This is a genomic window from Frateuria flava (genome assembly GCF_017837635.1).
GTDB classification, from domain to species: Bacteria; Pseudomonadota; Gammaproteobacteria; order Xanthomonadales; family Rhodanobacteraceae; genus Frateuria_A; species Frateuria_A flava.
Genome location: NZ_JAGJRS010000015.1, coordinates 1 through 56396, shown reverse-complemented (window position 1 = coordinate 56396; position 56396 = coordinate 1). Strand labels below are relative to the sequence as shown.

The window sequence follows — 56396 nt, the reverse complement described above, 5'->3', positions numbered from 1 at the left end:
GCGCACTACGCGAGGCGACCTCGCCGGAGCTCGCACCGTGGGCAACCGCCGTCGACGCGGCCAGCCAGGTGACCGGCCGAGACTGGACGGCATTCGCCTGCGAGCGCATCGCGACCTGGGCGGCCGGCTACTTCGACCAGGGCCAGGCGCTGTGGCCCTCGCCTTCGCGACACCTGGGCCCGTACGCATCATGGCGGCAGGAGGCGATGGTCGACCGCACACCGGGGATCATGGGGTTGGCGGGCTTCCGCCGCATCGTCGGCACGCTGCCGGCGAGCGCCGAGGCGATGATCCAGGCCGGCGCTGCCCGCCTGCAGCTCGACGGAGCAGACCTGGCCAACTACTTCCACCGGCTGCTGATGAGCGTGGGCGGTTGGGCCGGCTATGCGCGCTACCTGGGCTGGCAGAGCGCTCTGCAGCAGCGTGGCGACACCACATTGCTCGAGCTGCTGGCCGTGCGGCTGGCCTGGGAGGTCGCCATCCTGGAGGTCTTCGCCGCCCGGCCGGCGGTGGCGGAGGCCTGGGCGCAGGCACGCGAACACTACGGTGCCGCGCCCGCCGACCCGGCGGATCTGGCGATTGATGCGCTGCTGCAGGAGGCCTACGAGATCGGCTGGCAGCGACAGTTCGGCGTGCGCCTGGCCGGCGTGCCGGCGGCCCGTCCGGCGAGCCGGCGTGCAGTGCAGGCCGCGTTCTGCATCGATGTGCGCTCGGAGGTATTCCGCCGCGCGCTGGAAAGCGTCGCGGACGAGGTGGAGACCTTCGGTGTCGCCGGCTTCTTCGGCATGCCGATCGAATACGTGCCGCTGGGTCGCAGCCGCGGCGGCGCCCAGTGCCCCGTGCTGATCGCACCGGCGGTCACCGTGCAGCAGAGCGTGCGCGGCGCAAGCCCGGCGCAGGCACGCACGATCGCCTCGTTGCGCCGCGTGCGGCTGCGGATCGGCTCCGCCTGGCGCTGGTTCAAGCTCGCCGCGGTGTCGTCCTTCAGCTACGTCGAATCGATGGGCTGGCTCTACGCCGGCAAGCTGGCCGCGCACGCGTTCGGCTTCGGCCGGCCCGAGCCACAACCGGGCACCCGCGGACTGGCAGCGGACGTGCTTGCGCGCCTGGCGCCGGACCTCACGCCGCAATCGATCGACGGCCACGCCAGCGGCATCGACCTGCCAACGCGGATCCGGCTGGCCGAGGGCGCGTTGCGCGCGATGTCGCTGCGCCAGGACTTCACCCGGCTGGTGCTGTTCGTCGGCCACGGCGCCAGCTCGACCAACAACCCGCACGCCAGTGGCCTGAATTGTGGGGCCTGTGGCGGTCACCCGGGCCAGGCCAACGCCCGTATCGCCGCGGCAGTGCTGAACGATCCGCAAGTGCGCGAGGCGCTGGCCGGGCGCGGCATCGCCATCCCGTCCGACACCTGGTTCGTCGGCGCGCTGCACGACACCACCACCGATCAGGTGACCGTGTTCGACGCGGAGCAGGTGCCCGCCAGCCATGCCGCCGAACTGCGCCAACTGGATGCATGGCTTGCCGCGGCCGGCGCGCGGACCCGGCTGGAGCGCACCGCCGCGCTGGGCCTGCCGCAGACCCCTGCCGCGGCGGCCGCACTGGCAGCCCGCAGCACCGACTGGAGCCAGGTGCGGCCAGAACTGGGACTGGCCGGCTGCGCGGCCTACGTGATCGCCCCGCGCAGCCGCACCCGCGGACTGGACCTGGGCGGACGCGCCTTCCTCAACTCCTACGACTGGCGCCAGGACGACGGTTTCGCCGTGCTGGAGTCGATCATGACCGCACCGATGGTGGTCGGCGCCTGGATCAACCTGCAGTACTACGGTTCGGTGGTCGACAACCGCGTGTTCGGCTGCGGCAACAAGGTTCTGCACAACGTGGTCGGCCGGCTCGGCGTGATCGAGGGCAACGGCGGCGACCTGCGCGGCGGCCTGCCGTGGCAGTCGCTGCACGATGGCGAGCGCCTGCAGCACGAACCGTTGCGCCTGTCGGTGGTGATCGACGCGCCGCTCGATGCGATCAACACGATCCTTGCCCGGCACGAGCCGGTGCGCCACCTGGTCGACCATGGCTGGATCCACCTGTTCGCCATGGACGAGGGCCCCGGATCGCTGCAGCGCTACCGTGGCAACCTGCAGTGGGAAACGGCGGCATGAGTACGGCGTCGTCCGACGCTGCGGGCCCTGCATCCGGCGCGCCCCCGGCCACCGTCGACGCGGCGGTGGCGGCGCTGCGCCGGGGCCTGCTGATCGGCCTGCCCACCGAGACCGTCTACGGGCTTGGCGCCGACGCCGGCAATCCCGCGGCGGTGGCGCGGATCTTCGCCGCCAAGGATCGCCCGGCCGACCATCCACTGATCGTGCACCTGCACCGCGCCGACCAGTTGCCGCAGTGGGCCGCCCGCGTGCCGGACGTCGCGTGGCGGCTGGCCGAGGCGTTCTGGCCCGGCCCGCTCACGCTGGTGCTGCCGCGCGCGCCCGGCGTGCTGGATGCGGTGACCGGCGGGCTGGATACGGTCGCGCTGCGGGTGCCGGCCCATCCGCTGGCGCTGGCGGTGCTCGAGGCCTTCGATGGCGGCATCGCGGCACCCTCGGCCAACCGGCACAAGAAGATCAGCCCGACCACCGCGCGCGACGTGCGGGACGAGCTGGGCGATGCGGTCGCCGTGCTGCTCGACGGCGGACCGTGCCAGGTCGGCATCGAGTCGACCATCGTGGACGTCTCGACCGGCGGCGTACGCATCCTGCGGCCGGGCCTGATCGGCGAAGCGGAACTGCGACAGGTCACCGGCCAGGCGCTCGTTCCGGTCGCCGGCCCGACGCCCCGTGCGCCTGGCCGCATGAACGTCCATTACGCGCCCCGGGCGACCGTGGTGCTGCTGCCGCAGGACCAGGTCGGCGCGGAGGTCCACCGCTGGCTGGCGCGGCAGGCCCGCGTCGGCGTGCTGTCGGCGGTACGCGAGCCGGCGTGGCCGGCGCAGGTGCACTGGCTGGCGCTCGGTGGCGCCCCCGATGAGCAGGCGCGGCAACTGTACGCGCGGCTGCGCGAGGCGGACCGGCTGCGCCTGGACGTGCTGATCGCGGCGCCCCCGCCCGACCAGGGGCTCGGCCACGCCCTGCGCGACCGCCTGTGGCGGGCCGCCGGCCTGGGCGACCGGCTGCCATGACGATCCGGGCCGCATGCGGTTCCGCCTCCGCGCGTTACCCGTCGGTCGGCGGCGATGCCCAACGGGGCGCCCAGGGCGCCGGCGCCGATGGCTGATCCGGTCCCGGCGGTACTCGCCACCATGCACGGTAAGGAGCGGGCGATCGCGCCGCTGCTGCAGCGCATGCTCGGCCTGGCGGTGCAGGTTCCCGCCGGGCTGGACACCGACCGCTTCGGCACCTTCAGCCGCGAGATCCCGCGCATCGGCACACCCGAGTACGCGGCTCGCGCCAAGATCGCCGCGGCGTTCGAGCGCATGCCGCAGGCGCGGTTCGGGCTGGCCAGCGAAGGCAGCTTCGGGCCGCACCCGCAGGTGCCGTTCCTGCCGGTCGACGGCGAGCTGGTGATGCTGGTGGATCGACGCGACGGGCTGGAGCTGACCGGTTACCACCTCACCCCGCGCACCAACTTCGCCCACGCGCAGGTCCAGTCGATGGAGGCCGCGGAAGCCTTCGCCGCGCGCATCGGCTTCCCCTCCCACGGCCTCATCGTGATGGGTAGCACCGATGGCCAGCCGGCGCCTGCGCGACTGCTGCGCAAGAACATCGCCACGGTCCTGGAGCTGCAAGCCGCGGTGGCCGAGGCCATCGCGCGCTGTGGCGCCGCCCATGTGGAAGCGGACATGCGCGCGCACCGCAACCCCACCCGCATGCGCGCCATTCGCCGCGCCACCGTCGACCTGCTGCGTCGCTATCGCTCATGTTGCCCGCGCTGCGCACGCCCCGGCTTTGTCGTGAGCGAGCGCGTGCCGGGGCTGCCCTGCGCAGCATGCGGCTCGCCGACCGCGATGACCGTGACCGAGGTGGTCACCTGCGCCGGGTGCGCTTACCGGATCGAGCGGGCGGTCACTCCGCCCAGCGCGGACCCCGCGCGCTGCGATCTGTGCAACCCCTGAGGCACCCACGGGTGCGAGGAGCCCAACGCATGTCTGGACGTTTGACCCCGCAGGAACGCCTTGCCCAAGCCGACAAGCGCATCGATTGGCTGTTGGCCCAGCCGGGCACGAGCGAATGGCTGAAAGCCTGCCTGCGCTCGGCACGCGCTCATGAGCCGGTGCAGTTGCTCAACGACCTGGAGCTGCTCGGCCTGCTGCTGCGCGAGCGCGCAGGCGCGCTGGTCGACGGCCTGCTGGCGCCTGCGCCGCCCGCGCGCGAGTCGCCCTGCTCCACGGTCTGAGCATCGGCCCAACGAATCGTCGGCTGGTGCCTCGAGGCCATCCGCGAGCGGCTAGACCGCCACGTCCGCCTTGATCGGCGGGTGCGGGGCGTAGTCTTCCAGCACGAAGTCCTCGATGCGGTAGTCGTCGATGCTTCGGGCATGCCGCGCCAGGGTCATGCGGGGGAAGGGGCGCGGTTCGCGGGCGAGTTGCTCGCGGGCCTGCTCGACGTGGTTGAGGTACAGGTGGACGTCGCCACCGACCCAGACCAGCTCCCCGGGTCGCAGCCCGGCCTGTTGCGCGAGCATCAGCTGCAGCGCGGCGGCGCCGACGAAATTGAACGGCGCGCCCAGCAGCAGGTCGGCCGAGCGCTGGTACAGCAGGCAGTTCAGCCGTCCATCGGAGGTCACGTGGTACTGGTAGACCATGTGGCACGGCGGCAGCGCCATGCCCGCCAGCTCGCCGACGTTCCAGGCGTGGAACAGCATGCGCCGGCTGGCCGGATTCTCCCGCAGCGTCTTCACCAGCGCGGCGATCTGATCGTGCTCGGCCCCATCGACGCCAAGCCAGCGCCGCCACTGTTTGCCATACACCGGGCCCAGCTCGCCCCAGCGGGCGGCAAAGGCGTCGTCCTCGACGATCCGCCGTTCGAACGCCTCCTGCGAGATGTCCTCGCCGGTGGCGCGGCGATAGGCGGCCAGCGGCCAGTCGGTCCAGATCCTGACGTTTTCGCGCAGCAGCGGCTGGATGTTGGTGCCGCCGGTCAGGAACCACAGCATCTCCTTGACCGCCAGCTTCCAGTACACCCGTTTGGTGGTCAGCACCGGCACCGTGCCGTCGGACAGGTCGAAGCGCACCAGCGCGCCGAACACCGAGCGGGTGCCCACGCCGGTGCGGTCGAGCCGCTGGTCGCCCCGGTCGAGAACCTGCTCGAGCAGATCGAGGTACTGGTACTCCGGATGCCGCATGCTGATGCCTTCTGACGTCGAGGGGTGTGTGCTGGCCAAACGCGATTCTAGCGGCAGGCCGCCCACGCGGCCCGCCACCACCGTGGTGACATCCGTCACTCCCCCAGCAGCCTTCCGCCGGCCTAGACTCGTGCCCTTGCACCCCAAGGGACGGCCAACATGACGCAGTGGTATTTCAGCTACGGCAACAACGAACGCATCGGTCCGCTGGACGACGAGGGCGCCCGTGCGCAGGCGCGCAGCCGTCCCGACGGCTACTGCTGGAAGGAAGGCTTCGGCGAGTGGCGGCCGATCCACAGCGTATTCCAGCCGGCGACCGACATGGCGGTCGCCCCGCCACCGGTGCCTGCCGGCCGCTATGGCGCCTCTGACGAGGTCGACTACCGCATCGTCGGCAGCGACATGCAGTTCGTCGAGGTCGAGCTCGATCCCGGTGAGAGCGCCATCGCCGAGGCCGGTTCGCTGATGTACAAGGAATCGGCGGTACAGATGGACACCGTCTTCGGTGACGGCTCCAGCTCCGTCCAAGGCAGCGGCCTGATGGGCAAGCTGATGTCGGCGGGCAAGCGCGTGATCACCGGCGAGAGCCTGTTCACCACCGTCTTCACCCATACCGGCAACGGCAAGGCCAAGGTCGCCTTCGCCGCGCCCTACCCGGGCACCGTGATGGCGATGAAGCTCTCCGAGCATGGCGGCCGGCTGATCTGCCAGAAGGATTCGTTCCTGGCTGGCGCGCGCGGCGTGCAGTTGGGCATCTACTTCCAGCGCAAGATCCTCACCGGCCTGTTCGGCGGCGAGGGCTTCATCATGCAGAAGCTCGAGGGCGACGGCTGGGTGTTCGTGCACGCCGGCGGCACCGTGGTCGAGCGGGAACTCAAGCCGGGCGAGCGGCTGGACGTCGATACCGGCTGCGTCGTCGCCTTCCACGACACGGTCAGCATGGACGTGCGTCCGGTCGGCGGCATCAAGAGCATGCTGTTCGGCGGCGAGGGCGTGTTCCTGGCCACGCTCACCGGTCCGGGCAAGGTGTGGCTGCAGTCGCTGCCATTCTCGCGCATGGCCGGCCGCATGCTGGCGGCTGCGCCGCAGGGCGGCGGAACGCGTCGTGGCGAAGGTTCGATCCTCGGCGGCCTGGGCGACCTGATCGGCGGCGACAACAACTTCTAGCCACGCGCCTGTGGGAGCGCACAGGGTGCGCTCCCGCAGTCTCTGCCTCAGTGCACCGCGGGCACCAGCGTGGGCGCCCGGCGTGACATCGCCACCAGCACCACCCCGATCACGATCAGCGGCAGCGACTGCACCTGTCCCATCGTGAGCCAGCCCCAGGCCAGGTATCCAAGCTGCGGATCGGGCACGCGCACGAACTCGATGGCAAAGCGGAAGCAGCCGTACATCAGCGCAAACAGGCCCGACACCAGGTAACGCGGGCGCGGCTTCATCGACACCAGCCACAACACGGCGAACATCACCAGGCCTTCGAGCGCCATTTCGTAAAGCTGCGAGGGGTGTCGGGGGATACCACCCAACTGTGCCAACTGCTGCGCCAGCGCCGGCTGGTCGTGCGCCAGCTGCACGTCTTCCATCTTTGCGTTCGGGAAGATCATCGCCCACGACGCGTCGCTGGGCTTGCCCCACAGCTCGCCGTTGATGAAGTTGCCCAGCCGCCCCAGGCCCAGGCCCAGCGGCACCAGTGGCGCGACGAAATCCATGGTGTCGAAGAAGTGCAGCCGATGCCGCCGCGACCACCACCAGGCGGCCACCAGCACGCCGATCAGGCCGCCGTGGAAACTCATGCCGCCGTCCCAGACCTTGAACAGCGCCAGCGGATCGGTCCAGATCCACTGCGGGCCGCCAGCGTAGTAGAACAGCATGTACCACACGCGCCCGCCAACGATGATGCCCAGCATGGCGTAGAACGCCAGGTCGCTCAGCGCATCGCGACTCACCGGCAGCCGGCCCTGTTTGCGCCGGCGCTCGCCCAGCAGGCCCGCCCCAAGGAAACCCAGCAGGTACATCAGGCCGTACCAGTGCACCTGCACGGGCCCGATGTGGAAGGCGACCGGATCGAAGTGGACGGTGAACGGCTGGGTCATGGCGAAAGAGTGCGAGCTAAAGATCCAGTGTAGCCGGGCCCGACCGACCAGCGCAGGCCCTTTCCCCCCGCGAACCACTCTCACTAGAATCGCGGCGAACACACGCGGCGCGGGGGCGCCGCCAGGCCGACCACCGTGCTCCCGGTGGCCGCGCCCGCCACAGGGAGCTTAAGGGGGAAGGGATGATGAACCGATTCACGCGGGCTGCGCTGTGCGCCGCCCTGTTGGGGGCGTCCGCGATCGTCGCGGCCGCCGACCTGCTGCCGGTGCAGGATTTCGCGCGCCACCCGTCGCTGTCGATGCCGCGGCTGTCGCCCGATGGCAAGTACCTGGCCGTGCGTTGGGACGACGGCAGTTCGCACGCGCTGATTGTCTACCGCGTCGGCGACATGTCCCGGCCCGCCAGCATGCTGCGCATGCCCAAGTACGAGCTGCCGGCCGGCATCACCTGGGTAAGCCCGACGCGGCTGGTGGTCGAGAAGGGCAAGGAATACGGCTCGATCGACAAACCGTTCCTCACCGGCGAGATCATCGCCACCGACGTGGACGGCAAGCACCAGGACTACCTGTACGGCCGGGAAACCAAGTACAGCTCGCGTGCCGCCACGCGCGGCACCGACCGCGGCTGGGGCACGGTCGACGGCACGCCCGATTCGGCCAACGGCCACTTCTACATGGCTGCCATGCCCTGGGACAACCCGGACCACAGCTATCTCTATGACGTCGACGCCGGCGCCAATACCCGCCACCTGATCGGCGACATCGGCGAGGGCGACATGAGTTTCATGGTCGGCGCCGATGGTCAGGCGCATTACGCCTACGGCCGCAACGAACACTTCAACTATGTCGTCTACCTTCACCAGAACGACCGCTGGCAATCGCTGACGGCCGCGCAGATCGGCGGCACCTTCGCTCCGATCTATTTCACCCCCGACCACCAGCGCGTGTATGCCATGTACGACGCCGGTGGCGGCCCGGCCTCGCTGGTCGAGCAGGACGAAAACGGTGGCAACCGCAAGGTGCTGGCCGCCGCGGACTTCGGCGACATCGGCGGCATCGAATGGACACCGCTGCCGCGCCAGCCGTTCGCGACCATCCCCGACACGGGCCTGCCGCAGTTGCGCTACATCGATCCCAACCTGCCGGCCGCCAAGCTGCACCGCGCGCTGGCGATGAAATTCCCGGGCCAGTACGTGCATTTCGTCGACTACAGCGAGGACGGCGGGCAACTGCTGTTCAGCGTGAGCAGCGATCGCACGCCAGGCTCCTATTTCCTGATCGATACGCATAGCTACAAGGTGCTCAAGCTGTTCGATGTGGCGCCGTGGATCGACCCGACCAGGATGGCCGAACGCCGCCCGCTGCGCTTCAAGGCCAGCGACGGCACGGAGCTGGAAGCCATCCTCACCCTGCCGCCGGGCCGTCCCGGGACCAACCTGCCGATGGTGCTGCTGCCGCACGGTGGCCCGATCGGCGTGCGCGACGACTGGTTCTACGACGGCGACGCGCAGTTCCTGGCCAGCCGCGGCTACCTGGTGCTGCAGGTCAACTACCGCGGATCGGGCGGGCGGGGCGAGGATTTCCAGGAAGCCGGTTACCTCAAGTGGGGCACGCGCATCCAGCAGGACCTGATCGACGGCGTCAAATGGGCGGTTGCCCGGCACTATGCCGACCCGGCGCGCGTATGCGTGTACGGCGGCAGCTTCGGCGGCTACTCGGCGATGATGACGGTCATCCGCGCGCCGGGCATGTTCAAGTGCGCGGTCGGCTATGCCGGCATCTACGACCTGAAGATGATGTACAAGAAGGGCGACATCCGACAGAGCGAGAGCGGCCGCAGCTACCTCACCACCGTGATCGGCCGCAACGACGCCGAGCTCGACGCCAACTCGCCCGACAAGCTTGCCGACAAGATCAATGTTCCCGTATTGCTGATCCATGGCGAGGACGACAAGCGCGCCCCGTTCGCCCAGGCCAAGGCCATGCGCGCGGCGCTCGATGCGGCCCACAAGCCCTACGAATGGATGAGCAAGCCCGGCGAAGGCCACGGCTTCTACGACGAGCAGAACCGCGTTGATTTCTACAACGCGTTGCAGGCGTTCCTGGAGAAGCACATCGGCAAGGGAGCCTGAGCCTCCGGATCCCCGTAGGGCGTCTTCAGCCCAACCGCCTTGTGCGCGGGTGGTGGGCTGAAGCCCACCCTACGGCTTCCGTGCGGGCCTGCTACAGCAGCACCGGACGATCGGGCAGCTCATCCGGGTTGTGGCGATCGTCCGCAGGGAAGTGCTCGCGCAGCAGCGCGTTAATGGCGGCCAGGCCTTCCAGGCTGCCTTCGCGCCAGCGACCGGCGGCGAAATGGTCGCGCATGAGCGCACACACGTCGTCCCATTGCGCTTGCGCCACGCGGCGCGCGATACCGCGATCGGCGACGATCTCGATCCGCTGCTCCGACAGCAGCAGGTAGATCAGCACGCCGCAGTTCTCCTCGGTATCCCACACGCGCAGCTGAGCGAAGACTTCCTGCGCGCGCGTGCGCGCATCCACGCCGGCCAGCACCGCCCGCACGGCCAGCCGCGACTCCACCGCAAAACGCACTTCGCCGAGATGACCACGCTCGCCCACGGTGACCGCGTCGGCCAGGTCGTCCAGCAGCATCGCGGGAAAGCGCTGCCGCAGCTGGAACCAGCCGCCGAACAGGTTGGCGAGCAATCGCTGTACGGGTGTCATCACCAGCTCCCCGAAGAACCGCCGCCGCCGAAGCTGCCGCCGCCGCCACTGAAGCCGCCGCCTCCGCCGAAACCGCCGCCGCCCCCGAAGCCGCCACCACCGAAACCACCACCGCCGAAACCACCCCAGCCGCCCCAGCCCCCGCGCCCGATCGAGCGCCCACCACCGCCTGGCAGCAGCATGAACACGCCGCCGATGATCGCGCCCAGCACCGCCGAGCCCAGGCTGGCGGCGACCAGCCAGAGGATGCCGCCGGTGATGCCCGCGCCCAGCGGCGTGCGCACGAACAGGTTGGCGCGACCGAACAGATTGCGCAGGAAGAAGGCGATGAAAATGCCGATGAACAGCGCCTGCTGGAAGCCGATCCCGCGATGTTCGCGCGGCGCGCCCTGCACGGGCGGCGGCAGCGGCTCGCCGTCGATCAGCTGCGTAAGCGCGCCCACCGCGTCATGGATGCCGCCGTAGTAATCGCCCTCGCGGAACTTCGGCGCGATGTATTCGCGGATGATGCGCGCGGTCGCGGCGTCGGGAATCGCACCCTCCAGTCCGTAGCCGACCTCGATGCGCACCCGCCGGTCGCCCTTGGCCACCAGCAGCAATACGCCATCGTCGGTGCCCTTGCGGCCGACCTTGTTCTGCTCGGCCACGGCCAGCGAGTAGCTCTCGATGTCCTGCTCGCCGGTGCTGTCGATCATCAGCACCACCAGCTGCGCGCCCTTGCTTTTCTCCAGCGCAACCAGCTGGCCGTCGAGCTGGTCGACCTGCTGCGCGCTCAGCGTGCCGGTCAGGTCGGTAACGTGCCGCTTGAGCGTCGGGACCTCGGCAGCCTGCGCCGCCCAGCCCGCCACGAAGAGCAGCAGGCCGAGCAGCAGCCACGCCAGCCGCGGCGCGCGAGGGGCCATGTCAGTGCGCGGCCGAGCCGGCCGGCGCGGGCGCCTGCGTGCCGAAATCGACCGTCGGCGCGGTGGAGATCGCCTTCTCGTTCTCGACGGTGAAGTTCGGCTTGACCTGGTAGCCGAACATCTTGGCGGTCAGGTTGTTCGGGAAGGTGCGGATCATCGAGTTGTATGCCTGCACCGACTGCACGTAGCGGTTGCGCGCCACGGTGATGCGGTTCTCGGTGCCTTCCAGTTGCGCCTGCAGGTTCTGGAACAGGCCGTTGGCCTTCAGGTCCGGGTAGCGCTCGCTGACCACCATCAGCCGCGACAGCGCACTGGACAGCTCGCCCTGGGCCTGCTGGAACTGCTGGAGCTTCTGCGCGTCATTGATGGTGTCCGGGGTGACCTGCACGCTGCCGACGCGGGCGCGGGCATTGGTGACCTCGGTGAGCACGCGCTCCTCGTGCTGGGCATAGCCCTTGACCGTGTTGACCAGGTTCGGCACCAGGTCGGCGCGGCGCTGGTACTGGTTGAGCACCTCCGACCAGGCGGCCTTGACCGCTTCGTCCTGGCGCTGGATGGCGTTGTAGCCGCAGCCGCTGAGCAGCACGGCGAGCAGCGACAGCACGATCACGCGAAGGGTCTTCATGGCGGCGCTCCGGATGAGTGGGTGCGCCAGCGTAGGGTCAGGCTCCGGCCAGCGTCAACGAGCCCGGTACGGGTAGCCCGGGACCTGCCGTGACGTCCGTGGGAAATGTCGTCGCCTGACGCGGGCCTGCCCCGCTACGCACCCAGGATCGCGGGCAGCCGGGGGCCGACGATCAGCACCCAGCTCAGGCCCATGAACACCAGCAGCACGAACACCGCCGCCGAGCCCATGTCCTTGGCGCGGCCAGCCAGCTCATGGAACTCGGGACTGACCTTGTCGACCACTGCCTCGATCGCCGAGTTGAGCAGCTCCGCCGAGAGCACCAGGAACATCGGCAGCACCAGCGCCAGCTTCTCCAGCGCGCCATGGCCCAGGTAGAGCCCCAACGGAACCACCACGATCGCCAGGCAGACCTCGAAGCGGAACGAGGCCTCGTGGCGCCAGCCCGCGCGCAGGCCTTTCATCGACCAGCGCAGCGCGTTCCACAATTGTCGCGGTCCGCGGAAACCTTCAGCGGCCATGCGCTCAGGCGTCCTTCCGCGCGGAGGCGGAGCCGGAGGGCAGCGGCAACGGGGCTGACGACATGGGCGGCTACTCGCGATCGGCCGGCGGCAAGCGCACCATGATGCCACAGCGCCCGTCACGCAACCGCATGTCGCAGTGCAGCGTCACGCGTTTGACGGATGGGTTACCCTCCGGTGATTGCAGCCCGGTTCAGGGTTGCAGAGCAGGCCGCGCCGCGGCTGTCTGTGTTCATCCGCTCGGAAACTCCATGGCAATCCAGAATCCACCCGTATCGCAAACGCGATCCTTCAGCACCGTCTTCCTGATCGAAATGTGGGAGCGCTTCGGCTTCTACGGCATGCAGGTGCTGATGGTCACCTACATGATGAAGAAGCTCGGCTTCATCGATACCCACGCGAACCTCGTCTGGGGTGCAGCTGCTGCGTTGATCTACGCCACGCCTGCGATCGGTGGCTGGGTCGGCGACAAGCTGATCGGTACGCGTCGCACGATGCTGACCGGTGCCGTGGTGCTGGGTCTGGGCTACGCGATGCTGTGGATTCCCACCAGCAACGCCTACCTGCTGTACGTGGCGCTGGGTGTGATCATCGTCGGCAACGGCTTCTTCAAGCCCAACGCCGGCAATCTGGTCCGCAAGATCTACGAGGGCGACGACACCAAGATCGATAGCGCGTTCACCATCTACTACATGGCGGTCAACGTCGGCTCGATGATCTCCATGACGCTGACGCCGTGGGTGCGTGACTACGTGGGCGAGCGCTACGGCGATGCCTGGGGCTGGCACACCGCCTTCGGCATCTGCGCGATCGGCCTGCTGCTGGGCCTGGTCAACTACATGCTGATGAGCCGCACGCTGCGCCACATCGGTTCGGAGCCGGACCAGAAGCCGTTCAACCTCGCCCGCTTCGGCGCGGTGATGCTGGCGGCCACCGCGATGGTGTTCATCGCCGCCTTCATCCTGCAGAGCCAGACGGTGGCACGCATTTGCGTGTATGCCGCCGGCGTGGTGATCCTGGGCATCTTCATCCACCTGATCCGTTCGAGCGAACGCAGCGAACGGGCCGGCCTGGTCGCCGCGCTGGTGCTGACGGTGCAGACGATCTTCTTCTTCATCTTCTACCAGCAGATGTCCACCTCGCTGAACCTGTTCGCGCAGAAGAACGTGAACCTGGACTTCAGCGTGTTCGGCATGCACCTGTTCACCTGGATTCCGGAGCAGTACCAGAACCTCAATGCGATCTGGATCGTGCTGCTGAGCCCCGTGCTGGTGTTCATCTACAACTCGCTCGGCCGTGCCGGCAAGGATCCGTCGGTTGCCGCCAAGTTCGCGCTGGGCTTCGCCGCGGTCGCCGCCGGCTTCTTCATCTACGGCATCGGCGCCCACTGGGCGGTGGCCGGCCAGGTGTCCTCGTGGACCATGGTGTGGGGTTACGGCCTGTATTCGCTGGGCGAGCTGCTGGTCTCGGGCCTGGGGCTGGCGATGATCGCCCGCTACGTGCCGGCGCGCATGGGCGGCTTCATGATGGGCGCCTACTACGTCGCTTCCGGCATCGCGCAGTACCTGGGCAGCGTGGTGGCCAACTTCGCGCACATCCCCGAAGGCCTCAACGACCCGCTGCAGTCGCTCGAGATCTATACCAACTTGTTCACCAAGCTCGGCTGGGTCGGCCTGGGCTGCACGGCGATCGCCGTGGCGGTGCTGCCGCTGATGAAGAAGCTCTCCAACAGCCACGCCGAACATGCCGCCGCAGCCGATCCGCTGCCGCCGGTGCGCAGCGAGGAAGGCTGGGAACTCCCGGGCTGATCCCACGGCGCCGCGGACCTCCGCGGCGCCTTTTTTCGCGCCATGCCCCACCGGCACGCCAACCGCCGCATCGGCCCCTTCGCGCTCACGCGCATGCTCGCCTGGTTGCGCCTTTGCGCGATCGCCGGGCAGAGCGTGGCGGTGCTGGTCTGCGCGCTTTGGATGCACCTGGCCATCCCGCTGCTGCCGCTGCTCACCGGCATCGGCGCGCTGGCCGTCTTCGCCGTCTTCGCCGCCTGGCGGCTGGGCCAGCCCTGGCCGGTGCGCGAGTGGGAAACCATCCTGCACGTGGCGGTCGACACGCTGGTGCTGGGCTACCTGCTCTACTTCACCGGCGGCGCCAGCAACCCGTTTGTGACCTTGCTGCTGGTACCGATCGCGCTGACCGCGGCCGCGCTGTCGGTGCCCGCTGTGCTGGCGGTGGCGGCGCTGGCCGGCGTGGCCTACCTGCTGCTGCTCTATCGCTACGAACCGCTGCCGCTGCCCATGCACGGCGGCGGCTTTCCGCTGCACATCCTCGGCATGGGCGTGAACTTCGTGATCACCGCGCTGCTGCTGGGGTTCTTCATCAACCGGCTGGCGCGTGCGTTGCGCATGCAGCAGCTTGAAGTACAGCGCGTGCGGGAGCGCGCGCTGCGCGACGAGGGCATCCTGGCGATCGCTACCCAGGCCGCGGGTGCCGCACACGAGCTCAACACGCCGCTGGCCACCATGCGCACGCTGCTGCCCGAACTGCGCCGCGAACATGCGCAGGACACCCTGCTGGAAGAAGACCTGGCGCTGCTGCAGGAGCAGGTGGACCGCTGTCGCACGATCCTGCGGGAGATGGTCGCCTTCGGCCAGGCGCAGCTGTCGCAGGAGGCCGAGCGGATGTCGCTGCAGGCGTTCGTGCACGGTTGCCTGGAGCGCTTCCAGTTGCTGCGCCCGGAAGCCGAACTCGCACTCGACCTGCCCGACGCCACCGCCCGGCTGGTGCTGCGCGTGCCGGCGGGCCTGCGCCATGCGCTGATCAACCTGCTCAACAACGCGGCCGATGCTTCGGAGTCACGTGGCTCGGACGCCGTCGAGCTGCAGATCCGCTGCGAGCACGGCTGGCTGGAGCTGACCGTACGCGACCACGGCCCGGGCTTCGACAGCCAGGCCGAGCTGGGCGAGCTTGGCCGCAGCGGCAAACAGGGCGGCCTCGGGCTGGGCCTGGCGCTGGCCGAAGCCACCGCCGAGCGCCTCGATGGCGAACTGACGGCGGGCAACACCGGGCAAGGTGCACAGGTGCGCCTGCGCCTTCCGCTGGCCGCGATCGGCGCCGGCTGAAACAGCCGAACGTGCAACGGCGACGCGCTCGGGCAAGAATGTCTTTCCCGCTGCCGATCCCTGCATGTCCATGACCGATGCCAACGCTCCCCGCCAGTTGCTGATCGTCGACGACGACGCCACCTTCGTCCGCGTGCTCTCCCGCGCGCTGGGCTCGCGTGGCTTCGAGGCGATCGGCGCCACCCGCGCCGACGAGGCGCGGCAGCTGGCCCGCCGGCACCAGCCACGCTACTGCGTGCTGGATCTCAAGCTGGGCGAGGAGAACGGGCTGAAGCTGATCTCCGAGTTGCATGCACTGGTGCCGGAGATGCGCATCCTGCTGCTGACCGGCTACGCCTCGATCGCCACCGCGGTGGAAGCGATCAAGCGCGGCGCCCATGACTACCTGGCCAAGCCGGTCGATGCCGACGCGGTGGTGCGTGCGCTGCTCGAGGGCGAAGGCCCGGCACCCGCCGACGACGAGCCGCCGGAAGCGCCGGAGGCACCCCTCGCGCTGCGCCGGCTGGAATGGGAGCACATCCAGCGCGTGCTGACCGAATGCGATGGCAACATCTCCGAGACCGCGCGGCGCCTGGGCATGCATCGCCGCACGCTGCAGCGCAAGCTGAGCAAGCATCCGGTGCGCGAGCGGCCAGACGCGGGCGAGTGATCATGCCCTCGTAGGGTGGGCTTCAGCCCACCGGCCGCCTGCGTCACGTGTCCTGGTGCGCTGAAGCCCACCCTGCGATGGCCCGCCATCGCGGGCTTTCCACACCTCCGTGCGACAACGCGTCATCTGGCCGTGCACATTGGCGCCGCTATGCTGCGAAGCCTCGACCCACGTCCAGAGTTGACCGTGAAGCCCCGATCGCCCGGCATCTGCGTGCTCGCCATCCTGGCCGCCCCTGCCCTGCTGCACGCCGCCGATACGCCACCGCAAACCACCACGCTCGCCCCGGTGATGGTGCACGCCAGCGACACCCACGTCACGGAGACGCCGGCGGTCAGCGTGCGCATCGACCGCGCCCAGCTGGCCCGCCAGAACGTCACCACCAGTGCCGACGCGCTGCGCTTCGCACCCAACCTGCAGGTGCGCTCGCGCTACATCGGCGACCCCAACGCGATCATCAGCGGGCGCAACGCGGGCACCCTGCAGAGCGCGCGCAGCCTGGTCTATTCCAACGGCCTGCTGCTCTCCAACCTGATGACCAACGGCTGGGACGGCGCCCCGCGCTGGGGCATGGTCGCGCCCGAGGAGATCGGCGCGGTCGACGTGCTGTACGGTCCCTACTCGGCCCTCTATCCGGGCAACTCGATCGGCACCACGGTACTGATCCACACGCGCCTGCCCGAGCGGCTAACCGCCAGCGCCAGCGTGCAGCTCATGAGCCAGGATTTCCGCGACGCCTATGGCGCCGGCGGCCACTACAGCGGCCGCCACGCCGCCGCTTCGCTCGGCAACCGGCAGGGCCGCTGGAGCTGGCTGCTCACCGTCGACCGGCTGGACAACCACGGCCAGCCGATGCAGTACGCCACCGCCAGGGCCGGTGGCGCTCCGTCGACCGCGGTCGCGGTGGACGGCGCCACGCTCGACCGCAATCCGAACGGCAGCCCGCGCCTGGTCTACGGTGCCAACAGCATCGAGCACACCGTGCAGACCCAGGCCAAGCTCAAGCTCGGGGTGGACCTGACCGACCGGGTGGCGGCGCTGTTCACGCTCGGCTGGTGGCACAACCGCGCCGAGGACCGTACCCGCAGCTTCCTGCGCGACGCCGGCGGGCAACCGGTCAGCGCAGGCACGGTGAGCGCCTACGGCGGCACCTGGACTTTGCCGCCCAGCGGCCTGGCGCCAACCGGCAGCGAGGATACGCACCTGTTGTATGGCGCCGAGCTCAATGGCCACTGGTCCAATGACTGGCGCTGGACCGCCATCGCCAGCCACTACGACTTCGCCCGCGCGCTCGCGCGCAGCGCGTCCCTGCCGCCGCCGGTCGGCCCGCTGGGCGGTCCCGGCACCGTGGCCGACAACGCAGGCTCCGGCTGGGACACGCTCGACCTGCGCAGCTCGGGCCCGCTGGGCGACACGCACATGCTCTACGCCGGCCTGCATGGCGACCGCTACGTGCTCGATTCGCGCGTGTCCGCCGCCAGCGACTGGCGCGGCCCCGCCGACGGCCCGCTCACGAGCGCCTTCGCCGGCCGCACGCAGACGCGCGCCGCCTATCTGCAGGACGTCTGGAGCTTTGCCGACGCCTGGGCACTGACGCTGGGCGCGCGCTGGGAGCAATGGCGCGCCTACGGCGGACGCCGTGCGGGCGGCGCCGCGAGCGTCCGTTACGCCGACCGCCAGCGCAGCGACCTGTCGCCCAAGGCCGCGCTCGAGTGGGACTTTGCGCCCGACTGGCAGCTGCGCCTGGCCTGGGGCAAGGCGGTGCGCTATCCGACCGTGGCCGAGCTGTTCCAGGGTGCGATCTCCGCCAACGCGATCGTCGGCAACGATCCCAACCTCAAGCCCGAGCGCGACAACTCGATCGACCTCACGCTCAAGCGGCAGCTCACCGACGGCCACTGGCGCGTCTCGCTGTTCCAGGACCGCATTGCCGATGCGCTCTACACGCAGACCGACATCACCGTTTCACCCACCGTCACCAGCGTGCAGAACATCGACCTCACCCGCATCCGCGGCATCGAGGGCGAGCTGGCGCTGACCGACCTGTGGACGCCCGGGCTGGACCTCACCGCCAGTGTGGCCGTGAACGACGCCAGGACCCTGCGCGACCGCCGCTACCCGCTGGCCGAAGGCAAGTGGTTCCCGCGCATCCCGCGCCTGCGCGCCAGCCTGTTCGCCGACTACCGCTTCGGCGATGGCTGGGAAGCCTCGTTCGGCATCCGCCGCTCCGGCCGCCAGTACGGCTCGCTGGACAACAGCGATTTCCTCGATACCTACGGCGCCGTCAGTGCCTTCACGGTCGCCGATGCGAAACTGCGCTGGCATTTCGCCCCGCGCTGGACCGCGTCGCTGGGCGTGGACAACCTCACCAACGCGCGCTACTGGGTCTACCACCCGTATGCCGGCCGCACCTGGGTCGGGGGCGTGCGCTGGGACCTGTAACCGAAGGACTGCCATGCGTCGCCTGCTGATCCTGCTGCTTTGCCTTGCCGTCGCGCCAGTACTCGCGCACGAGCCCATGGCCATGTCGAAGGAGCCGCCGCTCGGCGCCAGCGCGGCGTTCGACGCGCAAGGCCGGCTTTGGGTCGCCGATGCCGCCGACGGCCACGTGCGCCTGCGCCACTCCGACGACCTTGGCAAGACCTTCAGCGCGCCGGTGCCGGTCAATGCCACACCCGAGCCGATCTACGCCGAAGGCGAAAACCGGCCCAAGCTGGCGTTCGGCCCGAAGGGCGAGATCTACGTGAGCTGGTCGCAACCGCGCGCCAAGCCATGGACCGGCTTCGTCCGCTTCGCCCGTTCGCTGGACGGCGGCGCCCATTTCTCCGCCCCGCTCACCGTGCACCATGATCGCGCGGAGATCACCCACCGCTTCGATGCGCTTGCCGTCGGTGGCAAGGGACGCGTGGTGCTGGCCTGGATCGACAAGCGCGACCAGGCCGCGGCCGAGGCCGCGGGCAAGCCCTACCTGGGCGCTGCCGTTTACTACGCGTGGTCCGACGATCGCGGTGCGAGCTTCGTCCGCGAACGCAAGCTTGCGGCGCACAGTTGCGAGTGCTGCCGCATTGCGCTCTCGCACACGCCGCAAGGCGATATCGCCGCGTTCTTCCGCGCGGTCTACGGCGACAACATCCGCGACCACGCCTTCGCCGTGCTGCGCACCGACGGCGGGGCCAGCCATGCCGAGCGCGCCACCTTCAGCGATTGGCACATCGCCGGCTGCCCGCACCACGGCCCCGGCCTGGCGATTGCGGCGGACGGCACGCGCCACGCGGTCTGGTACGAAGCCAACGGCAAACCGACCATCTGGTATGGCCAGCTCCAGCCCGGCCAGCATGCCGCACACGCGCAGGCGATCGCCGGCGCCGGCGCCAGCCACGCGGACATCGCGGTGGATGGCAACACGGTCTGGGTGGCGTGGAACCAGGTCGACGCGAAAGGCGACGCACTGATGCTGCGCCGCTCGGACGATGGCGGGCTGCAGTTCGGTCCGCCGCGCGCGCTGGCGACCAGCGCCGCGGCGGTGGGTTCACCGCAGCTGCTGCTGCGCAATGGGCGGGCCTACGTCGCCTGGAACACGGCGACCGGGTTCCGTCTGCTCCCCACCGGAGAAACGCCATGAAGCGTTGGCTCGCCGCCCTGTTGCTGCTGCCGGGCCTTGCCACGGCAGGCTCCCTGAAGCCGTTGAGCGCAACCGACGTCGCTGCCCTGCTCACCCCACCGGCCCACGGCGAGCGCCTGGTCGCTCTGTGGGCGCTGGACTGCGCCTATTGCGAACCGAACCTGCAGGCGCTGGCGCGACTCCAGCAGGCGCATCCGAAAAGCATCGAACTGGTCACCGTGGCCACCGACGACATGGCGCACGCTGCGGCCATCGAAAAGCGCCTTGCCGATGCCGGCATGACCGCCTGGCCGGCCCGCGCCTACGCCGACGCCACGCCCGAGCGGCTCAACTATCTGCTCGATCCCGAATGGGGCGGCGAGACACCGCGCGTGCTTGTGGTCCACGCCGATGGCTCACGCCAGGGATACAGCGGCGAGCTGACGCAAAAGCAGCTTCGTGCCCTCACGCCGAAACCGTAGGGCGGGCTCGGCCACCATGCCATTCGTTGCGTGCGGGACGGTGGGCTGAAGCCCACCTACGAGGCTCCGTTCCAGATACGCAAAACGCCCCGAAAGGGGCGTTTTGCATGTCTGGCGGAGAGAGAGGGATTCGAACCCTCGATAAGGCTTTTGACCCTATACTCCCTTAGCAGGGGAGCCCCTTCGGCCTCTCGGGCATCTCTCCGGGTATGTTCCGCGCTTTCGCGGAGCCGGCAAGGATACCGGCCGACGCCGCCGAGGTAAAGCGTTCGTGATCAGTGTTCGCCGGTTTCGCCGGACGTGCCGCCACCGGACTCGTGCTCGCCCTTGATCCGCTGATAGATCTCTTCGCGATGCACCGCCACGTTCTTCGGGGCATTGATGCCGATACGCACCTGGTTGCCCTTCACGCCGAGAACGGTAACGGTCACCTCGTCACCGATCATCAGGGTTTCACCGACCCTGCGGGTCAGAATCAACATGTTGTGTTACTCCATAAATGCTGTTGGTCACAGGCCTGCCGCACGATGGAGCTTCACCCCTGAGCCCATCGCCAGTCAGTTCGACGAAAGTCCGTCGAAGGCCCTACCGCCTTCCCCGGCTCACAGCCAAGGCATTCACCATGAATGCCCTTGCCTTGCGGCGACATCGTGGGTCCATGCCGCCGACAGTCGTCCGATACTAGCCGAGCGCGAGCGCCGCGCGCAACGCATTTCGCGGGCGATAAATCCCCGATTCACAAAGGTCTGGCGGGTCTACATCCTTTGGCCGATCCACCCCGGCAAAGCGGCGAGCAGGCCGGGTAGCTGGGCCGTATCCAGGCCACCACCCTGGGCCATGTCCGGGCGCCCGCCGCCCTTGCCTTCGACCTGCTGCGCAATGTGCGACACCACGTCGCCGGCCTTGATGCGACCAAGCGCTGCGCCATGCACGCCGGCCACCAGTGAAACGCGACCGTCGACCGCACCGGCCAGCAGGATCACGCAATCGCCAAGCTGTTGCTTGAGCTGGTCGACACTGTCGCGCAAGGACTTGGCATCGAAACCTTCCAGGCGCGCGGCCACCACCTTGATGCCGGCCACCTCGGTTGCATTCCCGGCGAGATCGGCCGTGGCGCTGCCGGCGGCCTTGCTGCGCAGCGACTCGAGCTCGCGCTCGAGCTTCTTCTGGCGGTCGAACAGCTGACGCAGCTTTTCGATGACGTCGTCGCCGCTGCCCGAGAGCAGGTGCGAGAGCTCGCCCAGGCGGCGCTCTTCATCCGCGACGTAGGCCAGCGCGCCGGCGCCGGTGACTGCTTCGATGCGGCGCACGCCGGAGGCCACGCCCGCTTCGCTGACAATCTTGAACAGGCCGATGTCTCCGGTGCGGCTGACGTGCGTGCCGCCGCAAAGTTCGGTGGAGAAGTCACCCATCTTCAGCACGCGCACCTCATCGCCGTATTTCTCGCCGAACAGCGCCATGGCGCCGAAGGAGATGGCCTCGTCGTAGGCCATCTGGTGCACCTCGGCCGGCGCGTTGCGGCGCACCTCGGCGTTGACCAGCGCCTCGACCGCGGCAAGCTCTTCACGGCCGAGCGGCTTGAAGTGGGAAAAGTCGAAACGCAGGCGCTCGGGCGCCACCAGCGAGCCCTTCTGCGTGACGTGTTCGCCGAGCACCTGGCGCAACGCCGCGTGCAAAAGATGGGTGGCCGAGTGATTGAGCACGGTGGACTGGCGACGCGCGGTGTCGACCTGTGCATCGAGCGTGTCGCCGGTACGCAGCGCCACGCCGTGCCAGCGGCCCGCATGGCCGAAGAACACGCCCCCCATCTTGAGCGTGTCGTCGACCTCGAAACGGCCATCCGCGTGGCTCAGTACACCGGTATCGCCCACCTGGCCGCCGGACTCGGCGTAGAACGGCGTCCGATCGAGAATCACCAGTGCTTCCTCGCCATCGTCCAGCGCATCGACCTGCTTGCCGTCGCGCACGATGCCGATGACCTTGCAACCGCTCGCCGCGAGCGCCTCGTAACCCAGGAACACCGTCGGAGCCAGGCGGCTGGCCAGCTCCGCCGGCATCTGACCCTTGGCCTCGAAGCGGCCGGCTGCCCGGGCGCGCTCGCGCTGTTCGTTCATGGCCTGCTCGAAGCCGGCCATGTCGACGGTAAGGCCGCGCTCGCGCGCGATGTCGCCGGTCAGGTCGACCGGGAAGCCGTAGGTGTCGTAGAGACGGAAGGCGTCCACACCCGGAATGGTGCTGCCTGCCTTCTTGGCCACCTCGTCGAACACCCGCATGCCGTGTTCGAGTGTTTCGCCGAAGCGCTGTTCCTCGGTACGCAGTGCGTCCTCCACGAAGGCCTGCTTCGCGGCCAGCTCCGGATAGGCCGCGCCCATTTCCTCGACCAGCGGCGCGACCATCTTCCAGAAGAACTCGCCGCGCACGCCCAGCATCCAGCCATGGCGCAGCGCGCGGCGGATGATCCGGCGCAGGACATAGCCGCGCCCCTCGTTGGAAGGGAGCACGCCATCGACGATCAGGAAGGAGCAGGCGCGGATGTGATCGGCGATCACGCGCAGCGACTTGTTGGCCAGGTCGCTCGTGCCGGTCAATTCGCCGGCCACACGGATGAGGTGTCCGAACAGGTCGATCTCGTAGTTCGAATGCACGTTTTGCAACACCGCGGCCAGGCGCTCCAGGCCCATGCCGGTGTCCACGCAGGGGGCCGGCAGCGGCGAGAGCGTGCCGTCCGGCGCGCGGTCGAACTGCATGAAGACGAGATTCCAGATCTCGATATAGCGGTCGCCATCCTCGTCGGGCGAGCCAGGCGGCCCTCCAGCCACACCCGGACCGTGGTCGTAGAAGATCTCGGTGCAGGGTCCGCAGGGGCCGGTATCGGCCATCTGCCAGAAGTTGTCCGAGGCAAACGGAGCGCCCTTGTTGTCGCCGATGCGCACGATCCGCTCGGCCGGCACGCCCACCTGTTTGTTCCAGATGTCGTAAGCCTCGTCATCGGTCTGGTAGACCGTGACCCACAGCCGCTCGGCCGGCAGCTTGAACACGCCCGTAAGCAGCTCCCAGGCATAGGCGATAGCGTCGCGCTTGAAATAGTCGCCGAACGACCAGTTGCCCAGCATTTCGAAGAAAGTGTGGTGGCGCGCGGTGTAGCCGACCTGGTCCAGGTCGTTGTGCTTGCCGCCGGCACGCAGGCAGCGCTGCACGTCGGCGGCGCGCGCGTAGGGCAACTTCTCGCTGCCCAGAAACACATTCTTGAACTGCACCATGCCCGAATTGGTGAACAGCAGCGTCGGATCGCTGGCTGGCACCAGCGAGCTGGACGGCACGATGGCGTGGTCCTTGGCGCGGAAGAATTCGAGGAAGGTGGAACGGATATCGGCGGTTTTCATGGGCGGCGCAGGCTTGAGACAAAAAAGGCCACGCCGGCGGCCACCGCCGTTGAAATCAATCGATTTCGTCGGCAGCGTCGTCCACTTCGGCGTGGGTAGCACGTCGTACTGTGGCGGCGGCAAAGCCGCGACGCAAGAGGAACTGCGCCCGGCGGGCGCGTTCGGCATGATCCGCCGGGGCCTTGCCACCGTAGCGGCGGCGCAATTGGTCGATGGCCGACGCCTCCCAGTCCACCCCGGCGTCGTCCAGCAGTTCGCGGATGCGCTCGTCGGGAACGGCGTGGGTCTTGAGCTCGGCGCGAATGCGCTGTGGGCCGTAGCCCTGGCCTGCGCGGCTGCGCACAAGGACGTCGGCGAAGCGGTCGTCGTCCTGGTAGTGCTGATCGCCCAGGCGGTCGATCGCGGCGGTGGCCTCGTCGCCTTCGTAGCCGCTCTGGCGCAGCTTGGTCTTGAGCTCGCGGCGCGAGTGCTCGCGGCGGGCGAGCAGGCCCAGCGCCTTGTCGTAGGCGGTACGTTTGGGCTTGTTCGGGTTATCCGGACCGCGCTTCACGCGCATGCAACCTTTGCCAGCCCATGCCATGCGGGCGCGGTCTTGCGGGAGCGGCGGGCGCTGTTCGACAGCGAATGCGGGTCATTCATCGCGGGGTTGGCGCAAAGCAGAAAGCCGATCGACTCCGGCTTTGGCAGGAATGGCGTCAGCTGTCGTTGAACGTACTGGCGGAGATTGGCTTGGCCGGGAGCGCAAGGCCTCCCCACTCCCCCGACGCTCTCCCCCGGGCGTTGCTCGGGGGAGAGGGAGCCGCGGGAATCCGGCGGACGCATGCGCTCAGGCTTCTTCGAGCGCCTCTTCGGCCGCGGCGGCCGGCTTGCTGCTGACCAGCAGGCGCGCGCGCAATTGCTGGTCGATCTCGTTGGCGATGGCCGGGTTGTCGCGCAGGAACTGGCGCACGTTCTCCTTGCCCTGGCCGATGCGGTCGCCGTTGTAGCTGTACCAGGCGCCGGACTTGTCGATCAGGTTTTCCTTCACGCCCAGCTCGATGATCTCGCCCTCGCGCGAGGTGCCCTCGCCGTAGAGGATCTCGAACTCGGCCTGGCGGAATGGCGGCGCGACCTTGTTCTTGACCACCTTGACGCGGGTTTCCGAACCGATCACCTCGTCGCCTTTCTTGACCGCGCCGATGCGGCGGATGTCCAGGCGGACCGAAGCGTAGAACTTCAGCGCGTTGCCGCCGGTGGTGGTCTCGGGACTACCGAACATCACGCCGATCTTCATGCGGATCTGGTTGATGAAGATGACCAGGCAATTGGTCTTCTTGATGTTGGCGGTGAGCTTGCGCAGCGCCTGGCTCATCAGGCGCGCGTGCAGGCCGACGTGGGAATCGCCCATCTCGCCCTCGATTTCGGCCTTCGGCGTGAGCGCCGCGACCGAGTCGACCACCACCATGTCCACGGCGCCCGAGCGCACCAGCATGTCGGCGATCTCCAGCGCCTGCTCGCCGGTGTCCGGCTGGCTGATCAGCAGGTCGGCCACGTTGACGCCGAGCTTCTCGGCATAGGTCGGGTCGAGTGCGTGCTCGGCGTCGACGAAAGCCGCTGTGCCTCCGTTCTTCTGGCAGTTGGCGATGGCCTGCAGGGTCAGCGTCGTCTTGCCGGAGGATTCCGGGCCATAGATCTCGATGACGCGGCCGCGCGGCAAGCCACCGATGCCCAGCGCGATGTCGAGCCCGAGCGAACCGGTGGAAACCGTGTCGATGGCTTCGTTGGTGCGGTCGCCCAGGCGCATCACGGCACCCTTGCCGAACTGCTTTTCGATCTGGCCAAGGGCGGAGGCCAGCGCTTTGCGCTTGTTGTCGTCCATCGTGGAAATCCCGGTGGTGTGGCGAGGAATGAAAGCGATCTTGCCCGGTCGGAATCTCACCGACTGCGATCTGCTAAGGCCTTGATTATCCCACAGCCGTCAATCCCCGCCGCCGGCGCAGGACACCTCATTCCGTCAGCGCTTTCCGCACGCCGTTGAGCGCGGCGGCCACGCTTTGCCGGCGGATCGCCTCACGATCGCCGTCGAAGTGGAACAGCTGCGCATGGGCGTAGCCGCCGCGGCGCTTCCAGCCAATCCAGACGGTGCCGACCGGCTTGTCCGATGTACCACCCGAAGGACCGGCGATGCCGGTGACCGCCACGGCCACGCCCGCGCCGTATCGGGCCATCGCACCGGAAACCATCTCCAGCACGGTTTCCTCGCTGACGGCTCCGGTGTGCTCGAGCGTGCGCGGGTTGACGCCCAGCAGCGCTTCCTTGGCCTCGTAGCTGTACACGACTACGCCAGCATCGAACCAGGCGGAACTGCCAGGCTGGTCGGTGAGCGTCTTGGCGATCCATCCACCCGTGCAGGACTCGGCGGTGACCAGCATCAGCTTGTGCTGCTGGAGGTCGGTCGCGACGTGGGCGGCCAGTGCGGAGAGTTCGGCGTCGGTGGGGGCGGACTGGGGCACGGTGGGCATTCCGGCGGGGAAAGGGACCCGTTCTACCCGCTTGAGGGACGCTGCGGCAAGGAAGGCTGGTGCGGTCACCGTCTGCTTTTGTGGTGTCGGCGGTGCCGGGTTGGGTTGAGGCACGCTTCCCCATCCGCCCTTCGGGCACCTCCCCCATCAAACGAAGGAAAAATCGAAGGTGCGGCGCCGCGCTTGCGAGCCCTCCTGCGCGAACGCGGGGAAGCTGCCAGGCGGAATGCGGCGCCCTAGCGCGCGCGATCGGCATCCACCGGCGGCGGAGCCTCCATGCATCCCGGTCGCGCACCGGTGCTCGTGCAGCATTACGCGCCCTTTCCTGCCTTTCGCGCGGCCGGGCGACGGCTGACGCCGTGTACACTCCGAGGCCTCCCGGCCCCATGACCGCCGCCGGCGACCGCCCGCCTGATTTCCTGCATGAACCTCAACGATTCCGCCTCGCATACCCCCTTCATGCGCCAGTACCTGGCCCACAAGGCCGAGCACCCGGACGTGCTGCTGTTCTTCCGCATGGGCGACTTCTACGAGCTGTTCTACGACGACGCCCGCAAGGCGGCGCGACTGCTCGACATCACGCTGACCCAGCGCGGCCAGTCCGCGGGCGCGCCGATCCCGATGGCCGGTGTGCCCTACCACGCGGCGGAGAATTACCTGGCGCGTCTGGTGAAGCTCGGCGAGTCGGTGGCGATCTGCGAGCAGATCGGCGATCCGGCGACCTCCAAGGGTCCGGTCGAGCGCAAGGTGGTCCGCATCGTCACGCCCGGCACGGTCACCGATTCGGCGCTGCTGGAGGAACGCCGCGACAACCTGCTGCTGTCGATCCACGCCGGCGCACAAGGGGCCTTCGGGCTGGCCTGGGTGGACCTGAGCTCCGGCCGCTTCCTGCTCAGCGAAGTGCCCAGCGCCGAAGCGCTCGCCGCCGAGCTCGCGCGCCTGCAGCCGGCCGAGACGCTGGTCGGCGAGGACGGCGGATGGCCAACGCTGGTCACCGCCCTGCCCGGCCTGCGCAAGCGGCCGCCGTGGCATTACGACCTGGACGCGGCGCAGCGCGAGCTCAACCGCTTCTTCGGCACGCGCGATCTGGGCGGCTTCGGCGTCGACGGGCTGCCGCTGGCGATCGCCGCCGCCGGCTGCCTGCTCGGCTATGTCGAGGAAACCCAGAAGAGCGCCCTGCCGCACCTCACCGGCATGGCCGTGGAGAACGCCGGCGAAACCATCGCGCTGGACGCCGCCACCCGGCGCAATCTCGAGCTGGATACGCACCCGAGCGGCCGCATCGAGCACACCCTGCTGGGCGTGCTGGACGAGACGGTCACGCCGATGGGCGCGCGCCTGTTGCGTCGCTGGCTGAACCGCCCGCTGCGCGCGCGCGATACGCTGCGTCTGCGCCATCAGGCGATCGCCACGCTGATCGAGGCACGCGCGTACGAGCCACTACGCGAGAAGCTGCGCGGCATCGGCGACCTGGAGCGCATCCTGGCCCGCGTGGCGCTGTGCTCGGCGCGCCCGCGCGACCTCTCCACGCTGCGCGACGGCCTCGCGGCCGCGCCGGCGTTGCGCGAGCAACTGGCCGCGCTGGACAGCCCGCTGCTGCACGCGCTGGTCGCGCGCATCGGTGACCACGCGCAAACGGCCGCACTCCTGCAGCGCGCGATCGTCGCGCAGCCGCCGGTGCTGCAGCGCGACGGCGGCGTCATTGCCGAAGGCTATGACGCGGAACTGGACGAACTGCGCCGCCTGTCCACCCACGCCGACCAGTTCCTGGTCGAGCTGGAGGAACGCGAGAAGGCTGCCAGCGGCATCAGCACGCTCAAGGTCGGCTACAACCGCGTGCACGGCTACTACATCGAAATCACCCGCGCGCAGGCCGACAAGGCGCCGACGCACTACACCCGCCGGCAGACCACCAAGAACGCCGAGCGCTACATCACCGAAGAGCTCAAGGCCTTCGAAGACAAGGTGCTCTCCGCCCGTGAGCGCTCGCTGATGCGCGAACGGGCCCTGTACGAGAAACTGCTCGCCACGCTGATCGAGCGCCTCGCCCCGCTCAAGGACGCCGCGTCCGCGATCGCCGAACTGGACGTGCTGGCCTGCCTGGCCGAGCGCGCCGAGACGCTGGACTGGCGCGCCCCCGATCTCACCGACGCGCCCGGCATTCGCATCGAGCGCGGCCGCCACCCGGTGGTGGAAAAGGTACGGGACGACCCGTTCGAGCCGAACGACCTGGACCTGACCGACGTCCGCCGCATGCTGGTGATCACGGGCCCGAACATGGGCGGCAAGAGCACCTACATGCGCCAGAACGCGCTGATCGTGCTGCTCGCCCACATCGGCAGCTACGTGCCCGCTTCGCGCGCGTGCATCGGACCGGTCGACCGCATCTTCACCCGCATCGGCGCCGGCGACGACCTCTCGCGCGGCCAGTCCACCTTCATGGTGGAGATGAGCGAGACGGCCAACATCCTGCACAACGCCACCGAGCACAGCCTGGTGCTGATGGACGAGGTCGGCCGTGGCACGAGCACCTACGACGGCCTCGCCCTCGCCCGCGCCGCGGCCGTACACCTGGCCACGCACAGCCGCGCGTTCACCCTGTTCGCCACGCACTACTTCGAGCTGACCGAGCTGGCCGGCGAGCACCCGTCGATCGCCAACGTGCATCTGGACGCGGTGGAATATGGCGAGCAACTGGTGTTCATGCACGCCGTCAAGGAAGGCCCTGCCAACCGCAGCTTCGGTCTGCAGGTGGCGGCGCTGGCGGGTCTGCCCAGGAGCGTGATTGCCGATGCGCGCCGCACCCTGGCGGAGCTCGAGCGAGGCATGCAGGCCTCGGGACCGGCTGCCGGCACGCCGCCGTCGGCCTCGCCGCAACTGGGCCTGTTCAGCGCGCAGCCCTCGGCTGCCGAGGAAGCGCTCAAGCGTCTCGACCCGGACGCGCTGTCGCCGCGCGAGGCGCTTGAGACGCTCTACCGGCTCAAGGCGCTGGTGCACTGAGGCTGGCCCGTCACTCGATAGCCAATTGCTATCGCGCTCATCCAAACAATCGAATTCCCCTATCGTCGCGTGCTTCCTACAGTGGCTCACCACCACCGGAAGCCACGCGCATGAACGACCACCGCAAGCCCAAGCTCACCACCGCCGCCGGCGCGCCGGTGCCCGACAACCAGAACACGATGACCGCCGGCCGCCGCGGTCCGGCGCTGCTGCAGGACGTGTGGCTGCTGGAGAAGCTCGCCCACTTCGACCGAGAAGTCATTCCCGAGCGGCGCATGCACGCCAAGGGCTCGGGCGCCTACGGCACCTTCACCGTCACGCGGGACATCACCCGCTACACCCGCGCCAGGCTGTTCTCCGAAGTCGGCAAGCAGACCGAACTCTTCGCCCGTTTCACCACCGTCGCCGGCGAACGCGGTGCGGCCGATGCCGAACGTGACATCCGCGGCTTCGCGGTCAAGTTCTATACCGAGGAAGGCAACTGGGACCTGGTCGGGAACAACACGCCGGTGTTCTTCCTGCGCGACCCGCTGAAGTTTCCCGACCTCAACCACGCGGTCAAGCGCGACCCGCGCACCAACATGCGCAGCGCGCGCAACAACTGGGACTTCTGGACCTCGCTTCCCGAAGCGCTGCACCAGGTCACCATCGTCATGAGCGACCGCGGCATCCCGGCCAGCTACCGGCACATGCATGGCTTCGGCTCGCACACCTTCAGCTTCATCAACGCCGCCAACGAGCGCTACTGGGTGAAGTTCCACTTCCGCACCCAGCAGGGCATCAGGAATCTCACCGACAGGCAAGCCGAGGCGCTCATCGGCAAGGATCGCGAAAGCCACCAGCGCGACCTGCTCGAGGCGATCGATCGCGGCGACCATCCGAAGTGGACGCTGTTCGTGCAGGTGATGCCCGAAGCCGACGCTTCGCGCGTGCCCTACAACCCGTTCGACCTCACCAAGGTGTGGCCGCACGCGGACTACCCGCTGATCGAGGTCGGCGTGATGGAACTCAACCGCAACCCGGAGAACTTCTTCGCCGAGGTCGAGCAGTCCGCGTTCAATCCGGCGCAGGTGGTGCCGGGCATCGGCTTTTCGCCTGATCGCATGCTGCAGGCGCGGCTGTTCTCCTACGGCGACGCGCAGCGCTACCGGCTGGGCGTGAACCACCACCAGATCCCGGTCAACCAGCCGCGCTGCCCGTTCCACAGCTACCACCGCGACGGTGCGATGCGGGTCGACGGCAACCACGGCCGCACCCCCGGTTACGAGCCCAACAGCTACGGCCACTGGCAGGAGCAGCCGGACTTCCGCGAGCCGCCGCTGTCGCTCGACGGGGCCGCCGACCACTGGAACCATCGTGAGGACGACGACTACTTCAGCCAGCCGCGCGCGCTGTTCCAGCGCATGAGCCTGGCCGAGCGCCATGCGCTGTTCGACAACACCGCCCGCTCGCTCGGCGGCGCGCCGTTCGAGGTCCAGCAGCGTCACATCGCGCATTGCAACCAGGCCGACCCGGCCTACGGGGCGGGCGTGGAGCACGCGCTGCGCAACCTCGCACTCGCCACCTCGCTGCTGGGTGCCAGCGACAACGAACCTGCCTGAAGCCGGACTCGAACCCGCTCAGGCGCCGGCGCTGATCGACCGGGCGCACATCGTGTGCCCCTGGTCCAACGCCACCCGCGGCATCACCGCGGTGACCCTGATCGTCGAGTGACCCGGCTGCCGTACCTACGGGGCACGGCCTCAGGTCTGCCCGTCCTTGAACCGCTGGATCTGCCGGCGCGCCTGCTTGTCCGGGCGCGTCGGCGGTCGCAGCAACCCGGCCGCGCCCAGCCGGCGCTGCGCGCGGGCCGCCTCGCGGGCGGCGGCACTGGCTTCGGTCTCGCGGTATAGCCCCTGCGCCACGGGCGCCGGGCCGCGCGTCTGCGACAGCGCGACGATGACCACCTCCAGCCGTTCCTCGCCGCGGGTCAGCGCGACCCGGTCGCCCATGTGCAGCGTCTTGGCCGGTTTGCAGCCGCTGCCGTTGACGTCGACCTTGCCGCCGTCGATCGCCTGCTTGGCCAGGCTGCGCGTCTTGAAGAAGCGCGCGGCCCACAACCACACGTCGGCACGCACGGCCCCCGGCGGCATGTCCTGCATGTCGTTCATGGCTTCATTATCCCCGCTCATCCGTGGCGCCCGCGCATCAGCCGAGCAACGCGCTGCCCAGCGGCACGCTCAGCAACGACAGCACGATGCCGGCGCCCAGGATGGTGTTGGCCAATGGCGGATCCAGCCCGTATTCGTCGGCCAGGATGGTGGCCGACACCATGGGCGCCATCGCGGCCTGCAGCACACCTACCGTCAGGACCAGGCCGCCCACGCCCGCAGCGATGCCCAGCCCCCAGCACGCCAGTGGCGCCAGCACGAGCTTCCAGCCCAGCCCGAACCCCGCGGCGGCAAGCTGGCGTTCGCCCGGGTGGAATCGGAACTGCAGCCCTACCGAGAACAGCGCCAGCGGCGTCAGCGTGGCCCCGAGCGGTGCGAACACGCCATCGACGACCACCGGCCAGCCGCCCAGCACGCCCGCCGCAATGCCCAGCAGCAACGCCACGAAAGCCGGGAACGTGACGATCCGCCGCACGATCATCGCCGGCTCCGGCGCGCGTCCGGCGTAAAGGCAGGCCACCACGATGCCGGCGGAGGCGAGCACGGGAAACGCACCGAGCTGGTCGGCCACGACCGCCAGCGTGAGGCCGGGCTGGCCGTATAACGCCTGCATGAGCGGATAGCCCATGAACGAGGTATTGCCCAGGCCACAAACCAGGATCAAGGCGCCGATGCGCCCGCGCGGCCAGCCCAGACGCGGCCCCAACAGCCCGAACAGCAACCAGGCGCCGCCGAAGGTGAGCCACATGGCTACGATCGGAAACCACAAGTGCGGATCGAACCGAAGCTTCGGGATCAGCTCCAGCACCAGCGCGGGCAGCGCGATGTTGATCACCCACCAGTTCAGTCCCTCCGCGAGACCTGCCGGCGGCCGGGCAAGGCGCGCCACCAGCGCGCCCAGCACCAGGCAGGTGAACAGCAGAAGCAGGGCAGCCATCGGGTCGTCCGCGGAAAGGGTGGCATAGCATGCCCGAAGGAAGGTGAGGCCATGCCGCAGGGCGTCTTGGACACCACTGCGGCAAGCGCATCCGGCGGACGCGATAATGGCCGCATGAACGACACCGACCATCGCGTCCACGGCCTGGCCGACGAGGACGTCCGTCCCGACTGGCCGCCGCTCGCGCCATCGGAAGTGGCTGGGCTGCTGGCCCGCTACCCGTCGATCGCGCCGGCGGGCGCGATCCGATGGCATAGCCCGCGCCCGCTGTCGGCCGCGGCCCTGGTCGATACCGCCGCGGGCCCGGTGTTCGTCAAACGCCACCACTGCAGCGTACGGACGCGCGGCACACTGCGCGAAGAACACGCCTTCATGGCCTGGCTTCGAGCCGCCGGCATGCCGGTTCCTTGTGTGCTGATCGACGAGGATGGCGACACGGCGATCGCGCGGGGCGATTGGACGTACGAGGTGCACGCACCCGCCGCGGGCCTCGACCTGTACCGCGAAACCGCCTCCTGGACGCCGTTGCCCGATCTCGCCCACGCGCACACGGCCGGCGCCATGCTTGCCCGCCTGCATGGCGCCGCGGAAGGCTATGCGGCCGGGCACCGCGACACGCACCTGCTGGTCGCGCGCAGCGAGATCATCGAGGCGGCCGACCCGCTCGCGGCCATCGAAGGTCAGTTGCCGCACCGGTCAGGACTGGCCGCCTACCTGGCGCAACGCGACTGGCGCGGCGAAATCGGCGCGACGCTGGCGCCGTTTCATCCGGCCATACAGGCGTCGCTTGCCATGCAGCCACGGCTGTGGACGCACGGCGACTGGCATGTTTCCAACCTGTGCTGGAGCGGCGGCAGCGCGGACGCTTCCGTCACCGCCGTGCTCGACTTCGGGCTGGCGGCGCGCACGTTCGCGCTGTTCGACCTGGCCACCGCGATCGAGCGCAACGCGATCGCCTGGCTGGCGCTCGACCAGGCGGGTGCCGCCCACCCGGACACCGCCCGTGCGCTGATCGCCGGTTACCGCGCGCAGCGCCCGCTGTCCGGCGCGGACATCCACCTGCTGGCCGACCTGCTGCCGCTGGTGCACGTGGACTTCGCGCTGTCGGAAGTGGAGTACTTCGCGGCGATCACCCGCTCGCCGGCCAACGCCGACGTGGCGTACCACACCTTCCTGCGCGGGCACGCGGCATGGTTCGCCACGCGCGCCGGACGTGCACTGCTCGACGCCATCCGGGCGCTTGCCTGAACCCGCCGCCGTTCGTGCTGCATGCTGCGGGCTGCGCGCAGCTCGCACGCGCGCAGTGGAAGCGTCCGCAAGCATGGGGGAACCCACTCGCTCCGGCAGCGCCCAGCGCAAGCGGTTTGGATTGGACGTCCATTCCATGCTTCAATAGTCGCCTTGAAGCGGGGGTGCCCGGCGAACGGCCGGGCTGAGAGAGTCCCTTGGAACCTGATCCGGCTTGTACCGGCGTAGGGAGCTTGATAAGCAGTCGCGCGTCCGTCCGGGCGTGCGCCTGCCCGTCGCTTCGTTCGTGTCCCCTTCCGACGAGCCGACGATGACCCTGCCCCGCACTCCCCTGCTGCTTGCCCTCCTCGCCGCGCTGGCCCCGGCCGCGCATGCCACCGACCGGCCCGACGCCACCCAGGCGAAGGACCTCGCGCCGGTTCGCGTGGAAGGCCAGACCCACGATGACCGCCACGGCACCGCCATCGACGCCTACGGCAACGCCTCGCTGCACGACACCCCGGCGGCCGTCACGCTGGTCACGCGCAAGCAGATCGACGACCGCCAGATCCGCACGCTCAGCGAACTGGCGCGTGAGGATGCCTCGCTGGGCGACAACTACGCGCCCGTCGGCTACTACCAGGACATCGCCATCCGCGGCTATCCGCTGGACCTGGCCACTGGGCTGCGCGTCAACAACCTCACCATCGCGGGCGAACAGCCGGTCGCGCTGGAGGACAAGCAGCGGGTGGAGGTGCTCAAGGGCCTGGCCGGATTGCAGGCGGGCGTGATGGAACCGGGCGGCGTGGTGAACTTCGTCAGCAAGCGTCCGGCGAACGTACGCGAGGTGACGCTGGGTACCGATTCGCACGGCTCGCGCTACGGCGCACTGGATATCGGCGGCTGGCTCTCGCCGACTTTCGGCCTGCGCGCCAACCTGGCCTGGGAAGACACCCATTCCTACGTGCATCACGCCGATGGGCGCCGCAATTTCTACGCCGTTGCCGCCGACTGGCGCATCACCCCCGACGCCACGCTGGAGCTGGACAGCGACTACCAGGCCAGCGCGCAGCGCTCGGTGTCCGGCTACCAATTGCTCGGCGGCGACACGCTGCCCGAGCATGCCGACCCCACCCGTCTGCTCGGCTTCGAACCGTGGCAGCAGCCGGTGAGCATCCACGCGGCCAACACCAGCGCGCGCTTCAACTACGCGTTCAACGCCGACTGGCGCCTGCGCCTGGCCGCCGGGCACAGCCGCAGCGTGATCGACGACAACGTGGCGTTCGCCTACGGCTGCTTCTACTCGCCCGCCTGCGCCAGCGGCGCGCCGGGCAACTATTTCGCACCCAACGGCGACTACGACGTCTACGACTACCGCAGCCCCGACGACACGCGCGTCGACGACGAGGCGCGCGGGACGCTGGAAGGCCACCTGGACACCGGCGTGGTAAGCCACCAGCTCACGCTGGGCGCGAGTGCGTTCCGGCGCCTCAACGATCAGCGTGCCGACGTCTACGACTACGTCGGCACCGCCAACATCGCCGATCTGGACCCACCCTACTTCGCGCCCTCGCCGAACCAGCCCGGTCCCGCGGTGCGCCGGCTCACCAGCTGGCAGCATTCGCTGTTCGCGCTGGACCGGCTGCACCTTGGCGAGCAGTGGCAGCTGGTCGCCGGCGGTCGCTTCGTCCGCCTGCACGAGCGCGCCTACGACGGCGACGGCGCCCCCGAGCGCGACACCCGCCTGAGCAAAACGCTGCCGCAGGCGGCCGTGCTGTGGCAGCCGGAGGAGGCGCTCACCACGTACCTCAGTTACAGCGAAGGCCTGTCACTGGGCAAGGAAGCGCCGTACTGGACCAGCAATGACGGCCAGATGCTCGCGCCGCGGCTGTCGCGCCAGCTCGAAGCCGGCCTGAAGTACGCCGTCGGCGGCGCGCTCGATCTCAGCGCCGCCCTGTACCGCATCCGCCAGCCCTACCAGTTCGCCCAGCCGGACGATTCCGATTACGGCTTCACCTTCGTGCAGCAGGGCGAACAGGTGCACACGGGGCTGGAGCTGGGCGCGCACGGCCGCGTCGGCGACGACCTCGAACTCACCGCCAGCGCGAGCTTCATCCGCGCACGTGCACAGGACACCGGCACGCCTGCGTACGAAGGCCACCAGGTCGTCAACGTGCCGCGCGTGCGCGCTGCCGTGTACGCCGATTACCGCCTGCCGTTCGCACCGCAGCTGAGCCTGCTCGGCGGCTGGCGCTACGCCTCGCCGAACGCCGCCACCCCCGACGGCCGCGTGCGCGTTTCCGCCTACAACGTGTTCGATGCCGGCGTGCGCTACGTGACCACGTTGGGCGGCCATGCGCTCACCGCACGGCTGTCGATCGACAACCTGTTCAACCGCTTCTACTGGCGCGACACCGGCAGCGCCTTCGGCGACAGCTACCTGTTCCCGGGCGCGCCGCGGCTGGCCCGGCTTTCCGTGAGCTACGCGTTCTGATGGGTGCGATCGAGCTCATCGGCGCGGTGCTGAGCGCGTGGGCCGTATGGCTCACCGCGCGGCGGCGCCCGTGGTGCTGGCCGGTGGGCTTGGCGTCAGTGGTGGTCTACAGCGGGATCTTCATCGACGCCAGGCTCTACTCCGATGCCCTGCTGCAGGCCGCGTTCGCGGGGCTGATCGTGTACGGCTGGCTGCGCTGGCTCAAGCACATGGGCAGCGATGGCCGCGTACAGGTGGCGAGGCTACCGCCGCGCCAGTTCGCGGGCCATCTGGCACTGGGCCTCGCCGGCGCGCTCGCGCTCGGCTACGTCATGCACCGCTGGACCGACGCCGCGTTGCCCTGGCTGGACGCCGCACTCACCGCCTTCAGCCTGGTCGCGCAGTGGTGGCAGGGGCGCCGCCACATCGCCGCCTGGTGGCTGTGGATCGTGGTCGACGTGATCTACGTCGGCGAGTACGTCTACAAGGATCTGCTGATCACCGCGGTGCTGTACGCGGGCTTCGTCGTACTGGCCGCCATCGGCCTGCGCGACTGGCGCCGCGCGCGCCAGTCCGTGCCCGACGCCCACCCTGCGATCGGCTGAACCTGCGTTTTCGATCAGCGGCCGTTGCCGTCATCGTGGTTGTCGGGTGCCGCGCCATGCCCCGACCGGGCCGAAGGCAGGTGCCAGCCGCGGCGGATCGCCATGAAGCGCAGTGCCAGGCAAACGCATCCACCGGCCACCGCCGCCATCGTCGGCGCAACCTGCAGCAGGTGCCCGCCGACCACCACGCCCGCGCCGGCGAGCGCGGCCAGTGCGTAGAGGTCCGTGCGCAGCACGGTGGGAATGCCGGACACGAGGACGTCGCGCAACATGCCGCCGCCGATGCCGGTGAGCATGCCGAGCAGTGCCGCCATCATCGGGTGGATGCCGTGGACGAGCGCCTTCTCGGCGCCGGCGACCGCGAAGAAGGCCAGCCCCACCGCATCGAGCCAGAGCACGTCCCGGCTGTAGCGGCGGGTGACCGGATACCACAGGAACGTGATCGTGCCGGCCAGCGCGGACACCACCACGTAGCGCCAGTCCTCGATGGCTGCCGGCGGTATCGCGCCGATCAACAGGTCGCGCGTGATGCCGCCGGCGTTGCCGGCGGCAAACGACAGCACCAGCACACCGAATGCATCCAACCGATATTTGACCGCGACCATCGCGCCGCTGATGGCGAACACGAAGGTACCGCCCAGGTCCAGCACGAGCACCAGGATGTGCATCATCGGATGCCAGCTCCGGTTGCCCGTGGCTCAGGTCGCAGGCGACAGCCACGCGCGCGCGGCCACCACCAGGGTCTCCACCCCGGTTTCCAGGGTGGGGTGGATGACCGGCAGGAAACCCGGGTTGTGGTTGGTCGGTATCTCGTTGAGGCGGTTTTCCCCTTTGGCTTTCGCGTAGATGTCCGGGTCGGTCCCTCCGACGAACCAGAACACCGAGGGCACGTGCCACTCGGCACCGAATGAGCCGAAGTCCTCGCTGGCCGAGGTCGGTCCGGTCTGCCGCACCCGCTCCGGCGGGAAGAATGCGCGGAACGCCTCGACCACGCGCTGCGCCGCGGCGGCATCGTTGTTCACCAGGGCGTAGCGGTCCAGCGGCGTGATCTGTGGCGGCCTGGGTGCACCGGAGGCGGCCGCCTCGGCGTTGGCGATGCGCGTGATGGCATCGAGCACGCGCGTGCGCACGCCGTCGTCGAACGTGCGGACGTTGAGCTTGATGACGGCCTCGTCGGGAATGACGTTTTCCTTGGTGCCGGCCTGCAGCGAGCCGACGGTGATCACTGCTGCCTCCGTGGGCGCCAGTTCGCGCGAGACGATGGTCTGCAGCCGCAGCACGGTCGCCGCCGCCATCACCACCGGGTCGATGCTCGCCTGCGGCATCGAGCCGTGCGCGCCACGCCCGAACAGGCGGATCTCCAGGCTGTCCGCGGCCGAAGTGATGACGCCGGTGCGACCTGCGACCGCGCCTGCCGGCCCGACCATGACGTGTTGCCCGAGCACCACGTCGGGCCTGGGGAAGCGCTGGAAGAGTCCGTCGTCGATCATCGCGCGGGCCCCTTCGGCGGTTTCCTCGCCCGGCTGGAACACCGCCATCAGCGTGCCACGCCACTGCGCGCGGGTCTGCGCCATCAGCGTGGCGGCACCAACCAGCCAGCTGACGTGCATGTCATGGCCGCAGGCATGCATGACCGGCACGCTGTTGCCTTCGCGGTCGACGGCTTCGACCTTGCTCGCGTACGGCGCACCGGTCGCCTCTTTCACGGGCAACGCATCCATGTCGGCGCGCAGCATCACGGTCGGCCCCGCGCCGTTGCGCAGCAGGCCGACCACCCCGGTCTTGCCGACCCCGGTCGTCACTTCGTAGCCGGCGCTCCGCAGACGGTCGGCGGCCAGCGCGGCGGTGCGGGTTTCCTGCATCGACAGTTCGGGGTGCGCGTGGATATCGGTGTAGAGCTTCTCCAGCGCGGGAAGCAGGTCCTGCAGGTTGCCCAGTGAGGTGGCCATGGCGTCTGTCTGCGTGGTGGTCATGGGCATGGGGTCCGCTGGGGGAGGCTGGCGCGGGGCCGGCGTTGGCGTTCCGACGCGATCAGCCCTGCGCACCGACACCAGAAAGTGCGTGGTGCGGATGGCCGCGATGCGAGCAAGGGACGAGGCTTCCGGGAGCATCCACGCTGCGCAGAGCCATCGCATCGATGCGTTCGTGCAGCTTGCCGGCATCATGCGCTTGGGCTGGCAAGGGCGGGTGAAGCGGGCAGGCAATCGCTTGCGTTGCACCGCAGGTTCCTTCGCACCGCGCCGCGACCCGGCGCGGGCCTTCTAGCCGTCCAGCTCCACGATCCGCGGCATCACCTCGCGCCCATCGATGAGCAACTCGCCCACGCCGATCGGCAGCTTGAACCGACGCCGCCCTGCACTGCCGGGATTGACGTAGAGCACGCCTGCGCGTTCCTCGACCAGCGGCTTGTGCGAGTGCCCCGAAACCACCACGTGGATGCCCTCGGCGCCCGGATCGACCGCAAGCGCCTTGAGGTCGTGCAGCACGTACAGGCGCACGGCGCCCAGTGCGAGCGTCGCCGTTTCCGGCAGATGGGCGGACCCGGCGTCGCGGTCGTTGTTGCCGCGCACGGCGGTCAGCGGGGCGATGGCCGCCAGCGCGTCGAGGATGGCGGGGCCGCCGATGTCGCCCGCGTGGATGATGCGTTGGCAGCCGCGCAGAAAATCCACCGCGGCCGGGCGCAGCAGGCCGTGGGTGTCGGAAATCAGGCCCACGCGGAACATCGTGTCGGTCGCTCTCTTGCCGTCGTCGCCCCGCACGCTAGCGCACCCGGCGCGACCGCACCGTCATGGTTGCTGCGGTTGCCGGCTGTCCGTCCGCGACTGTCCGGACGCGCGGCCGCGGTGTCCGCGGACGCCGATCACGGCTACGGGCGATTCCCCGCAGGCCGCATGGCGTCTTGCTTTTAAACCTTGGCACGGGTTGTGCCATCCCATCCGCGAGAGCCTTCCTTCCACCCCCCGGAGAACCGCCATGAAATTCGAAACCGTCCTGCTGCAGAGCTTCTTCGCCGCCTGCATGCTCCTGTGCCTGGCCATCATGAGCGCGATGCTGGTCATGCCTTCGCCGCGGGCCGTGGCCGCAGCCAGCCACGTACCGGCGGCGGCGGTGGGTGTCGCCAGCTGATCAGGTGCTGATGGGCTGGCCGACCCGCGGCAAGGGCGCCGGCTTTCCGCCGACTCGCAGCTGATACTCGAAAACCTCTTCCAGGTCGCCCTGCAGCCCGCCCGGATGATCGTAGCGCGCCCGTATCGAGAGCCGATGCGTGCCGGGCGGCAAGGGAGCGAGCATCAGCCAGTAGCCATCGCTGGCCGCCGGCACGTAGGGCGCATGCCGTTCGACATACTTCGCGTCCTGGAAAGCATCGAAGCAGCGCGTGCGCAGCCGGTGGTCCGGCACGTGGGCGATGACTTCGCCGTCCAGCAGCACCTGCGCCTGCGCCAGGTGATCATTGGTCGCCCGCACGCTGGCCTGCGCCTGAGCGCAGGCCAGCGGGTTGCCGGGCGAGGCGTGCGCCAGCACCGCGATGACCGGCACGAACACATGCGTGTCCGCCGGAATGAGGCATTCGCGCCGGGCGTCCATGGTTCCCTCGGTGCCGGCCAGGAACCAGACCGGCCCGTGCTGGTTGATCGCGCACTGCGCGCCGCTCGGATCCTGGTAAGCGCGAACCCCGTCGGGGGGGCGCATGACCCATTGCCACCAGGCGATCGCGTAGTCCGCCTGGCTACGGCCGGCCACCTTCTCCTGCGGGCCGAGCACGCGCGCGTGGTCGACCGCATGCGCTGCGAGCATCGGCATCGCCCACGCCAGCGTGGTCGCAGCCAGACGCAAGGCGCGGCTCATGGCTTCGCCTTCATGCGCTTCATGAACGCGTCGACCTGGCCCAGCGTGCGTTCCGCCTCGCGTACCTGCATCGCTTGCCTGATGTCGCTGCGATCGGCCGTGGCGACGAACCTGCGCAGCGCCGCCGTCACCTCCTCACCGTTGCGGCCCTGCGCAATCAGCACGCTCGCGCGCAGGTACCAGCCCGGGCCATCGTCGGGGTATTCCTTGTTGAGCCGGTCCACGTAGCGTCGCGCCTTGGCTGGCTGTTTGGCCTGCAGCATGGCCCGGGTGACCTCGTACAGCGCGTCCTGGCGGTTCGAGGCATCGTCCATCGCCAGCACGTAGTCGTGTTCGGAGCGGGCCGGATCGCCCGCGTTCCAGTACGAGGCGGCCAACAGGTAGTGCGCGTAGGCATCCCCCGGCTCCTTGTTCACCGCGTAAGCGAGGCTGGACTGCGCCCAGGCTGGCTCGCGCGCCACCAGCAACAGCAGGCGACCGCGCAACCGTGCGACTTCTTCGGAGCCTTGCTCGAAGCGGCCGGCCTCCAGCAGCAGCATCAGTTGCTCCCAGCGATCGACCGGCTGGACGTGGTCGGACCACTCCGCCACGTCCCCGAGCACACCGGCGTGGGCCGTGCGCAGGACCACGGGCTTGAGCACTTCCAGGCCTTTTTCGTAACTGACCTGGCTGCTGACCTGGTCGGCCAGGTCGACCAGCGGCCACTCGGTATTGAGCGCAAGCAGCGGACGCTCGGGCAGGAACGCCTTCAGCTGGTTGGCGAAGGCCACCATCTGCGGGTAGCTGCCACCCCAGCGCGGGGTGAGCGCGACCATGTGGTAGCCGGTCAACACCTTGCAGGCCGGATCGATCGCCATGCCGGAGGCGAAAGCCTGCTCCTCCAGTTCGCCTCGGCTGTCCGTTTTGGCGACATCCTCCAGGCCGACGTAGGCGTCCAGCAGACGCGGCTCGATCCTGATCGCCTGCTGGAACAGATCGATCGCGCGCGCCATGAACTCGGACATCCGCTGCATGTTTTCCGGCGGCGTGTCCTTCGCCCAGGCACCGCCGCGCGCCTTCATGCCCATATGGCCGAAGTAGATGCCGCGGGCGGTCAGGGCGTAGGCACTGTGCGGGGCCTGTTCCAGCCAGCGCTGGGTGAGCTGGCCCGACGCCTGCGAAGCGTCGAAGACGGCGAAATCCCGGTGGATGATTTCGCTGAAACCATCCTTGACGAAGTGGCGTTCGAGATCCGCCCTGAACCGCGCCTCCAGGCTGTCGGTCGCATGGCTGTCGAGCGCCTGGCGCACCATCGCGAGCGTCACCGACGGATCAAAGAGGTAATGGCAGTACGCCTCGGCCAGGCCTTTGGGCCACGCGTTTCCCGGGTAGTCGGGATAGGCGAGGCAGCGTGCCAGCGGATCGTGCAGCGCCTCGGCGCGCTTGGCCGCCACGAGGAAGGTGCGCACCACGTCCGGCGCGTCGGCATAGAGCGGCGGCCGCGCCGGCACGTCCCCTCCCCTGGCCGGCGAAGCGCCGGCCCACGCGCAACCGCCAGACACCATGACCAGCACCGTACGTGCCGCCCGCTTTCCCCATCCGCCCATATGCCCCCCGGCATGTGCCTGCGTGATACAGGCTCCTTGCGTCCCGCGCATTATGTACTGGCAATCGGACGCTTGTGTGCCACGCGCATGGCCAGTTGCGACGGGCGGCACGGACGCCGATGCTGGGCTTTTCCAAACGGAACTTCGCGCCGTGCTGTCCGAGCTGCTCCATCGCGTGTCCGGCGAACCGATCCGCCGCTGGGTACTGGGCGCGTTCTCGCGCGATCCCGACGGCACGCTGGATTACGACCACCCGCGCGGCGATCCGGGCCTGTTCGGCCCGGACAGCGTGACCTGGCGCATCCATGCCGACTTTCCCGGCATGCTCGCCGGGGGGCTGGCCGCGCTGATGATGCAGACGCTGCACCCGCTGGCCCTGGCCGGCGTGTGGGACCATTCGAATTTCCGCGACGACCTGGTCGGGCGGCTGCGCCGCACCACCACGTTCGTCGGCGCCACCACGTACGCGCCCCGCGCGGCCGCCGAAGCACTGATCGGGCACGTACGGCGAATCCATGGCTTCGTGCACGGCATGACCGAGGACGGCACGCCCTACGCGGCGGACGATCCTGCGCTGCTCACCTGGGTGCACGTCACCGAGGCGCACAGTTTCCTGGCCGGTTACCGCCGGTTCGCCCACCATGCCGTGCCGCGTGCGATCGCCGACCGCTACTACGATGAAGTGCGCCGCGTTGCCGAGGCGCTCGGCGCGCGCGACGTGCCCGCCTCGGAAGGCGAGGTCGACGACTACTTTGCCGCGATACAGCCGCGCCTGGCCTATACCGGGCGCTCGCGCGAGGTGTTGCGGGTGCTCGCCGGGGTGCGCCTGCCCGTGCCGTTCGCCGGCCTCTCCCGCGACGTCTTCCTGCATGCCGGCATGGCGCTGTTGCCCGCATGGGCGGGCGACCTGCTGCGCCACACGCCCCGGCAGCGCCGGCAGGCGCGCCTGGCCGCTCGATTGTTGTGGTCGATGGCGCCGGCGTTCCGCGCCGCACTGAAGGAGAGCGGGGTGGTCAGCCGCTCGTGCCGACGCGTGGGCGTGCCGCCGGAGGCGATGCGCGACTGGCCCGCGCCGGTCGACCGGCAGGAGCCCGGCGCCGCGGCGCACTGACGGGCGCGCACGGGCGCCGTCCGCGCTGCTGCCAGTGCGTTGTCAGCAATGACCCACACGCAGCGGTCCGGCCAGTGGGCTTTGGCCGGGCCCGCGCGCATCATGGGCGAACTGCCCTTCCCCCGGTTGCCTGAATGTCATCCCGCTCCGCCGTCGCCCCGGTCGCGCTCGCCGTCGGTGCGTTGCTCGTCAGCATGGTCTCGTACCAATGCGGTGCGTCGCTCGCCAAGCATCTGTTTCCCCAGGTGGGGGCGCAGGGCGCGACCGCCTATCGGCTCGGGCTCAGTGCACTGATCCTGTTGCTGTGGCGACGGCCGTGGCGGCGGGCGGGCAGCCGGCGCGACTGGAGTGCGCTCTGGGGCTACGGCCTGTCGATGGGCGCAATGAACCTGGTGTTCTACATGTCGCTGCGCACGATCCCGCTCGGCATCGCGGTCGCGCTGGAGTTCACCGGGCCGCTGGCGCTGGCGTTGTTCGGTTCGCGCCGGCCGCTGGACTTCGTGTGGATCGCGCTGGTGATCGGCGGCCTGTTGCTGCTGTTGCCGTTGCGCGCACAGGCCCAGGCGCTCGATCCGGTCGGCGTGATGTATGCGCTGGCCGCCGGCGTGGGCTGGGCGCTTTACATCGTGCTGGGCAAGAAGGTCGGGGCGAGCCACGGCGGGGATGCGGTCACGCTGGGCATCTCGATCGGCGCCTTGCTGGTGATCCCGTTCGGCGTCGCGCATGCCGGCGAAGCGCTGCTCTCGCCGACCCTGCTTCCGTACGCGCTCGGCGTGGCGCTGCTCAGCTCGGCGCTGCCCTATTCGCTGGAAATGGTCGCCCTGACGCGGCTGCCGGCGCGCACCTTCAGCACGCTGTTGAGCCTGGAGCCGGCGATCGCGGCGATGGCCGGCGCGGCGTTGCTGGACCAGCAGCTCACCCCGATGCAATGGGCGGCGATCGCCGCGATCATCGTGGCGGCCGCCGGGACGGCCGTCACCGTGCAGCCGGCGGCCGAAGCGGAACCGCTGGCCAACTGAGGAAGCTCGAGCCAGGCTGCGCGCGGCGTCCCGGGGCGCCAGCGACGCACGCGCTGGCGGGCAGAGCAAAAGCCCACCGGGGGGCGGGCTTTTGTCGTCGTACGTCGTGGCCCTAGCCGAGCAACACGCGATTCATGCGCTGCACGAACGCCGCCGGATCGGGCAGTTGCGCGCCGGCCGCGATCTCGGCCTGGTCCAGCAGCAGCATGGCCAGGTCCCGGGCCGTGTCTGCGTCGGCCTCCGCTTCCACGCGCTGGACCAGCGGGTGCTGCGGGTTGATCTCGAGCGTGGGCTTGCTCTCGGGCATGTCATGGCCGGCCTCGCGCAGCAGGCGGGCCAGGTGCGGAGCCATCTCGTAATCGGAAAGGGCCAGGCACGAGGGGCTGTCGGTGAGGCGGGCGGACACCTTGACGTCGCCGACGCGATCGCCGAGCAGTTCCTTCATTTTCGCCAGCAGCGGTTCGGCCGCCTTGGCCACTTCTTCCTGCTTCTTGCGGTCGGCCTCGTCGAGCGGCACGTCGCCCTTGGCCACGCTCTTGAGCTTCTTGCCGTCGTACTCGCTCAGCGAGCCGAGCATCCATTCGTCGATGCGCTCGGACATCAGCAGGACCTCGATGTCCCTGGCCTTGAACGCTTCCAGCTGCGGGCTGCCCGCGGCGGCGGCGTAGCTGTCGGCGGTGATGTACCAGATCGCGTCCTGGCCAACCTTCATGCGACCGATGTAGTCGTCGAAGCTCACCGTCGGACCGGCACCCTCGCTCCGGGTGGAGGCAAAGCGCAGCAACTTGGCAATGCGCTCGCGATTGTTGGCGTCCTCCGCGATGCCTTCCTTGAGCGTGTTGCCGAAGGCCTTGTAGAACGTTGCGAACTTCTCCGGCTCGTCGCGGGCGAGCTTCTCGATCAGGTCGAGCACGCGCTTGACGCAGGCGGCCTTGATCCGGTCGAGCTGGCGGTTGTGCTGCAGGATCTCGCGGCTGACGTTCAGCGGCAGGTCGTCGGCGTCGACCACGCCGCGCACGAAGCGCAGGTAGTTGGGCAGCAGCTCCTCGGCCGCGTCCATGATGAAGACGCGCTTGATGTAGAGCTTCAGCCCCTTGCGCTCGTCGCGCCCACCCATCATCAGGTCGAACGGTGGCTGCGCCGGCAGATACAGCAGCGTGGTGAAGCTCTGCGTGCCCTCGACGCGGTTGTGCGTCCAGGCCAGCGGGTCGTTGAAGTCGTGACCGAGCGATTTGTAGAAGCTGACGTAGTCCTCGTCGCTGATCTCGCTCTTGGGGCGCGTCCAGAGGGCGCCGGCGTCGTTGACGGTTTCCCACTCGTCGGTCGGCTGGCCGTCCTTCTCGACCGGCATGCGGATCGGGAAGGCGACGTGGTCGGAGTACTTGCGGATCAGCGAGGACAGCTGCCAGCGCTTGAGGAACTCGTCCTCGTCCGCCTTCAGGTGCACGATCACGGTGGTGCCGCGCTCGCCGAGCTCGACCTGATCCAGCGAATACTCGCCCTTGCCGTCGCTCTCCCACTTCACCCCCTCGCCCTCGGGCGCGCCGGCGCGGCGGGTCAGCACGGTGACCTTGTCGGCCACCACGAAGGCGGAGTAGAAGCCCACGCCGAACTGGCCGATCAGGCGCGCGTCGGCCTTCTGCTCGCCGCTCATCGCCTCCAGGAAACGCCGCGTGCCGGAGCTGGCGATGGTGCCGATGTTCGCCACCACCTCGTCGCGGCTCATGCCGATGCCGTTGTCGCGCACGGTGACCGTACGCGCCTTTTCGTCCCAGCTCACGTCGATGTGCAGCTCACCCTCGCCGGCCAGCAGTTCCGGCTGGGCGATCGACTCGAAGCGCAGCTTGTCGCAGGCGTCGGAGGCGTTGGAGACCAGCTCGCGCAGGAAGATTTCCTTGTGCGAGTAGAGCGAATGGGTGACCAGGTGCAGGACCTGGGCGACTTCGGCTTCGAATTTGCGGGTTTCGGTGGATGCGGTCATTGCGGTGGTGCTTCCAGTGGTGGTGGGTTAAGCCCCTCTCCCTCCGGGAGAGGGTGCCCGACAGGGCGGGAGAGGGTTCGGGCGAAGCGGACTGCCCGAGACCCTCTCCCCACCCCCTCTCCCGAGGGGAGAGGGGTTCGAACTCAGGCGCGCGCCGCCTGCAGCGCCGCGATGCGCTCGTCCAGCGGCGGATGGCTCATGAACAGTCGCTGCAGGCCCGCGGCCATGTGGCCGGAGATGCCGAAGGCGGCCATCGCCTTGGGCAGCGTGGTCTGGCCGTGGTCGCCCTTGAGCCGCTGCAGTGCCGAGATCATCGACCCGCGGCCGGCCAGCTGCGCACCCGCGCGGTCGGCACGGAACTCGCGCCAGCGCGAGAAGGCGGCCACGATCATCGAGGCGAACAGGCCGAACACGACCTGCAGCACCATCACGGTGACGAAATAGCCCATGCCGATGCCGCCGCGGTTGTCGCGCCCGCCGTTGAGCCAGCTGTCGACCACGTTGCCGACCACGCGCGCGGCCAGGATCACCAGCGTGTTGAGCACGCCCTGGATCAGGGTAAGCGTCACCATGTCGCCGTTGGCGACGTGGCCGATCTCGTGGCCGAGCACCGCCGAGACCTGCTCGCGATCCATCTGTTGCAGCAGGCCGGAGCTGACCGCCACGAGCGAGCTGTTCTTCGTCATGCCGGTGGCGAACGCGTTCATCTCCGGCGCGTCGTAGATGGCCACCTCCGGCATGCCGATGCCGGCGGCCTGGGCGTGCTGGCGCACGGTGTCGACCAGCCAGCGCTCGGTGGCGGTCTGCGGCTGCTCGATCACGCGCGCGCCGGTGGAGTACTTGGCGATGGTCTTGGACATCGCCAGCGAAATGAAGGCGCCGCCCATGCCGAAAACGGCGGCGTAGACGAGCAATCCGGTCATGCCGCCGTAGCCACGGGCGGCGGCCCACTGGTCGATGCCGAACAGGCGGCAGACGATGCTCAGCAGCAGGAGGACGGCGATGTTGGTGGCAAGGAAGAGGACGATTCGACGCACGGCTGTCTCGTTTGGCAGTCATGGAAACGCGGCTCGCACCGCGGGATGAGATTCGGGGCGCAGGCGGCCGCTTTCAAGGGGGAAAGCCGCCTCTCGCAGGGCGTCAGACCCGCTCACGCGGGCACGGTTCCGCGGCCCGCCTGGCTGCGACGTCGTGCCGCCCCATCCCGGCGCAAGCCGGCACGTCGGTAGACTGCGCGGATGACCTACTGCGGCCGCTTCGCCCCTTCTCCCACCGGCCTGCTGCACTTCGGCTCGCTGGTGGCCGCGGTGGGCAGCTGGCTGTGCGCCCGCCATGCCGGCGGGCGCTGGCTGGTACGGGTGGAGGATATCGATCCGCCGCGCGAGGTCGCCGGCTCCGCGCGGGCGATCCTGGCCGCGCTGCCGGCGTTCGGGCTGGTCGCCGACGCCCCCGCGTTGTTCCAGTCGCAACGCCGCGACGCCTACGACGCCGCCTTCGAGCGCCTGCGCGCCGCCGACCTGGTGTTTCCCTGCTGGTGCAGCCGGGCACAGCTGGCGGCCGAGGGCGGGATGCATCGCGACGGGCGCTGCATCGCCGCACCCGAACCGGACCGTCCGCCCGCCTGGCGGTTGCGCGTGCCGGACGTGACGATCGACTTCGACGACGCGCAACAGGGGCCGCAACGGCAGAACCTGCGCGACGAAGCCGGCGACTTCGTCATTCGTCGCGTGGAGGGCTACTACGCCTACCAGCTGGCCTGCGTGGTGGACGACGCGTTCCAGGGCATCACCGAGGTGGTGCGCGGTAACGACCTGCTCGACTCCACCGCGCGGCAGGTCTGGCTGCAGCGGTGCCTCGGGCTGCCGACGCCGGCGTACCGACACCTGCCCCTGGCGCTGGACGCGCAGGGGCGCAAGCTGTCCAAGTCCGGGCAGGCGCATCCGGTGGATCCCGCCCATCCCATGCCCGCGCTGCGCCGGGCACTGGCCTTCCTGGACGTCCAGACGTCCACACATGCGGACAGCCCCGCGGCGCTGCTGGATGACGCGCTCGCGCGTTTCGACCCCGCCCGCCTGCCCCGCCTGGCAGCCCGCACCTCGTAGGGTGGGCTTCAGCCCACCGGCCCCGATGCCCAGCCGGGCTCAAGCCGACAATACATTTGCGGGTGCACGCAGACCGGCAGCAGTTGTCACGAAGTTGGGGTATACATACACGGCACGCCAGCACCGGCGTCTCGCATCGGGAATCTCGGCAATGAACCCACGCACCGCACTGGTCACCGGCGGCACGGGCGGCATCGGCAGCGCGATCGTCCGCTACCTGGCCCGCCAGGGACACCGCGTCGCGACCAACTACCGCGACGAGGCCAAGGCGCAGGCCTGGCGCGAACGCATGGCCGCCGAAGGCATCGAGGTGTGCATGGTGCCGGGCGACGTGGCCGATCCGGATTCGGCCGCCGCCATGGTGCGCGCCGTGGAGGCGCAGTGCGGACCGGTGCAGATCCTGGTCAACAACGCCGGCATCACCCGCGACACCACCTTCCACAAGATGGACTACCAGCAGTGGACCGAGGTGGTGAACACCAACCTCAACGCCTGCTTCAACGTCACCCGCCCGGTGATCGAGGGCATGCGCGCCCGCCGCTGGGGCCGCATCGTGCAGATCAGCTCGATCAACGGCCAGAAGGGCCAGTACGGCCAGGCCAACTACGCCGCCGCCAAGGCCGGCATGCACGGCTTCACCATCTCGCTGGCGCAGGAGAACGCGAAGTTCGGCATCACGGTGAACACGGTGTCGCCCGGCTACGTCGCGACCGACATGGTGATGGCCGTGCCCGAGGAGGTGCGCGAGAAGATCGTGGCGCAGATCCCGATCGGGCGGCTGGGCAAGCCCGAGGAGATCGCGCACGCGGTGGCGTTCTTCACCACCGACGAGGCCAGCTGGATCACCGGGTCCAACCTGGCGATCAACGGCGGGCATTACATGGGGTGGTAGCTCTGGCTCCCTCTCCCCGCCGGGGAGAGGGCTGGAGTGAGGGGCCACTCTTGCGGGAGTGTCGCAAAAGGGCCTGCTTTCAAACCCGGCTTTCCCGCGAGCCCCAGCCCCTCACCTCGATCCTCTCCCCGGAGGGGAGAGGAAGACAAGCGAGCCGCAAGGCTACTTCAACCAGCGACGAGGCTGGCCGGATCACCGGGTCCAATCTGGCGATCAACGGCGGGGATTACATGAGGTGGTAGCTCTGGCTCCCTCTCCCCACCGGGGAGAGGGCTGGGGTGAGGGGCCACTCTTGCGGGAGTGTCGCAAAAGGGCCTGCTTTCAAACCCGGCTTTCCCGCGAGCCCCGGCCCCTCACCTCGATCCTCTCCCCGGAGGGGAGAGGAAGACAAGCGAGCCGCAAGGCTACTTCAACCAGCGACGAAGCTGGCCGGATCACCGGGTCCAATCTGGCGATCAACGGCGGGCATTACATCGGGTGGTAGCTCTGGCTCCCTCTCCCCACCGGGTAGAGGTCTGGGGTGAGGGGCCAATCTTGCAGGCGAGTCGCAAAGGGCCTGCTTTCACACCGGGCTTTCCCGCGAGCCCCGGCCCCTCACCTCGGTCCTCTCCCTGGAGGGGAGAGGAAGACAAGCGAGCCGCGAGGCTACTTCTCCAGCACTTTCTCCAGCACTTTCCCCACCGCCGCGAACGCAAACGCCCCGGTGATGTGCGTCGCCGCCCCGAGGCCGCCGCCGCAAGCCAGGTTGAGCGAATCCCCGCCCGGCGGTCGCAAGCCGCACACGCTCCCATCCGGCTGCGGGTATTGCACGTTCTGCAACGAGTACACCGCCGACACGCCGAAGTAGCGATCCGGGTTGCGCGGGAAGTTGAAGTCCTGCCGAAGCTTCTTGCGGATCAGGCTGAACATCGCATCGTGCTCGGTGCGCGACAGGTCACGCACGCGGATCTGCGTCGGATCGGTGCGCCCGCCGGCCGAGCCGACCGTCACCATCGGCAACTTGCGCCGCCGGCACCAGGCGATCGCCTCCAGCTTCACGCGGAAGGCGTCACAGGCATCCAGCACCACGTCGTAGCCGCGATCGAGCAGCTCGTCCAGCGAGGCCGTGGTGAGGAAGCGCTCGATCGCCTCCAGCCGGATGCGCGGGTTGATCGCGTGCGCGCGCTCGGCCATCACGCCGACCTTGGGCTTGCCCCACTGGCCGTCCAGCGCATGCAGCTGGCGGTTGGTGTTGGACAGGCACACCTCGTCGGCATCGATCAGGGTCAGCCGCCCCACCCCGCTGCGCGCCAACGCCTCGACCGCCCAGGAGCCGACCCCGCCGATGCCGATCACGCAGACATGGGCGTTCATCAGACGCTCGATAGTGCCCCGGCCGTACAGGCGCTCGACGCCCTCGAAGCGCTCGACCGGGTAATGCGGGCCGCTCATGCGGCCTGCCCGGGGACGGGGTGGATGCTGCCTGCCATCGCGTGCGGTTTCCTACGCGTAAAAGCCCATTTTACGGCTACGAAAGGCGTCGATGCTTCGGTATTCTGGCCCTTCACACTCTTCAAGGGCGGTCCACCATGAATGCACGTTCCGCACTCCTGATCCTGCTCGGCCTGGTCATCGGCGTCCTCGGCACCGTGTTTGCCATGAAGGCGTTGGGCAATCGCAACCCGATGCCGCACGCGGTGATGACGGTGATGGGCCATCACATGGGCGCGCTCGGCCAGGCAGTCAAGACCAGGCAATGCGACGCCGCGCAGGTCAATGACCACCTGCTGCGCCTGCAGTCGACCGCATCGGACATCCCCGTCGCCTTCCCCGGCGCCGAGCAGGACTTCCTGGACCATTCCGGCCGCCTGCGCACGGCACTGCAGAATGCGGTGCAGGCGCATCCGACCGATTGCGCGGCGCTGGCCCAGTCGATCAAGCCGGTCGGTGACGCCTGCCAGTCCTGTCACCAGCAATACCGGTAAGCCGAACCCGCACGGCCGGATGCCATGTCGACGCCAGGGATGACCCACCCACCGCACCGCGGCCGTTCGCGGCTGCAGCAGCTACGGCGGCGCGTGGACAACGCGATGTTCACCCGGGCGCGCTACTCGCAGCCGATGATGCCGGTGATGTGCCTGCTCGGCGGCCTGTTCATGCCGCTGTACTGGTTCCTGTGGACATACGTGCTGCCCCAGCCCTACACCAACCTGGGGCTGCACGTGGCCGGTTGCGTGGCGCTGTTGCCGCTGGCCCTGCAGCGCTGGTGGCCGCGCGCGTTCAAGCCGTGGCTGCCGCCGTACTGGTACGCGGTGATCACCTTCGTGCTGCCGTTCTTCTTCGGTTACCTGTTGCTGCGCAACGGCGGCACGATTGTCTGGATGGGCGCGCACCTGTTCTCGATCTTCATCACGATGATGCTGTTCGACCTGGCGAGCTTCGCGCTGATCTGCACCGTGGGCACGGCGCTGGCCGCGCTGGCGTTCCAGCTCGGGCCGCACGAGGCCTGGCCGTGGCACGCGCTGCTGCAGTACGCGCCGGTGCTGGCGCTGACGCTGATCCTGGGCCCGCTGGCCAGTCTGTCGCAGAAATTCGCCGACGAGGCCAAGGTCAAGGCGCTGATCGGCGCCTCCAACAACATCGCGCACGAGCTGCGCACGCCGCTGGGTTCGGTGCAGATGGCCGGGCGCGCGATCGGCCGCTACCTGCCCAACCTGCTGGAGAGCCACCGCGTGGCCGAGCGTGCCGGGCTGCCGGTGGCCGCGCTGCGCGGGCCGCACCTGCAGGCGCTGCAGCGCGGCATCGCTGTGATCGAGCACGAGGTCAACCACGCGCACACCGTGATCGACATGCTGCTCATGGCGGCCAAGCCGATGGGCACCCTGCAGTTCGAGCCGCTGCACGCGCGCGCCTGCGTGGTACAGGCGCTGGCACGCTATCCGTACGCCTCGCAGGCCGAGCGCGAGCGCGTACAGTTGTCGACCGCACCGACCGACTTCGTGCTGGTGGGCTCGGAGACGCTGCTCACCCACGTGCTTTTCAACCTGCTGCGCAACGCGCTGTTCCACACCGGTCGTGCCGGCAAGGGCGAGATCCTGGTGAGCCTGGACAGCGACGCCGCCGGCCACTGCATCCGCGTGCGCGACACCGGACCGGGCATCCCGCCCGACGTGCTGCCGCGCATCTTCAACCGCTTTTATTCCCACAGCGACGGGCGGGACGGCACCGGACTGGGCATCGGCCTGGCCTTCTCGCAGAGCGCCGTCGAACGCATGGGCGGGCGCATCAGCTGCCGCTCGCGCTGGGGCGAATACACCGAATTCTTCGTGACATTTCCGCCATACGTGCCATCTGGACAGGGACTTTCGGCATGAGCATCGACTTCCACGGCGACATCCTGCCGTTCCACTTCCCCACCACCACGCTGCTGGTGGACGACCACGAGAAGTACCTCGACAGCATGCCGCTGCTGCTCGACCCGAGCCTGCGCCTGCGCAGCTACAGCTCGCCACGCCGGGCGCTGGCCGAACTGGGCAGCCATGGCATCCGCGCGGTGCCCGGTGGCGGCTGGATGTACCACTGGAAGGACCGCTCCTCGCAGACGCGCGAACTGGTCGCGCTGGACATCGACTCGATCCACCGGGTGATGTTCGACCCGGAGCGTTTCGCCGAGGTCTCGGTCGTGGTGGTCGACCTGACCATGCCGGAGATGGACGGCATCGCGTTCTGCCGGGAACTGGCCAACCCGCACATCGGCAAGATCCTGCTCACCGGTACCGCCGACGACTGCACCGCGATCGAAGCGTTCAACGCCGGCGTGATCGACCGCTTCATCCGCAAGAGCGATCCGCAGGCGATCGACAAGCTGCAGTTGGGCATCCGCGCGTTGCAGCGGCGCTACTTCGAGCGCGTGGGCGGCTTCGTCGCCGAGGCGCTGGCGCTGGGCAATGTGCGCTTCCTGCGCGACAAGGCGTTCCAGCAGGCGTTCCGCGGGCTGGTCGGCGATTTCCCGGCGGTGGAGTGCTACCTGCACGTCAACCCGACCGGCATGCTGTTGCTGGACGAGCGCGGCCGCGGGCGGTTCGTGCTGATCCAGACCGACGAGGACCTGCGCGCGCACTACGAGATCGCCAGCGACCTGGGCGCCCCGCCCGAACTGCTGGCCGCGCTGCGCGAGGGCGACCGGCTGCCGTGGTTCGGCGAGGGCGACGGCTACTACCGCGAGGGCATCGGCGATGTGGAAGCGCTGCTGCACCCGGCGGTGACGGTGCGCGGCGAGCAGTGGTATCACCTGGCGCTGATCGAGGACGTCTCGCGCTTCCAGCTCGGCAAGCTGCGCAACTACCGCGACTGGCTCGGCGAGCAGGACCAGGCGCTGGGCGCCTGATCCAGGGGCGCCCCTGCGAACGCGCCGCACACCTGGAATCACATCCGCTGGCGGCCGCGCAGGATGTCCCAATACATCACCCAGTCGCCAGCCAGGCTGTAGAACGGATGGCGGAACGTCGCCGGGCGGTTCTTCTCGAACACGAAGTGGCCGATCCAGGCGAAGCCGTAGCCGGCCAGCGGCGCCAGCCACAGCCAGCGCGCGTCGCGTGTCGTGATCGCCACGGCGATCACCAGCAGCACCAGCGTGCTGCCGGCGAAGTGCAACCGGCGGCAGGCGGGATTGCGGTGTTCGCTGAGGTAATACGGGTAGAAGTCGCGGAAGCGGGCGAACTCGGACATGGCAGATGGCCGTCGGACGATCGCATCAGCGTGCGCCGGCGCGCGCGCCCGGTAAAGCCCTTCTCAGGTCTTAGGCAAACGAACCGGTAGGCCGCAAACTTCGGGCGTCATTCCTGCGAAAGCGGAAATCCATCTCGCCCTGGTCAGCCCGAAGCAAATGGATTCCCGCTTTCGTGGGAATGACGTCCGGTGGGGTGGGAGGCGCAAGCGGGATGTAGGCGTAGGCAAACTTCCCCAGACCGACGCCAACCAGGTACCGGAGGGGTCGGGCTCGGGCGGGCAAGGCTGCGGCCTGCTTCAATGCTCCGGCAACGGAATGAATTCCTTGTCGTCACCCGGCACCACGCCGAAGTGTCCCGCCGCCCAATCGGACTTCGCCCGTTCGATGCGCTCGCGCGAGCTGGCCACGAAGTTCCACCAAAGATGCCGTTCGCCATCCAGCGGCGCGCCGCCGAACAGCATCACGCGGCTCGGTGCCCGGACATGCAGCGGCGCCGCGGCGCTGCCGCCCTGCACCGCCATGCGGTCGGCGCCGACCGCGACCTCGCCCCACCGGACCTCGCCCTCGACCACGTACACGCCCCGCTCGGCGTGCTCGCCAGGCCAGTCAAGCGTGGCGCCTTCGGCCAGGTTGGCCTCGATCAGGAACATCGGCGCGAACACCTTTACCGGCGAACGCTCGCCGTAGGCGGTGCCCGCGATCAGCAGCAGGTCCGCGCCATCGCGGCGGATGCGTGGCAGTTCATCCGCGCCGTGGTGATGGAACTCCGGCGCCACCTCGGCGTCCTCGCGCGGCAGCGCGACCCACAGCTGGATGCCATGCAGGCGCTGGCCGTCGCGCCGCTCGTCCGGCGGTGTGCGCTCGGAATGCACGATGCCGCGGCCGGCGGTCATCCAGTTGACCTCGCCCGGCCGGATGTCGGCCAGGCTGCCCAGGCTGTCGCGGTGGCGGATCGCGCCCTCGAACAGCCAGGTGATGGTGGCCAGGCCGATGTGCGGATGCGGCCGCACGTCCATGCCCTTGCCCGGCGCGAAGTCGGCCGGGCCCATGTGGTCGAAGAACACGAACGGGCCGACGTGCCGCGCCAGCAGTGCCGGCAACAGGCGGCGCACGGTGAAGCCATCACCCAGGTCGTGTTTGCGGCCTTCGATCAGTCGTGGCGTGTGGTCCATGCTTCAAGCTCCGCTACCAGGCGCGCTGGTACTGTACCGGCGCAACCAGCGATGCGCCCAGCTCCTGCGCCGCGCGGCGCGGAAAGTACGGGTCGCGCAGGCTCTCGCGGGCGATCAGCACCAGGTCCGCTTCACCCTTCTCCACGATGCCGGCGGCCTGCGCGGATTCGGTGATCAGCCCCACGGCACCGGTGGCGATGTCGCCCTCGCGACGGATGCGCGCGGCGAACGGCACCTGGTAACCGGGGCCGACCGGGATCTTCACGTGTGGCACCAGGCCGCCACTGGACACGTCGATCAGGTCCACGCCCAGCGACTTGACCTCGCGTGCCAGTCGCACACTCTCCTCTACGTTCCAGCCGTGCACGCCGTCTTTCTCGGCAACCCAGTCCGTCGCGGAAATGCGCAGCCACACCGGCAGCAACTCGGGCCACACTTCGCGCACCGCGGCCAGCACCTCGCGCACCAGCCGCGTGCGGTTCTCGAAACTGCCGCCATAGGCGTCGGTGCGATGGTTGCTGAGCGGCGAGAGGAACTGGTGCAACAGGTAGCCGTGGGCGGCGTGCACCTCGACAAGCTGGAAGCCGGCGGCGAGCGCGCGCTTCGCGGCCGCGCGGAAATCATCCACCACCTTGCGCAGACCCGCCTCGTCCAGTGCCTGCGGCGTGTGCCAGCCCTGGTCGAAGGGAATCGCCGAAGGCGCCACCGTGGTCCAGTTGCCCTGCCCCGCCGGCAGCGGACCGCCGCCCTCCCACGGACGCTGCGCGCTGGCCTTGCGCCCGGCGTGCGCAAGCTGCACGCCGGCGACGGCGCCCTGGCTGCGGATGAAGGCGGTGATCGGTTGCCAGGCGGCCACCTGCGCCTCGTTCCACAAACCGGTATCGCCGGGCGAGATGCGCCCCTCCGGCGACACCGCGGTGGCTTCGGCGACCACGGCCGCCGCACCACCTACCGCGCGGCTGCCCAGGTGCACCAGGTGCCAGTCGTCCGGCACGCCATCGGTGGCCGAGTACTGGCACATCGGTGCGACGACGATGCGGTTGCGCAACGTCAGGCTGCGCTGCGCGAAGGGGGTGAACAGTTCCATGCGATGGCCTTGCGAAGAGACAAGCCCATCAGATGACGCCGTACGGTTCGACCTTCAAGAGGCAGATGCCACCGCCCTCTCCAGGCGATCTTCTGTAGATACCGTCTTGCTCTCCCTCACGCAACCGCGTGCCGTGGATCGAACCGCGTCCCGTTGTGAACCACACCCCAGACCAGATGGAGGAGCTTTCGCATAGCGGCGCAGAGCGCCACGCGGGGTGCTTTGCCGTTGGCCCGCAGGCGCTCGTAGAAGGCGCGAATGACTGGGTTGTGGCGCACGGCGACCAGAGCTGGCATGTAGAGCTTGGCGCGCAGGGGCGCCGCTCCGGTCTTGGACAATCTCACCTTGCCTTTGAGGGTGCCTGATTCGCGCAGGGCCGGGTTCATGCCGACGTAGGCAACCAGTTGGCCGGGGCGCTTGAATCGGCGCACATCACCCAGCAAGGCGAGCAGGAAGGCGGAAGTGGTTGGCCCGATGCCGTCGATGGAGTCGACCAGTCCGGCGTCCCGCCGCAGACTGGGATTGGAGTCGATGTGGTCGTTAATGCGCTTTTCCAGCGCCTTGAT

At 69.1% G+C, this 56396-nt stretch carries 51 protein-coding genes, 1 tRNA gene and 1 riboswitch (1 of these 53 running past the window's edge); of the genes, 26 read left to right on the top strand and 26 right to left on the bottom strand.

Annotation, left to right across the window (positions count from 1 at the left end):
- The 4 genes from J7I44_RS07595 to J7I44_RS07580 all read left to right on the top strand — a co-directional run.
- Positions 1-2159 carry the 3' portion of a YbcC family protein gene (locus tag J7I44_RS07595; RefSeq protein WP_209618410.1) on the top strand. The gene continues 343 nt to the left of window position 1, outside the view, so only the last 2159 of its 2502 coding nucleotides appear in the window; its start codon lies beyond the left edge, outside the window; its stop codon occupies positions 2157-2159.
- Positions 2156-3169 (top strand): L-threonylcarbamoyladenylate synthase, encoded by a 1014-nt coding sequence (locus J7I44_RS07590; protein WP_209618406.1) that lies wholly within the window; start codon positions 2156-2158, stop codon positions 3167-3169. The genes J7I44_RS07595 and J7I44_RS07590 overlap by 4 nt, the downstream gene beginning before the upstream one ends.
- An 87-nt stretch (positions 3170-3256) precedes the next feature.
- A complete protein-coding gene (locus J7I44_RS07585; protein ID WP_209618402.1) occupies positions 3257-4102 on the top strand; it encodes a DUF6671 family protein in 846 nt (281 codons plus the stop codon).
- Positions 4103-4131: 29 nt separating this feature from the next.
- Positions 4132-4383 carry a hypothetical protein gene (locus tag J7I44_RS07580; protein WP_209618399.1) on the top strand — a complete coding sequence of 84 codons (252 nt, stop codon included), beginning with the start codon at positions 4132-4134 and terminating at the stop codon, positions 4381-4383.
- A gap of 51 nt (positions 4384-4434) precedes the next feature.
- Here the strand turns inward: J7I44_RS07580 and thyA are convergent, their stop codons facing one another.
- Complete coding sequence (gene thyA, locus J7I44_RS07575; protein WP_209618396.1) at positions 4435-5331, bottom strand: thymidylate synthase; 897 nt, start codon at positions 5329-5331, stop codon at positions 4435-4437.
- A 159-nt stretch (positions 5332-5490) separates the two neighbouring features.
- On the opposite strand from thyA, the gene J7I44_RS07570 reads away from it, so the two are divergent.
- Positions 5491-6498 carry a TIGR00266 family protein gene (locus tag J7I44_RS07570; RefSeq protein WP_209618393.1) on the top strand — a complete coding sequence of 336 codons (1008 nt, stop codon included), beginning with the start codon at positions 5491-5493 and terminating at the stop codon, positions 6496-6498.
- 47 nt (positions 6499-6545) lie between these two features.
- On the opposite strand, the gene lgt is transcribed toward J7I44_RS07570, so the two are convergent.
- Positions 6546-7424, bottom strand: a complete 879-nt coding sequence (gene lgt, locus J7I44_RS07565) for a prolipoprotein diacylglyceryl transferase (RefSeq protein ID WP_209618390.1) — start codon at positions 7422-7424, stop codon at positions 6546-6548.
- 185 nt (positions 7425-7609) lie between these two features.
- On the opposite strand from lgt, the gene J7I44_RS07560 reads away from it, so the two are divergent.
- Complete coding sequence (locus J7I44_RS07560) at positions 7610-9556, top strand: alpha/beta hydrolase family protein (RefSeq protein ID WP_209618387.1); 1947 nt, start codon at positions 7610-7612, stop codon at positions 9554-9556.
- Between the two features lie 91 nt (positions 9557-9647).
- On the opposite strand, the gene J7I44_RS07555 is transcribed toward J7I44_RS07560, so the two are convergent.
- From J7I44_RS07555 to J7I44_RS07540, 4 genes are all read right to left on the bottom strand, one after another.
- On the bottom strand, positions 9648-10151 hold the full coding sequence (locus J7I44_RS07555; protein WP_209618384.1) for a TPM domain-containing protein: 504 nt from the start codon (positions 10149-10151) through the stop codon (positions 9648-9650).
- Entirely contained in the window at positions 10151-11053 is a 903-nt protein-coding gene (locus tag J7I44_RS07550) for a TPM domain-containing protein (RefSeq protein ID WP_209618381.1), read from the bottom strand. The genes J7I44_RS07555 and J7I44_RS07550 overlap by 1 nt, the downstream gene beginning before the upstream one ends.
- Position 11054: 1 nt before the next feature.
- Positions 11055-11678, bottom strand: coding sequence for a LemA family protein (locus J7I44_RS07545; RefSeq protein ID WP_209618378.1), 624 nt, complete (start codon positions 11676-11678; stop codon positions 11055-11057).
- 134 nt (positions 11679-11812) lie between these two features.
- Positions 11813-12199, bottom strand: coding sequence for a diacylglycerol kinase (locus J7I44_RS07540; RefSeq protein WP_209618376.1), 387 nt, complete (start codon positions 12197-12199; stop codon positions 11813-11815).
- 251 nt (positions 12200-12450) lie between these two features.
- On the opposite strand from J7I44_RS07540, the gene J7I44_RS07535 reads away from it, so the two are divergent.
- The 6 genes from J7I44_RS07535 (at position 12451) to J7I44_RS07510 (ending at position 20050) form a co-directional block, all read left to right on the top strand.
- A complete protein-coding gene (locus J7I44_RS07535) occupies positions 12451-14007 on the top strand; it encodes a peptide MFS transporter (protein WP_209618373.1) in 1557 nt (518 codons plus the stop codon).
- Between the two features lie 42 nt (positions 14008-14049).
- Positions 14050-15318: an ATP-binding protein gene (locus J7I44_RS07530; protein ID WP_209618370.1), complete on the top strand. Its 1269-nt coding sequence runs from the start codon at positions 14050-14052 to the stop codon at positions 15316-15318.
- A gap of 70 nt (positions 15319-15388) precedes the next feature.
- Positions 15389-15967 (top strand): response regulator transcription factor, encoded by a 579-nt coding sequence (locus J7I44_RS07525; RefSeq protein ID WP_245188033.1) that lies wholly within the window; start codon positions 15389-15391, stop codon positions 15965-15967.
- A 186-nt stretch (positions 15968-16153) separates the two neighbouring features.
- Positions 16154-18409, top strand: coding sequence for a TonB-dependent receptor (locus J7I44_RS07520; protein WP_209618364.1), 2256 nt, complete (start codon positions 16154-16156; stop codon positions 18407-18409).
- A gap of 13 nt (positions 18410-18422) precedes the next feature.
- Complete coding sequence (locus J7I44_RS07515; protein ID WP_209618361.1) at positions 18423-19589, top strand: sialidase family protein; 1167 nt, start codon at positions 18423-18425, stop codon at positions 19587-19589.
- A complete protein-coding gene (locus J7I44_RS07510; protein ID WP_209618358.1) occupies positions 19586-20050 on the top strand; it encodes a thioredoxin domain-containing protein in 465 nt (154 codons plus the stop codon). Before J7I44_RS07515 ends, J7I44_RS07510 begins: the two co-directional genes overlap by 4 nt.
- A gap of 112 nt (positions 20051-20162) precedes the next feature.
- On the opposite strand, the gene J7I44_RS07505 is transcribed toward J7I44_RS07510, so the two are convergent.
- The 6 genes from J7I44_RS07505 to J7I44_RS07480 form a co-directional block, all read right to left on the bottom strand.
- A tRNA-Ser gene (locus tag J7I44_RS07505) sits at positions 20163-20255 on the bottom strand.
- Between the two features lie 70 nt (positions 20256-20325).
- The gene (gene csrA / locus J7I44_RS07500) at positions 20326-20532 is read right to left on the bottom strand and encodes a carbon storage regulator CsrA (RefSeq protein ID WP_209618355.1); all 207 of its coding nucleotides are present in this window, start codon (positions 20530-20532) and stop codon (positions 20326-20328) included.
- A 273-nt stretch (positions 20533-20805) separates the two neighbouring features.
- Positions 20806-23433, bottom strand: coding sequence for an alanine--tRNA ligase (alaS, locus tag J7I44_RS07495; RefSeq protein ID WP_209618352.1), 2628 nt, complete (start codon positions 23431-23433; stop codon positions 20806-20808).
- A 55-nt stretch (positions 23434-23488) separates the two neighbouring features.
- Positions 23489-23989, bottom strand: a complete 501-nt coding sequence (locus tag J7I44_RS07490) for a regulatory protein RecX (RefSeq protein ID WP_245188026.1) — start codon at positions 23987-23989, stop codon at positions 23489-23491.
- A 270-nt stretch (positions 23990-24259) separates the two neighbouring features.
- Positions 24260-25291: a recombinase RecA gene (gene recA, locus J7I44_RS07485; protein ID WP_209618347.1), complete on the bottom strand. Its 1032-nt coding sequence runs from the start codon at positions 25289-25291 to the stop codon at positions 24260-24262.
- 127 nt (positions 25292-25418) lie between these two features.
- Positions 25419-25934, bottom strand: a complete 516-nt coding sequence (locus tag J7I44_RS07480; protein ID WP_245188025.1) for a CinA family protein — start codon at positions 25932-25934, stop codon at positions 25419-25421.
- 423 nt (positions 25935-26357) lie between these two features.
- On the opposite strand from J7I44_RS07480, the gene mutS reads away from it, so the two are divergent.
- The 3 genes from mutS (at position 26358) to J7I44_RS07465 (ending at position 30647) form a co-directional block, all read left to right on the top strand.
- A complete protein-coding gene (gene mutS, locus J7I44_RS07475; protein WP_209618341.1) occupies positions 26358-28934 on the top strand; it encodes a DNA mismatch repair protein MutS in 2577 nt (858 codons plus the stop codon).
- Positions 28935-29044: 110 nt separating this feature from the next.
- Positions 29045-30535, top strand: a complete 1491-nt coding sequence (locus J7I44_RS07470) for a catalase (RefSeq protein ID WP_209618338.1) — start codon at positions 29045-29047, stop codon at positions 30533-30535.
- A complete protein-coding gene (locus J7I44_RS07465) occupies positions 30510-30647 on the top strand; it encodes an OsmC family protein (RefSeq protein ID WP_209618336.1) in 138 nt (45 codons plus the stop codon). Before J7I44_RS07470 ends, J7I44_RS07465 begins: the two co-directional genes overlap by 26 nt.
- Before the next feature lie 29 nt (positions 30648-30676).
- Here J7I44_RS07465 and J7I44_RS07460 read toward each other — a convergent pair whose 3' ends face one another.
- Positions 30677-31084, bottom strand: coding sequence for an RNA-binding S4 domain-containing protein (locus tag J7I44_RS07460; RefSeq protein WP_209618333.1), 408 nt, complete (start codon positions 31082-31084; stop codon positions 30677-30679).
- A 37-nt stretch (positions 31085-31121) separates the two neighbouring features.
- Positions 31122-32021, bottom strand: coding sequence for an AEC family transporter (locus tag J7I44_RS07455; RefSeq protein ID WP_209618330.1), 900 nt, complete (start codon positions 32019-32021; stop codon positions 31122-31124).
- Between the two features lie 114 nt (positions 32022-32135).
- On the opposite strand from J7I44_RS07455, the gene J7I44_RS07450 reads away from it, so the two are divergent.
- From J7I44_RS07450 to pnuC, 3 genes are all read left to right on the top strand, one after another.
- Positions 32136-33269: a phosphotransferase enzyme family protein gene (locus tag J7I44_RS07450; RefSeq protein ID WP_209618328.1), complete on the top strand. Its 1134-nt coding sequence runs from the start codon at positions 32136-32138 to the stop codon at positions 33267-33269.
- A gap of 150 nt (positions 33270-33419) precedes the next feature.
- Positions 33420-33517: riboswitch (TPP riboswitch) on the top strand.
- 62 nt (positions 33518-33579) lie between these two features.
- Entirely contained in the window at positions 33580-35742 is a 2163-nt protein-coding gene (locus tag J7I44_RS07445) for a TonB-dependent siderophore receptor (RefSeq protein WP_209618326.1), read from the top strand.
- Entirely contained in the window at positions 35742-36326 is a 585-nt protein-coding gene (gene pnuC / locus J7I44_RS07440; RefSeq protein ID WP_209618324.1) for a nicotinamide riboside transporter PnuC, read from the top strand. The genes J7I44_RS07445 and pnuC overlap by 1 nt, the downstream gene beginning before the upstream one ends.
- 14 nt (positions 36327-36340) lie before the next feature.
- Here pnuC and J7I44_RS07435 read toward each other — a convergent pair whose 3' ends face one another.
- The 3 genes from J7I44_RS07435 to J7I44_RS07425 all read right to left on the bottom strand — a co-directional run bounded on the left by J7I44_RS07435 (position 36341) and on the right by J7I44_RS07425 (position 39049).
- On the bottom strand, positions 36341-36994 hold the full coding sequence (locus tag J7I44_RS07435; RefSeq protein WP_245188031.1) for a trimeric intracellular cation channel family protein: 654 nt from the start codon (positions 36992-36994) through the stop codon (positions 36341-36343).
- Between the two features lie 30 nt (positions 36995-37024).
- Positions 37025-38299, bottom strand: coding sequence for a M20 family metallopeptidase (locus tag J7I44_RS07430; protein ID WP_209618320.1), 1275 nt, complete (start codon positions 38297-38299; stop codon positions 37025-37027).
- Positions 38300-38587: 288 nt separating this feature from the next.
- Positions 38588-39049: a metallophosphoesterase family protein gene (locus J7I44_RS07425; protein ID WP_245188030.1), complete on the bottom strand. Its 462-nt coding sequence runs from the start codon at positions 39047-39049 to the stop codon at positions 38588-38590.
- A 250-nt stretch (positions 39050-39299) separates the two neighbouring features.
- Here J7I44_RS07425 and J7I44_RS07420 point away from each other — a divergent pair, with 250 nt between their 5' ends.
- A complete protein-coding gene (locus J7I44_RS07420; protein ID WP_209618316.1) occupies positions 39300-39452 on the top strand; it encodes a hypothetical protein in 153 nt (50 codons plus the stop codon).
- On the opposite strand, the gene J7I44_RS07415 is transcribed toward J7I44_RS07420, so the two are convergent.
- The gene (locus tag J7I44_RS07415) at positions 39453-40172 is read right to left on the bottom strand and encodes a PH domain-containing protein (RefSeq protein ID WP_209618314.1); all 720 of its coding nucleotides are present in this window, start codon (positions 40170-40172) and stop codon (positions 39453-39455) included.
- Positions 40169-41716, bottom strand: coding sequence for a tetratricopeptide repeat protein (locus tag J7I44_RS07410; protein ID WP_209618311.1), 1548 nt, complete (start codon positions 41714-41716; stop codon positions 40169-40171). Before J7I44_RS07410 ends, J7I44_RS07415 begins: the two co-directional genes overlap by 4 nt.
- Positions 41717-41912: 196 nt before the next feature.
- On the opposite strand from J7I44_RS07410, the gene J7I44_RS07405 reads away from it, so the two are divergent.
- Positions 41913-42869 (top strand): oxygenase MpaB family protein, encoded by a 957-nt coding sequence (locus J7I44_RS07405; protein ID WP_245188029.1) that lies wholly within the window; start codon positions 41913-41915, stop codon positions 42867-42869.
- A 134-nt stretch (positions 42870-43003) separates the two neighbouring features.
- On the top strand, positions 43004-43888 hold the full coding sequence (locus J7I44_RS07400; RefSeq protein ID WP_209618303.1) for an EamA family transporter: 885 nt from the start codon (positions 43004-43006) through the stop codon (positions 43886-43888).
- 112 nt (positions 43889-44000) lie between these two features.
- On the opposite strand, the gene htpG is transcribed toward J7I44_RS07400, so the two are convergent.
- Together htpG and htpX are read right to left on the bottom strand one after the other, a co-directional pair.
- Positions 44001-45869 carry a molecular chaperone HtpG gene (gene htpG / locus J7I44_RS07395; RefSeq protein ID WP_209618300.1) on the bottom strand — a complete coding sequence of 623 codons (1869 nt, stop codon included), beginning with the start codon at positions 45867-45869 and terminating at the stop codon, positions 44001-44003.
- A gap of 143 nt (positions 45870-46012) precedes the next feature.
- Positions 46013-46906 (bottom strand): protease HtpX, encoded by an 894-nt coding sequence (gene htpX / locus J7I44_RS07390; RefSeq protein ID WP_209618297.1) that lies wholly within the window; start codon positions 46904-46906, stop codon positions 46013-46015.
- Between the two features lie 201 nt (positions 46907-47107).
- Here htpX and gluQRS point away from each other — a divergent pair, with 201 nt between their 5' ends.
- Together gluQRS and phbB are read left to right on the top strand one after the other, a co-directional pair.
- On the top strand, positions 47108-47971 hold the full coding sequence (gene gluQRS, locus J7I44_RS07385) for a tRNA glutamyl-Q(34) synthetase GluQRS (RefSeq protein ID WP_209618294.1): 864 nt from the start codon (positions 47108-47110) through the stop codon (positions 47969-47971).
- 151 nt (positions 47972-48122) lie between these two features.
- On the top strand, positions 48123-48863 hold the full coding sequence (gene phbB / locus J7I44_RS07380; RefSeq protein WP_209618291.1) for an acetoacetyl-CoA reductase: 741 nt from the start codon (positions 48123-48125) through the stop codon (positions 48861-48863).
- Positions 48864-49508: 645 nt separating this feature from the next.
- Here the strand turns inward: phbB and J7I44_RS07375 are convergent.
- Positions 49509-50294: a tRNA threonylcarbamoyladenosine dehydratase gene (locus J7I44_RS07375; RefSeq protein WP_209618288.1), complete on the bottom strand. Its 786-nt coding sequence runs from the start codon at positions 50292-50294 to the stop codon at positions 49509-49511.
- A gap of 137 nt (positions 50295-50431) precedes the next feature.
- On the opposite strand from J7I44_RS07375, the gene J7I44_RS07370 reads away from it, so the two are divergent.
- The 3 genes from J7I44_RS07370 to J7I44_RS07360 are packed head-to-tail and all read left to right on the top strand — an operon-like array spanning position 50432 to position 53229.
- Positions 50432-50827 (top strand): cytochrome c, encoded by a 396-nt coding sequence (locus J7I44_RS07370; RefSeq protein ID WP_209618285.1) that lies wholly within the window; start codon positions 50432-50434, stop codon positions 50825-50827.
- 39 nt (positions 50828-50866) lie between these two features.
- Entirely contained in the window at positions 50867-52216 is a 1350-nt protein-coding gene (locus J7I44_RS07365; RefSeq protein ID WP_209618282.1) for a sensor histidine kinase, read from the top strand.
- Positions 52213-53229, top strand: coding sequence for a response regulator (locus tag J7I44_RS07360; protein ID WP_209618279.1), 1017 nt, complete (start codon positions 52213-52215; stop codon positions 53227-53229). The genes J7I44_RS07365 and J7I44_RS07360 overlap by 4 nt, the downstream gene beginning before the upstream one ends.
- Before the next feature lie 38 nt (positions 53230-53267).
- Here the strand turns inward: J7I44_RS07360 and J7I44_RS07355 are convergent, their stop codons facing one another.
- From J7I44_RS07355 to J7I44_RS07340, 4 genes are all read right to left on the bottom strand, one after another.
- On the bottom strand, positions 53268-53570 hold the full coding sequence (locus J7I44_RS07355; RefSeq protein ID WP_209618277.1) for an Mpo1-like protein: 303 nt from the start codon (positions 53568-53570) through the stop codon (positions 53268-53270).
- A gap of 297 nt (positions 53571-53867) precedes the next feature.
- On the bottom strand, positions 53868-54743 hold the full coding sequence (locus tag J7I44_RS07350; protein WP_209618273.1) for a pirin family protein: 876 nt from the start codon (positions 54741-54743) through the stop codon (positions 53868-53870).
- Between the two features lie 13 nt (positions 54744-54756).
- Positions 54757-55830, bottom strand: a complete 1074-nt coding sequence (locus J7I44_RS07345; RefSeq protein WP_209618270.1) for an NADH:flavin oxidoreductase/NADH oxidase — start codon at positions 55828-55830, stop codon at positions 54757-54759.
- Between the two features lie 116 nt (positions 55831-55946).
- Positions 55947-56396, bottom strand: a 450-nt coding sequence (locus J7I44_RS07340; protein ID WP_209618267.1) for a transposase, incomplete at its 5' end; no start/stop codon positions are given.

Bases quoted from the DNA above. Each gene is read 5' to 3' on its own strand.
- J7I44_RS07590 (WP_209618406.1), top strand. From the start codon at position 2,156: ATGAGTACGGCGTCGTCCGACGCTGCGGGCCCTGCATCCGGCGCGCCC.
- J7I44_RS07585 (WP_209618402.1), top strand. From the start codon at position 3,257: ATGGCTGATCCGGTCCCGGCGGTACTCGCCACCATGCACGGTAAGGAG.
- J7I44_RS07580 (WP_209618399.1), top strand. From the start codon at position 4,132: ATGTCTGGACGTTTGACCCCGCAGGAACGCCTTGCCCAAGCCGACAAG.
- thyA (WP_209618396.1), bottom strand. From the start codon at position 5,331: ATGCGGCATCCGGAGTACCAGTACCTCGATCTGCTCGAGCAGGTTCTC.
- J7I44_RS07570 (WP_209618393.1), top strand. From the start codon at position 5,491: ATGACGCAGTGGTATTTCAGCTACGGCAACAACGAACGCATCGGTCCG.
- lgt (WP_209618390.1), bottom strand. From the start codon at position 7,424: ATGACCCAGCCGTTCACCGTCCACTTCGATCCGGTCGCCTTCCACATC.
- J7I44_RS07560 (WP_209618387.1), top strand. From the start codon at position 7,610: ATGAACCGATTCACGCGGGCTGCGCTGTGCGCCGCCCTGTTGGGGGCG.
- J7I44_RS07555 (WP_209618384.1), bottom strand. From the start codon at position 10,151: ATGACACCCGTACAGCGATTGCTCGCCAACCTGTTCGGCGGCTGGTTC.
- J7I44_RS07550 (WP_209618381.1), bottom strand. From the start codon at position 11,053: ATGGCCCCTCGCGCGCCGCGGCTGGCGTGGCTGCTGCTCGGCCTGCTG.
- J7I44_RS07545 (WP_209618378.1), bottom strand. From the start codon at position 11,678: ATGAAGACCCTTCGCGTGATCGTGCTGTCGCTGCTCGCCGTGCTGCTC.
- J7I44_RS07540 (WP_209618376.1), bottom strand. From the start codon at position 12,199: ATGGCCGCTGAAGGTTTCCGCGGACCGCGACAATTGTGGAACGCGCTG.
- J7I44_RS07535 (WP_209618373.1), top strand. From the start codon at position 12,451: ATGGCAATCCAGAATCCACCCGTATCGCAAACGCGATCCTTCAGCACC.
- J7I44_RS07530 (WP_209618370.1), top strand. From the start codon at position 14,050: ATGCCCCACCGGCACGCCAACCGCCGCATCGGCCCCTTCGCGCTCACG.
- J7I44_RS07525 (WP_245188033.1), top strand. From the start codon at position 15,389: ATGACCGATGCCAACGCTCCCCGCCAGTTGCTGATCGTCGACGACGAC.
- J7I44_RS07515 (WP_209618361.1), top strand. From the start codon at position 18,423: ATGCGTCGCCTGCTGATCCTGCTGCTTTGCCTTGCCGTCGCGCCAGTA.
- J7I44_RS07510 (WP_209618358.1), top strand. From the start codon at position 19,586: ATGAAGCGTTGGCTCGCCGCCCTGTTGCTGCTGCCGGGCCTTGCCACG.
- csrA (WP_209618355.1), bottom strand. From the start codon at position 20,532: ATGTTGATTCTGACCCGCAGGGTCGGTGAAACCCTGATGATCGGTGAC.
- alaS (WP_209618352.1), bottom strand. From the start codon at position 23,433: ATGAAAACCGCCGATATCCGTTCCACCTTCCTCGAATTCTTCCGCGCC.
- J7I44_RS07490 (WP_245188026.1), bottom strand. From the start codon at position 23,989: ATGCGCGTGAAGCGCGGTCCGGATAACCCGAACAAGCCCAAACGTACC.
- recA (WP_209618347.1), bottom strand. From the start codon at position 25,291: ATGGACGACAACAAGCGCAAAGCGCTGGCCTCCGCCCTTGGCCAGATC.
- J7I44_RS07480 (WP_245188025.1), bottom strand. From the start codon at position 25,934: ATGCCCACCGTGCCCCAGTCCGCCCCCACCGACGCCGAACTCTCCGCA.
- mutS (WP_209618341.1), top strand. From the start codon at position 26,358: ATGAACCTCAACGATTCCGCCTCGCATACCCCCTTCATGCGCCAGTAC.
- J7I44_RS07470 (WP_209618338.1), top strand. From the start codon at position 29,045: ATGAACGACCACCGCAAGCCCAAGCTCACCACCGCCGCCGGCGCGCCG.
- J7I44_RS07460 (WP_209618333.1), bottom strand. From the start codon at position 31,084: ATGAACGACATGCAGGACATGCCGCCGGGGGCCGTGCGTGCCGACGTG.
- J7I44_RS07455 (WP_209618330.1), bottom strand. From the start codon at position 32,021: ATGGCTGCCCTGCTTCTGCTGTTCACCTGCCTGGTGCTGGGCGCGCTG.
- J7I44_RS07450 (WP_209618328.1), top strand. From the start codon at position 32,136: ATGAACGACACCGACCATCGCGTCCACGGCCTGGCCGACGAGGACGTC.
- J7I44_RS07445 (WP_209618326.1), top strand. From the start codon at position 33,580: ATGACCCTGCCCCGCACTCCCCTGCTGCTTGCCCTCCTCGCCGCGCTG.
- pnuC (WP_209618324.1), top strand. From the start codon at position 35,742: ATGGGTGCGATCGAGCTCATCGGCGCGGTGCTGAGCGCGTGGGCCGTA.
- J7I44_RS07435 (WP_245188031.1), bottom strand. From the start codon at position 36,994: ATGCACATCCTGGTGCTCGTGCTGGACCTGGGCGGTACCTTCGTGTTC.
- J7I44_RS07430 (WP_209618320.1), bottom strand. From the start codon at position 38,299: ATGACCACCACGCAGACAGACGCCATGGCCACCTCACTGGGCAACCTG.
- J7I44_RS07425 (WP_245188030.1), bottom strand. From the start codon at position 39,049: ATGTTCCGCGTGGGCCTGATTTCCGACACCCACGGCCTGCTGCGCCCG.
- J7I44_RS07420 (WP_209618316.1), top strand. From the start codon at position 39,300: ATGAAATTCGAAACCGTCCTGCTGCAGAGCTTCTTCGCCGCCTGCATG.
- J7I44_RS07415 (WP_209618314.1), bottom strand. From the start codon at position 40,172: ATGAGCCGCGCCTTGCGTCTGGCTGCGACCACGCTGGCGTGGGCGATG.
- J7I44_RS07410 (WP_209618311.1), bottom strand. From the start codon at position 41,716: ATGGTGTCTGGCGGTTGCGCGTGGGCCGGCGCTTCGCCGGCCAGGGGA.
- J7I44_RS07400 (WP_209618303.1), top strand. From the start codon at position 43,004: ATGTCATCCCGCTCCGCCGTCGCCCCGGTCGCGCTCGCCGTCGGTGCG.
- htpG (WP_209618300.1), bottom strand. From the start codon at position 45,869: ATGACCGCATCCACCGAAACCCGCAAATTCGAAGCCGAAGTCGCCCAG.
- gluQRS (WP_209618294.1), top strand. From the start codon at position 47,108: ATGACCTACTGCGGCCGCTTCGCCCCTTCTCCCACCGGCCTGCTGCAC.
- phbB (WP_209618291.1), top strand. From the start codon at position 48,123: ATGAACCCACGCACCGCACTGGTCACCGGCGGCACGGGCGGCATCGGC.
- J7I44_RS07375 (WP_209618288.1), bottom strand. From the start codon at position 50,294: ATGAGCGGCCCGCATTACCCGGTCGAGCGCTTCGAGGGCGTCGAGCGC.
- J7I44_RS07370 (WP_209618285.1), top strand. From the start codon at position 50,432: ATGAATGCACGTTCCGCACTCCTGATCCTGCTCGGCCTGGTCATCGGC.
- J7I44_RS07365 (WP_209618282.1), top strand. From the start codon at position 50,867: ATGACCCACCCACCGCACCGCGGCCGTTCGCGGCTGCAGCAGCTACGG.
- J7I44_RS07360 (WP_209618279.1), top strand. From the start codon at position 52,213: ATGAGCATCGACTTCCACGGCGACATCCTGCCGTTCCACTTCCCCACC.
- J7I44_RS07355 (WP_209618277.1), bottom strand. From the start codon at position 53,570: ATGTCCGAGTTCGCCCGCTTCCGCGACTTCTACCCGTATTACCTCAGC.
- J7I44_RS07350 (WP_209618273.1), bottom strand. From the start codon at position 54,743: ATGGACCACACGCCACGACTGATCGAAGGCCGCAAACACGACCTGGGT.
- J7I44_RS07345 (WP_209618270.1), bottom strand. From the start codon at position 55,830: ATGGAACTGTTCACCCCCTTCGCGCAGCGCAGCCTGACGTTGCGCAAC.